The following is a 57,671-nucleotide window of genomic DNA, read 5'->3' on the forward strand; positions in this document are numbered from 1 at the left end:
CAGCAACTGCGACAACACCCGCGGCATCGCCTACTATCATCTGGAAGGGAAGGAGCGGATCGTACAGGCCGAAAGCTGCCCGGCGTGCCAGACCTATCTGAAAGTCGTCCAGCAGGAGAAAGATCCGCTGGCCGACCCGGTGGCCGATGACCTCGCCACCCTGACGCTGGACCTGCTCATGGACGAGGCGGGCTTCGCCCGCAGCGGAATCAACTGGTATCTGATCCACGGCCTGACCTGACTGCTCACTCACCGACAAGGGATTGTCTATCGTGCATAGCGCCCCCCATCCGCCCTCGATCGATCGCGTCCTCAACTGGACGGCCGTTTCCCCACTGATTGCCGAATACGGTCGCGAGCCCGTGCTTGCCGGCGTGCGCAGCGTACTCGACCGCACACGCCAGGCAGCGCGCAGCGGCGACCGGGTCGATTACACCGAGCCTGCAGTGACGGCCCAACTTGCCGCGCATTTGTCGCAGCACAATGCATCCCGCCTGAAACGGGTATTCAATCTCACCGGAACGGTGCTGCATACCAACCTGGGGCGCGCACCGCTGCCGGAAGAGGCGGTAGAGGCGCTGCTGCTGGCGGCCCGCCATCCCTGTGCGCTGGAATACGACCTCGAAACCGGTGGCCGCGGCGACCGCGACGACGTCGTCGAGTCGGTGCTGTGCGAGCTCACCGGGGCCGAGGCGGCCACCGTGGTGAACAACAATGCAGCGGCGGTATTCCTGCAGCTCAACACGCTTGCCATGCGCAAGCAGGTGATCGTGTCGCGTGGCGAACTGGTGGAAATCGGCGGGGCCTTCCGGGTGCCGGACATCATGAGTCGTGCGGGCGCCAAGCTGGTCGAGGTGGGCACCACCAATCGCACGCACCTGCGCGACTTCGAGGGTGCCATCGGCCCGCGCAGCGCCATGTTGATGAAGGTGCACGCCAGCAACTATGCCATCCAGGGGTTTACCGCCAGCGTGCCGGAGACGGAGCTGGCGCAGCTTGCGCATGCCCACGAACTGCCGTTCGTGATCGACTTGGGCAGCGGCATGCTCGTCGATCTGGCGCGCTTCGGCCTGCCGCACGAACCGACGCCGCAGGAGTCGATTGCAGCCGGGGCCGATCTGGTCAGTTTCAGCGGCGACAAATTGCTGGGCGGGCCGCAGGCCGGCATCCTGGTGGGCCGCCGCGCGCTGATCCAGCGCATCAAGAAGAACCCGCTCAAGCGCGCGCTGCGCGTTGGCAAGCTGACGCTGGCGGCGCTCGAGGCGGTTCTGCGCCTGTATCGCGATCCCGACCGTCTGGGCGATCGGCTCACGACCTTGCATATGCTCACCCGACCGCCGGACGATATCCAGAGTCAGGCCGAACGTCTGCTGCCGCGCATGCAACAGGCGCTTGCCAACTGGCCGGCGAGCGTGTCTGCCGAGCCGGCCCTGTCGCAGATCGGCAGCGGTTCGCTACCGATCGACCGCCTGCCGAGCCATGCGCTGGTCGTGCGGCCTTGCACCCGGAAAAGCGGCGTACTGCACGAGATCGAAGCGGCGCTGCGCGGCCTGCCCGTACCGGTGATCGGCCGTATCGCCGACGGTGCCTTGCGTCTGGATGTGCGTTGTCTGTCTGCGACAGACGAAGCGGATTTCATCGGCCAACTCGCGAAGCTGGCCGCCTGCTGATCACGTGAGAGAGAAGGAACAGTGCATGCAACGACGCGATTTCCTGATGACCTCCGCTGCACTGGCTGCAGGGTCGGCATGGCCTGCCAGCCAGACCATGACGGAATTCGATCCGTCGCCAGAGGATGGCTGGCGAACGTTTGAAGTGACACACCGGGTGGAAGTGCTCAAGCCGCAGGGTGCAACCCGTGTCTGGTTGCCGCTTCCCTCCATGCAGGAACAGGACTGGATCCGGCCCATGGGCAATCTATGGCAAGGCGATGCCGACCGCGCGCACCTGCTGCGCGACCAGGAGCGTGGCGTCGATATGTTCTATGGCGAATGGGCGCCGGAGAAGAAGCCGGTACTGGAAGTGACCAGCCGATTCGCCACGCGCGACCGTGCCATCGATCTGACCCGCGCCGGACAGGCGGTCCCGCTGTCTGCTTCGATGCACCGCCGCTATACCCGGGCCACGAAGCTGCTGCCCACCGACGGCATCGTCAGGAAGACTGCACTCGACATCACCCGCGGTGCGAAAACCGACCAGGACAAGGCGCGGGCCATATACGAGTGGGTGGTCGACAACACGGCGCGTAATCCGAAGACCCGCGGCTGCGGACTCGGTGATATCCGCTTCATGCTGGAAACCGGCGACCTGACGGGAAAATGCGCCGACCTCAATTCCCTTTACGTCGGCCTTGCACGGGGCGCCGGCCTGCCGGCACGTGATGTCTACGGCATCCGCGTGGCGGACTCGCGCTTCGGCTACAAGAGCCTGGGCAAGAGCGGCGACATCAGCAAGGCCCAGCACTGCCGTGCCGAGGTATGGCTCTCCGGACACGGCTGGGTGCCGGTCGATCCCGCTGACGTGCGCAAGGTGATGCTGGAGGAACCGCCCGGCGGCCGCAGCCTCACCGACGAAATGGTGGTTGACGTGAGGAAGCGCCTGTTCGGCGCCTGGGAGATGAACTGGCTGGCCTACAACACCGCGCACGACCTGCCGCTGCCAGGATCGCGCGACGTCACGCTGCCTTTCCTCATGTATCCGCAGGCCGAAACCGCCGACGGCATGCTGGACAGCCTGGACGCGTCGAGCTTCAGCTACCGCATCACCTCCAAGGAAATCACGGCGCCATCATGATCGTCGGTACAGCCGGGCACATCGATCACGGCAAGACGACGCTGGTGCACGCGCTCACCGGCGTCGACACCGACCGGCTCGCCGCCGAGAAGCTGCGCGGAATTTCCATCGAGCTGGGTTACGCCTACCAGCCCTTGCCCGGCGGCGGGGTGCTGGGTTTCGTCGACGTACCCGGTCATGAGCGTTTCATTCACACCATGCTCGCCGGTGCGGCGGGGATCGATTTTGCCCTGCTGGTCGTGGCAGCGGACGACGGCGTGATGCCGCAAACGCGCGAGCATCTCAACATCCTCCACCTGCTCGGCATCGAACACGGCGCCGTGGCGCTGACCAAGATCGACCGGGTCGCGCCCGGGCGCCTGACCGAAGTCAAGCGCGATCTGCATCAACTACTGGCCGAAACGGCGCTCGCAAACATACCTATATTTCCGGTTGCCGCACCGGACGGACAGGGTATCGATGCCCTGCGCACGCATCTGCACGAAGCCGCGCAGGCCATGCCTTCGACGACAGCCGACGGCGGATTCCGGCTTGCGGTCGACCGCAGCTTCACCTTGAAAGGTGCGGGCACCATTGTCACCGGTACGGTATTCGCCGGCAGCATCCAGGTGGGCGACGATTTGGTGGTGACGCCATCCGGTCGGCCGGTTCGCCTGCGTAGCCTGCATGTGATGAACCGCCCGGCGCAGTGGGGGCAAGCGGGAGAGCGTTGTGCCCTGAACCTTCACGGCGTGGGCAAGGACGAGATTGCGCGTGGCGACTGGATCGTGGCACCGCGCCTGCACGCGCCGACCGCACGGTTCGACGTGCGGCTGACGCTGTCGCTGCAGGCGCCAACGGCCCTCGTGCACTGGGCGCCGGTCCATCTGCACCTGGGTGCGGCCCATGTCATGGCGCGCGTGGCGCTGCTGGAAGGCGAGAGCCTGTCTCCGGGCGGCAGTGCGTTGGCGCAGCTGGTCACGGACCGTCCGCTCGGCACACTCCATGGCGACCGTTTCATCCTGCGCGACGCCGATGCCCGCCACACGATCGGCGGCGGCAAGGTGCTCGATCCCGATGCGCCCGCACGCAAGCGCAAGACGCCGCTGCGGCTGGCGGAACTCGCCGCGCTGGATCTCGCCGACACTTCGCAACGGCTGTATCAGTTGCTCAGTCTCCGCGGACTCGACCTTGACAGGCTCGCCATCCACTGGAACGTCAAGGACCCGGCTGTGCACCTGCCGATCGACAGCACGCTGGTGCGTGCCGGTCATGCCACCTGGGCGTTTTCCGCCGCGCACTGGACAAGCCTGCAAGACAAGCTGAGCACCGGTCTCGCGGCGTTTCACGAACGTTTCCCTGACGAGCTGGGTCCCGATGCCACGCGTGCCAGGCGCATGTTCCTGCCGGCACTGCCGGCCGCCGCGTTCGCCGCGTTGACGGACGCATTGTTGACGGCGGGCGTTTTGCAGCGCAGCGGCCCCTGGCTGCATGTGCCGACACACAGCATTGCGCTTAGCCGTGAGGAGGATGCGCTCTATCAGCGCATCCTTCCCTGGCTGGAAGAAGGAGCCTTCGACCCGCCCTGGGTGCGCGATCTGGCCCGACGCGCGGGGCGCGACGAGGTGTCGATGCGGTGTCTGCTGCAAAAGCAGGCGCGCCAGGGAAAGCTGTATCAAGTGGTGCGCGATCTGTTCTATCTGCCCGAAAGCGTGGCGCAACTGGCGGCCCTGGTGCAGGAACTGGAGCACATGAGCGGCGAGACGCGTGCTGCCGAATTCCGCGATCGCAGCGGCCTGAGCCGCAAGCGCGCGGTGCAGGTGCTGGAATTTTTCGACAGGGTGGGCTACACACGTCGCGTGCGCGAAGCGCACCGATTGCGCAATGCCGATCTGTTCGGCAGGATGATGGATCATGCTGCTTGAAGCGATCGACTGGAGAATCGAGTTTCAATTGGAAGGGAAGCGTGCCTGGTGGTGCGGCCGGACTTCAAATTCGGTTGGGGGTGTCAGTCGCTCCCGGGTGGGTTCGACTCCCACTTCCTTCCGCCACAATTCCGGGTACCCGCTACCCTTTAGCCTTGAACCGGGCCGGAAGGATTTGGCCGGGATCTGACGACCCCATTCAGCCTATTCGGCGTCTTCGGCGTCATGATGCCTTGGGCGTGCGGACCATTTCCCCGACATCGTCGATCTTGTCATGCAACATGTTGATTCTGTGGGCGAGCCACTGGATTTCGGCATGCGCCCTGCGGTTGACGTCGAAATCGAGTTCGCTCCGCAGGCGATCTTTTTTGTCCTGACGGTTCTGGCTCATCATGATGATAGGGGCCTGTATTGCGGCAAGCATCGAAAGAAAAAGGTTGAGCAGGATGAAAGGGTAGGGGTCCCATGCCTTGCTGCCCAGCTCGACGTTGATGGCGGAGTACACGGCGAGTATCACGGCAAACGCCATGATGAACGTCCACGAGCCACCGAAGGATGCCACGACGTCGGCGACCCGTTCGCCCAGCGTCTCGGCCTCTTCGATCACATCATTCGGGTTGCGTGCGGCACGGAGACGGACAAGTCTTTCCGCGGCATGGAACTGCTTGCCCATGACGGTCATCAGGTCCAGGCCGGCGTCCGGTTTCTTCCTCAGGAGAACGGTGATGTCATGGAGATCCACTTCGATGCATTCAGTTTCTTCGACGGCCGTGGCTTCAGTCTGGTGCGGCGTCTGCGCCAGCATCGAGGCGAAGCCGAATACGTCGCCATGGCTGGGCATGTCGAGAAGCACGACCTGGTTGTCCTCGTCGATGGTCGTGACCTCGACGGAACCCGAGACCATGATGAACGCGCGTTCGCTCAGGTCGCCGATCTTGAAGATCCGCTGGCGCGGCGTGAATTTGCGCAGTTCGACCTGACTGGCGAGGACGGCGAGCTCTTCGTCGTCGAGCAAGGAAAACAGTGGGACTTCTTTAAGGACAACGACGCTACAGGCCATGGTTTTCCCCCGTATTGCAAACACTGGGCCTCCCGCTTCGGCAGGCCGGAATGGACGACAATTTGCCGGCAGTTTAAGAGGGATCGGGTCTGAAGAAGTTCCTTTTTTTCAGAGGTGGAGGATGCTGCCAAACAACGGCATCATTCAAAAACGCAGATGGACGCATTCCATCTGCCGATTGGCTCCGGACTCAGGCGCCTTGCCCATTCGCCGGCGTATGCTCCGTGTCTGCCGTTTTTTGTGCGCGGCGCTGCGGTGGCCTTGGATGTCGTCGTCGGCGATGTGCTGTTCATCCTGGCACACGCTTGGCAACATGACTGGCGCGCGTTTAGTGTCGCCGGCAAACCCGCGTTTGAATCATTAAGCCTCAATTGGCACAACTTGCTCGTCCGGCCCCAGCGGTTCCTGGGTGTCGAGCTGATGCTGCAGCACGGACAGGTCGGCCTCCGACGCATCGCCGCCCGCGCGAGCGCGCTCGACGATGCGCTCACGCAGGGTGGCGACGGGCACCGGAAAATCGAGAATATGAAATGCGGTGCCGCGCGATTGCGCTGTCTCGCGCAGCAGGTCGCGCTGCCAGCGGGCAATGAAGGTGGCGTCGACGATGACGGGCCAGCCGGCATCCAGGAGCGCGCCGGACAGTCGGGCGAGATACGCGTAGGTGCGTTGGGTGGCATCGGCGCCGTAGAGCTGCTGTCCGATGCCTGATCCGCTGTGGGCCATGGCGTCGAGCCCGGCGAGGCGCTTGCGTTCTACATCGGAGCGCAAGCGGATCGCGCCGGGGGCCTGCATCAGTTTGCGGGTGGCGGTGGTCTTCCCCGATCCAGACAGGCCGTGCGTGATATCGAGCCGGGCGGGCAGGGGGTGCGTCAGTGTCGTCGCCAGATGCAATAGCGTGCGCATCTCGGCGAACGCGGCATCGCGTTCGGGGTCCGCGGTCTGGGCGGTGCGGATGGAGGCAATCTTGGCGCGCACGAGTGCACGATAGACGGTGTAATAGCACAGCAGGGGGAGCCCGGCATAGTCGCCGGTCTGCTCCAGCCAGGTATTGAGGAACAGCCAGGCCCACTCGGCATGGCCGCGCTGCAGCAGGTCCATGTAGCAGAACGCGACCTCGGACTGGATATCGATCCAGCGTAACTCGGGGTTGAATTCGATGCAGTCGAACACGAGCAGCCGGCCGTCGACCCAGGCGAGGTTGCCCAGATGCAGGTCGCCGTGGCATTCGCGCACGAAGCCGTCGACCTTGCGGGTCTCCATCAGCGGGGCGAGCCGGGCGTGCTCGGTCTCGCTCCAGCGGCGCAGGGCGTCGAGTTGCGCGTGGTCGGCCGGGTTGTCGAGGTGGGCCGCGATCTGGGCGAAGTTCTGGGCCACCGGGTTCCAGATGGCGTCCGGACTGCCCCATGGACTGCCTTGTCCGGCTCGTGCGCAGCCTTCCGTATGGAAGCGGGCGAGGATGGTGGCGATGGCTTCGACGTGTTGTGCCGACATTCGACCTGCCGCATCGAACCGGTCGAGCGTAGCGTCGGGCGGGAACTGGCGCATCTTCACGGCGTACTCGAATGTCTCGCCGCTGCCGTTGAGGTGCGGGGCGGCCGGTGTGCCGGTGATGGGGACGACGTCGAGATAGATGTCGGGCGCGAGCCGCCGGTTGAGCTGAACTTCGTCGCAGCAGGCGTGCAGGCGCTTGCCGAGGCTGCTGAAATCGAGGAAGCCGAGATCCAGCGGCTTCTTGATCTTGTAGGCGAACGCGCCCGTGAGCAGAACGTAGGAGATATGCGTTTCGATCACCTGCACCGGGCCGGCGGGGTGATCGTAGCAGGCCGGATCGTGCAGGCTCCGGATCAGTTCGGCCAATTTCGGCATCGATCCCGACGGGGCGTTCATGTTTGCGCGTCCGGGAGCGGGGCAGTTCACAACTGCCGCGCGTAGTCTTCCAGTTGCCGCTTGGCGGCGTCGAAGGCGTCGCGCAGCGCGATGTAGACATCCTCGTTGGCCTGTTTGTCGACCACGATTTCCGAGCCGGGTACGCCGAGGTCGATGCGGACGTTGAAGAGCTTGCCCTGCTGGTGATGCTTGGCGGGCTGTTCGATCACGACGCGGCAGCTGATGATGTCGGCAAAGACCTGTTCGAGTTTCTGTGCCTTCTCGCGGATGTGGGTGTCGAGGGCTTCGGAAGAAGGGATGTCGCGGAAGGTGATTTGAAGCGGGGTTTTCATGATGGCTCCGTTGGATTGGGGTGAAGGCAGGCCAGCCCTGCTTCCGGTTACATTTTTGGGTGGCCTTCCTGCGCGTAGTGCTTTTCGCGCTGCTCCTGGCAGACGATGCAGCGCTTGGCGGTGGGATAGGCCTGCAGGCGGGTGAAGCCGACCTCATCCCCGCAGTCGATGCAGACGCCGTATTCGCCGTTCTTGATGCGCTGCAACGCGGCTTCGATGTCCCGCATTCCATCAATATGGCGATCCAGAATCGTGAGGTTGAAATCCGCCAGCGCATTCGCCATCGACTCGTCGCCGGCGTCACCCGGCTCGCTGTTGAGCAGGTCGATGCGATGCTGGTTGCCCGAGTTTTCCAGTTCGTCGCGCACTTCACGCAAGAGCGCCTGGTAATCCGCTTTCAGTTTTCGGGTCAGCTGTTCAAGCTGGGGGTGAGTAAGTGCGGCCATCGAACCTCCTGCGCATATTGTGATTGGATCAGAACCTGCCTTTAATCTAAGGATAGCAATATCCTATTTAAAAGGCGACCGGATTTCGTGGCATGCATGCGTCCCGGCGCCTTGGCATTCGAGCGTGGCGGCGTGAAAAGTCTCGACCACGATATTCTGCGTCGCGCGCCAACGACGCGCGCCAGGCAATACATGCTTCTGATTGATTTCCAGTTCGATCCCGACATACAGGTCGGGCGGGAACCGGCGGCGCAGGAAAGCGGTGAAGCCGTCCGACCTGCCCGTATAGGGGTAATTGCGGCGCACCTTCAATTCGGGGGCCTGTGACTTCAGCCGGGCCTGCCAGCGGTGGCACAGTTCGGCCTCGCCGGCGCGCGCCGGATCGTAGAGCAGGCCGATATCGGCATTGCGGGCCACGCCGTCGAGCACCGGCGTGAAGCTATGGGAGGCGAGGTGGATCACCCGGCTGCCGCGCGCGATCGCTGCGGCGACCTGTGCTTCGACAGCGGACCGGTAGGGCAGGTAGACCCTGTCCAGGATTTCGCGGCGGACAGTGGCGGGCGCATCCCGGGTGGCCTCGGAATACAGCTTCGGATGGCCGATCGAGCGGTTGAGGTCGATCAGCAGGCGGCTGGTGGTGGAGACGAACAGGGGGGCGTCCAGCATCCAGGCCAGTTTCCGGGCCACGGCCAGCGCGCCGGGGTCGTATCCGCGGTGGCTGTGCAGCAGGGCCTCGAGGCCCGCAAACAGGGCGCGGTAGCGCGGCGGTATGCGGTTGCCGCCATGCTCGCAGGTGATCAGGATGTGGTCTGTGTGCGCCATGGCTTCAGTCCACGAACATCCGGCCCGTTTCCAGGCAGTCGCATAGCGCGCGGTAGACCGCCTGCAGATGCGCTTTCGACGCGTCCGTCCCGATCGCCCGCAGAATGCGGCGGGCCAGCGGCCCCTGTTCCAGGATCACGCGCAACGGATCGTGCCAGGGGCCGCCATGATCCGGCAAGGTCGTTTCGACGAGGTGCTGCCATAGCGCACCGGCCTGGCATGAACGGCCGGGAAAGCCCAGCAGCCGCAGATAGCCGGCATCGTCGATCGTGGCCGCTTCGGCGTCGCGGATGCAGGCGGACAGGATTTGCGCCAGGGCATCCGTGCCTAAAGCCTGCTGCGTGGCGAGCGGCGACCATTTGCCGTCGTAGAGCGCCCGAATGGCGGCCGTGGCGGCGGCGGCGATGGCAAGGTCGGCTAGCGGACATTCCTGCACGTCGATCACACGGATCTCAAGGGCGTTGCGCTCGAAGCGCGGGATCGCCGCGCGGGCGTTGAGCCATTCGTGCCGCAGCACGCCCGCGGGATCGAGCGGCGCGATGTCGCGGTACATCGGCGCCAAAACCTGCGCCTCGTAGTCGGCGCGGCAGGTAGTGGTGTCCGGGGTCACCTGGCCGATCACCGAGGGGACGCGCGTGACGGCCGTGCTGTAGGCCGCCATGCGGGTATCCAGATAGCCGCTCGCCGTGCCGTCGATGATGGGCGAGCTCGCGGCGAGCGCCGGCAGGATGGGCAGCAGCAGCCGCACGGCGGCATGCAGCCGGGCGAACTCGTCATCGCCGGCGAAGGGCAGGTTGAGGTGCATGCTTTGCAGGTTGGCCTGGCCGTGCTGCCGGCAGCCGAAGACGCGGTCGTAGGCCTGGTAGATGGGGGCGTGGTCGTGGGGCCACAGGCGCGTGTCGGCGGCGGGGTTCATCCATGGATGCATGCCGGCCGGCATGAGCCGGGCACCGAGGGGCGCCAGTAGCCGGTCGATGACGCCGACCTCGGCCTGGAATCCTGCGGCAAGGGGTTCGAGCGCGGGCTCGGGGCGGATGTTCTTCAGCTCGACGAGATGCAGCACGATCTCGTTGGACCAGCCGAAGCGTCCGCGATCGACCTCCAGGCCATTGCTTCCCGAGGCTACCCGCAGCAGGGCGTCGGCGATCGGCATGACCGATAGCGTCTGGCGATCCACGATCATGTATTCCAGCTCGATGCCGTAGCCCGCAAAGGCGTGCAGCGCAGGGGGCGCACGCATCAGGCGCTCACCCGCTTGCGCGCTTCGATGCGGCGAACGAACGAGCCCATGATCTCGCGGTAGAGCGCATCCTTCAGCACACCGTCCTCGTTGCCGGCATCGACGTTGGGATTGTCGTTGACCTCGATGATGTAGCAGCGGTTGCCCACCTGCTTGATGTCGACGCCATAGAGGCCGTCGCCGATCAGGTTGGCCGCCTTGAGCGCGATCTTCACCACCTCTTCCGGCGCTTCGGCCACCGCCACGGCCTCGACCGGGCCTTCCTCGTAGCCCGTGCACCCTGCCTCGCGTCGAACGATCTGCCAGTGCCCGGCGGCCATGAAGTACTTGCACACGAACAGCGGCCGCCGGTCGAGGATGCCGACGCGCCAGTCGAATTCGGTGGGGAGGAATTCCTGGGCGACGATGAGCTCGGATTTCTGCAGCAGCGCGGTGACCTGTTCGAACAATTCCTGCTCCGACTCCACCTTGGCCACGCCGAGCGAGAACGAGCTGTCCGGCTGCTTGAGCACGCACGGCAGCCCGAGGTTGGGGATGATCTGTTCGACGTTGTCGCGGTGCACCATCAGCGTCCGCGGCGCAGGAATGTGGTGTCGGGTGAGCAGCTCGGCGAGATAGACCTTGTTGTTGCACTTGAGGATGGAGTCCGGATCGTCGATGACCACCAGGCCTTCCGCGGTTGCCCGCCGCGAGAAGCGGTAGGTGTAGTGATTGGCGAAGGTGGTGTCGCGGATGAACAAGGCGTCGAACTCCGGCAGCCGGGCAAGATCGGTACGGGTGATGAATTCCACGTCGAGTCCGACGCCCTCTGCGGCCTTCTCGAATTTCTGCAGGGCACGCGCGTTGGAAGGCGATTCCGGATTCTCGGGGTCGTGCAGGATGGCGAGGTCGAAACGCGGCGCACGACGCTTGTGCGTGCGCCGCCGGTGTCCCATGAAATACGCGGTGGCGGCCTCCACCACGAAATCCTGATGATGCGGCGGGATGTCGCTGGTGGCGATGGCGCGCACGCTGTGCAGGCGCCAATGCTCGCGGTGACGCTCGAAATGCGCGCGCAACAGGGGCGCTTGCAGCAGGCTGAAAAGCCGGTGGCTCAAGGCATCGTGGCGGATCGCCACGTTGCGGCCGAAGTAGATGCTGAGCTCGAATGCGTCCGACTTGATGGGCGCGAGCGACTTCTGCACCAAGTCGTCGAGATTCTCGGTGAGCAGTCGCACCAGGTTCTGCGATTGCAGGTCCTCCATCGTGCTCACCCGGGGCAGCGGCTTGTGGCCACGCGCCTCGGCCAGCAGGGAGACGTAGTAGCCCAGGCTTTGATAGCGATAGGAGCGGCACAGGTTGAAGGCCTTGACCGAACGCCCCTCGCCATAGGCGGGGTCGGTCAGATAGGCGCGCGCCGACACGACGCTCACGCCGGGGATGTCGAGCGGCCAGTCGTCCGGGTTGTCGACGACGATGAGGATGCTCACAGATCGTCCCGGGGCGCCGCCCGCGGCGGATAGACCAGCAGCAGGTTGGCGTCGTGGGTCACGATGCCGAGCAGCACCGCGCCGATGAGGCGATCGATGTTGACCCAGTATTCGTGCGACGGGCTGTAGGGGTGGCGCCAGTAGGGGTCGGCCACCAGCACGCTGCGCTTCTTGCGGTCGTAGCCTGCGAGCACGACGAAGTGGCCGGCCGGCAGGCCGCGAATGTCGTCAGGCAGGTCGTCCGGTCCATATTCCCGCGCCGCGCGATACAGGTAGGTGGAACTGAGGCCGGTGATGATGGGCAGGTTGCGACGCAGCAGGCCGCGGATCAGGGGACGCGAGAGATCGGTCAGGCGCAGGCGTCCGCCCAGGCGCAGGAATTCCAGGTAGCCCTCGGTGACGCGTTGCAGCCGGGCATCCTGCTTCTTCTCCCCCTGCTGCCGCTGCAGGCGCTCGGCGATGTCGACTCCGGGCACAAACCAGGTGGGATCGAACACGGTCAGGTTGTAGGTGTAGAGGGTGGCCTGGTAGCCCTGGCGCAGGGCATCGCAGGCCAGAAAGATGGCGAAGGTGCCGCCGTGCTCCAGTTTGCGGGTGCGGGCAATCACGTCCGCAAGCGGAACGTCCGTACCCCAGTAATTGTAGACGGCCTGCAGGCAGGTGGGACCGCAGGTCGTCTCGTCCGGCTGCGGCAGCATCGTGAGCGGCAGGCGCAGCGTGATGGGATGCATGAAACGGTTCTCCCCAAGAAACGTCATGGGCCTGTCGGGTAGACGGGGCGGCGCCGGCCTAGCGCGTCCACACCACGCGCAACAGGTTCTCCTGCTCGTTGTAGTGGTATTCCAGTTCGCCCTGGTAGGCGTGATGCAGCGCTTCGCCGATGCCGCGGGCGAGATGGATGTCGGTGGTGGTAATCAGGAGGCCGTCATCCTCGTCCTCGATTTTCATGATCCGCTTCAATGGATGCTCGGCCTTGGCGTGCGCTTCTTCGTTTCTGGCCAGGTGCAGCAACTCCTCGCGGTGATCCTTGAAGAACGGGCCGTTCACGCTCACATACCCGGCCGGGTAGTCGTCATGGATGCGGTGGCATGCCGGGCACATCTCCTCGTGGGCCTGAACGGGTTTCACCAGCCATTGCCAGCGGCCATCGTGGAATACGGCACCGCATTGCGGGCAAACCGTGGGTTCCGGCAGCTTGTGCTTGGCCTTGTAGGCGTCGTGCCGGGTTTCCTGGACCAGACGATCGCGGCGGACGGGGTGGAAGTCTGTGAATCGGGATTTCATGTTGTGCTCCTTCAGTGATGACAAAAAGATCTGCTTACATCCACTCTTTTTCCGCGGCTGGGCGCTGTTCGCCCCACAGCGCGCCGGGCGGCAGATCGAGCAGGGAATAGGCGCCCGCCTGCAACGACGGCAATGCGCGCGCGGCGGCCAGCATCATCCGCGCAGCCAGTCCCGCCTCGTCGTAGCGGGCTTCCAGCAGGAAGGAGGCATGGCCGGCTTCGCCAGCTGCAGCGCGGCGTTCCAGCACCACGCCACGGTTGGTCTCTTCCAGCGCGGCAATACTGGGTACCGAGAACACCCGCGTCTCCTCATCGCAAAAGAGGGGATCGTTGATGAGGGCGTTCTCCACCTCGGTTGCATTGGCCGACGGCTCCAGTTCGACATAGACATAGCGCTGACGGCGGCCTTCAGGGGACTGAAGCTCTGTCGCCAGCGCCTGTTTCACCCCCTTGATGCCTGCCGCGGCCAAGGTGTGGTGCAGGCTGGTCCCAATGTGCAGGCTGGTTTCCGTATGACCGCGCGGCGCCAGCTGCGCGAACTGGCTGCGGAAGAGGGAGAGGGCGCCGGGATCGCAGCCCGCGCCGACGATGGCGGGTAGCTTGTGGCGCAGTGCGTCACGATGGATTTCCGCCTTGTGGCCCAGGAAGGATTCGCCGTGAAGGCGGGCGCATTCGACCACGGGAATGCGGCTTTGCAGCAGGGCTTGCGCAACGCCCATGACTGCATCGACCGGAACGCAGATGAGTGCGGCATCCACGTAGTCGAGTTCGCTGACATGGGTTACGGAAGGGGCTTTCAGCCAAGCTTCCTCTGCACGCTCAGGTCGCCGTACCACGCCTGCCAGTTCAGCAGTCCGATCGGCAGCGATGGCCTCGGCGCATTTGCGCCCCAGGCGCCCCAACCCGATGATGGCAAGCCGAATTTTTTTCATGTTGTTACGCCGGCAGGATGGACGCGGTCCGTATGTAAAAAACACTTTTATTATTCATGTTAGTTAGTAGGCATGAAACGCGCTACGCGAATCACCGCGCGGTTTCAACAGCCCCCAGCGGCAATCGAGAGGCAACGCCTACCCCGCCGTTGTGCCGGCTAGGCCTTGTGTTCCAGTGCAATCCCGGCCATCTCGACGGCCACGCCCAGAGCAAGCACCAGCAGCCCTGCCCATATTTCGGGCGCCAAGGCCATCAATACGCCACCCAGCACCACCAAAGCTGCTGCCAGTACGCGTCTTGTTCGCCGCTTTCTCAACACGCAGAGGTTCCTCCATTCCTGACCGGGCTACTCGTAGCACAGAACTTTTTCGGCGGACATGTCGGCGCCGAATCGCTCGATCAGCGACTCGATCTCCGGCAACAGCGTATCGTCTTCGTCGTCTTCCAGTGCGCCGTCGCCCACCAGCCTGGCGCCCAGCCCCGCCAGGAGGGCGTCCCGGACGGTCGCAAGCGTAGGCGGATTTTCGCGGTTCTCGTCGTTGACCACCGATTCGATCGCGCGCGAGAGCGGTTCGCTGGCGTTGGCCTGCGCGAAATCGACGGCCAGTGCGGCGGCGCCGAACGCCTCGATGAGCGCGTCCAGTTCGTCGAGGAGCGATTCGCTGACGTCGAAGTGATGCATGCGCTCGGCCTCGTTGAAATCGGCTGGCAGCAGGTCGCCGAGAAAGCAACGCACCGCCATGAGCGTGACGGGCTGCTCGCACTCCGGATTCTTGATCCGGCTATTGAGCAACGCCGACAGATGCGGGCTGACGCGACTGGCGACAGCGATGGAATTACGGGTCATGGCTTTTCCTGTTTGTCTGCGGGGCAAAAGGCAGGATCATGAATTTTTCAACCCCGCTGCCTATATCAATGTATAGCAGATGGTTTTCCGGTCTCGCGCCATGCAGTGAATGTGATGCATGATTGAATCAAGGACATCCAGCCGAAGGCGATGAACACCAGCCACCCCCAGCACGTTTCGGCCCGGCCTGACGAGGTTGCTTCCCTCGAGGCCAAGCTCGCTCTCCTCGGACAGCCGGACACCTATCCGGAGGCGACCGCGCGGGTGGACGCGGTGGAGACCCACATGTCCTGGGTTTTTCTCACCGACACCCATGCTTACAAGCTGAAGAAGCCGGTGCGCTATCCCTATCTCGACTTCAGCACGGTCGAGGCGCGGCGCCTGGACTGCGAACGGGAGGCGAGGCTCAACCGCCGCCTGGCGCCCGAGGTCTACCTTGGAACGGTGCCGCTGGTACTCGATGCGGCAGGGTGCCTGCATCTGGGCGGGGAAGGGGAGACAGTGGACTGGCTGGTGCGGATGCGGCGGCTGCCGGCGGATCGCATGCTCGATCATCTGCTTCGCAGCGGGACGGTCACGCAGCCCGAAATCACCCGGCTGGCCCGTCGGCTGGCCCGCTTCTACGCTACGGCCGCGGTGGAGTCGATCACGCCCGTGGCCTATCGGCAGAGCCTCGCTGCGTGGATCGGGGACAATCTGCGCGAACTGGCCAGCCCGGAATTCGGCTTCGATCCGGACGTGGGGGAGGCGCTGGCCCACTCCCAGTTAGGTTTCCTGCAAGACCACGCCGACCTGTTCGATGCTCGCGTGCGGCAGGGCCACATCGTCGAGGGCCATGGCGACCTGCGGCCGGAGCATGTGTGCCTGCTGCCCGAGCCAGCTGTTATCGATTGCCTGGAGTTCAACCGCACGTACCGTATCCTTGATCCGGCCGACGAACTGGGCTATCTGGCGCTCGAATGCGAGCGGTTGCATGCCTCGCAGGTGGGGCGCTGGCTGCTGGAGGCGTATCGCGAAGCGAGCAGCGATGCGCCTCCCGATGCCCTGATCCACTTCTATCAGAGCTGCCGGGCGGTGCTACGCGCCAAACTCGCGCTGTGGCACCTGCGGGACGATGGGCGGCATCCGCCGGACAGATGGATCGAAACGGCCCGGGACTATCTCGAATCGGCACGGCGGCATGCCGCCCAGACGCAAAGCTGAGGTTCGCTCAGTCCTGCAGTAGCTCGACCAGTGAACCGCCGCTGTGCAGGCGGCTAATCGCCTCGGCGACCAGCGGCGTCGAGTCCAGCACCTCGACCCGCTGGCCGAGCAGCGCCGGCGGCAGCCGGAAGGGCGGAATGGCATCGGTGACCAGCACTTTCTCCAGGGCCGCATCGGCCAGCACCCGTTCTGCCGCGCCGGCGAACATGCCGTGGGTGGCTGCGGCAAACACCCGCCTCGCCCCCAGCGCCTTGCAGGCCCTGGCGGCACGCGCAAGGGTGGTGCCGCTGCTGATGAGGTCGTCGATGATGAGGGCGGTCATGCCACCGACCTCGCCCACCACCGCCTCGCCGGACACCACGCCTTCGCTGCGGCGCTTTTCCATGAAGGCCGACCCGACGGGCCGGCCGAGCGCACGGGCCAGGGCGTCGCGCAGGGCATCCGCCCGCTTGACGCCGCCGGCGTCCGGCGACACCACCACGACGGGTTCGTTCCCCAGCCGTGCCGCGAACCAGGCGACGAACAGGCCGCGGGCTTCCAGGTGTTCGGCCGGGATGCGGAAGGCATTCTGGTAGGCGGCCAGGTTGTGCACGTCGAGCGTCACCACCCGGTCGGTGTCCACCGCCTCGAACAGCTGGGCGACATAGCGGCTGCTGACCGGGTCGCGCGGCTTGGTGCGGCGGTCCTTGCGGGAATAGGCGAGATAGGGGCAGACCGCGGTGACCCGGGCGGCCGAGGCGTCCTTCAGCGCGCCGATGAAGAACAGCAGGCGGACCAGCTTGTCGTTGGCGCTGATGCCCGGCTCGCCATAGAGCGAGTGGATCACGTACACGTCCCGGCCGCGCACGTTTTCCAGCGGCCGCGCCTTGTGCTCGCCATCCTCGAATTCGCGTTCCTCGTGGCTGCAGAGCGGGGATCCCAGCGCCGCGGCCACCCGCTTGCCGTAGGCGCGGCTGGCGTCAAGGGCGAACAGGCAAAGCGCATCCTCGGTCATCGAACTGTCTCCTCGCGTCTGAAGGCGCTGGCATCGCCTGAATAATATGCCAGACTTGAAACAAGCACCGGCCCACAAGAAAGGCGAAAACCATGCAACCCAAGGAATGCTTTTATCGGGAGCAGTTCGGCTACTGCTGGCTGGAGGATGGCCAGTGGCTGTTTCAGGCCGTGGATGTGCATGAGAAGCCGCAGGGCGAGCCCGTCAAAGTCGAACTGGGTGAACTGGTCTTCCACCACGATCAGGACGAGGAACTGCATTAGCACGCGCTGAACCGCGTATCCCCTGCATCGTCCCATCGGAGCATGCCTCCATGAACCCCACGACCGACACCCTGGATCCCGAGCGCTGGCACGTGCAGCCGGGCGACGTGCTGCTGGTGACGGACATTCAGAACGATTTCCTCCCTGGGGGCAGCTTGGCGGTGGCCGGCGGCGACGACGTGGTGCCGATACTCAATCGCTATATCGGCGAATTCGTGGCGCACGGCCTGCCTGTCTATGCGACGCGCGACTGGCATCCGGAGGGTCATTGCTCGTTTCATGCGCAGGGCGGGCCATGGCCGGTCCACTGCGTGGCAGGCACGCAGGGTGCTGAATTTGCGGCAACGCTTAGGCTGCCGACCGACACCACGGTGATCTCCAAGGCAACCTTGTGGGGTCAGGAGGCCTATTCCAGCTTTCAGGGCACCGATCTGAATGGCCGCCTGCGCGCAGGCGGCATTCGCCGGCTGTTCATCGGCGGGCTGGCCACCGACTACTGCGTGCTCAACACGGTACGGGATGCGCGACATCTCGGTTACGAGGTGTTCGTGCTGGCCGACGCGATCCGCGCGGTGGACGTTCATCCCGGCGACGGGCAGCGTGCCGAGGCAGAGATGACGAGCCTCGGCGCGCGACGAATCACGCTGAGCGGCCGCGCTGCATGAATTCCGCAGCCAGCGTCCTGCTCACTGATCTGTATCAGCTCACCATGCTGCAGGGCTATCATGACGCCGGCATGGCGGAGACCGCGGTGTTCGAGTTTTTCGTGCGCAGGCTGCGCCCGGCGCGCGGTTTCCTGCTGGCGGCGGGGCTCGATCAGTCCCTGGACTATCTGGAGCAGTTGCGTTTTTCCACCGCGGAACTGGAATGGCTGGCGTCGACCCGGCGCTTCAGCGAGGATTTCCTCGCCTCGCTGGAAACGCTGCGCTTTACCGGCGACGTCCACGCGATGCCGGAAGGCACGGCATTCTTCCCCAACGAGCCGATCCTGCGCGTGACCGCGCCGATCGCGCAGGCGCAACTGGTGGAGACGCGGCTCATCAACCTGCTGCATCTCGAGACCCTGATCGCGTCCAAGGCCGCACGCTCGGTACTGATGGCGCCGGACACGCTGCTGGTGGACTTCGGCCTGCGCCGCGCTCATGGCGCTGAGGCGGGCCTGCTGGCGGCGCGCGCGAGCTATCTCGCCGGCTTTTCCGGCACCTCGACGGTACTGGCAGGCCAGCAGTTCGGCATTCCGCTGTTCGGCACCATGGCGCATTCCTTCATCCAGGCGCACGACGACGAGACGCTGGCCTTCGAGCATTTCGCCCATGCGCAGCCCGGCAACGTGGTGCTGCTGATCGATACCTGGGACACCGAAGCGGCGGCGCATAAGGTGGTGGCGCTGGCCCCGCGTCTGGATGCCGCCGGCATCCGCATCAAGGGCGTGCGCATCGATTCGGGCGATCTCGCCGAGCATGCCCGCCGGGTGCGCCGCATCCTCGACGCCGGCGGCCTCGGCCACGTCATCATCTTCGCCAGCGGCGACCTCGACGAGTTCGCGCTGCGCGACATGCTGGCGGCCGGTGCGCCGGTGGACGGCTTCGGCGTCGGCACCCACCTGGACACGTCGAGCGATATGCCTTACCTCGATTGTGCCTACAAGCTGCAGGAATATGCCGGCCGCGCGCGCCGCAAGCGCTCCGAAGGCAAGGCCACCTGGCCCGGGCGCAAGCAGGTGTACCGCCAGCATGACGTCGACGGCCGCATGGCCCGTGACGTCGTCACGCTGGAAAGCGACGCCCAGGCGGGCGAGCCGCTGCTGGTTCCGGTGATGCGCGGCGGGCGCCGCCTGGCGCAGGCACCAAGCTTGCCGGACATCCGACGCCACGCCGCGGCAAATCTCTCACGGCTGCCGGAGCCCTTGCGCCGTCTGGAAGCCTTCGACTATCCGGTGGAAATCACCCCTCCGCTGCACCAACTCGCCGCGGCGGTCGACCGCACCGCATGACCTTGCCAAAACTAACTAAATTGAAAGTATGACAACTCTCCTCCCTCTTTCCCCAGACCGCCTCTATCGCCCCTGCGATGTCGAGCGGTTCACGTTCACGACCACGGCCGAGCTCGACGACCTGACCGATGGCATCGGCCAGATGCGCGCCATCGACGCGGCGCATTTCGGCATCGGCATGCGCCATGCAGGCTACAACCTCTACGTCATGGGACAGCCTGGCAGCGGCAAGCGCACGCTGATCCGGCAGCTGCTCGATCATCGTGTGGACAAGGAGGCCAAGCCGGCCGACTGGTGCTATGTCCACAATTTCAGCCAGTCGCACAAGCCGCGCGCGATCCGGCTCCCCGCCGGAATGGGGGCGCGTCTGCACGCCGACATGCAGCAACTGGTGACGGAACTCCAGGCCACGATCCCCGCGGTGTTCGAGGGCGAGGAATACCGGCAGCGCCTGAGCCAGATCGACGAGGAATACGGCGAGCGCCAGACGCAGGCCTTCGTCGCAGTGGGCGACGAAGCGGGCAAGCAGGGCATCACGCTGCTGCGTACACCGAACGGTTTTTCGTTTGCGCCGGCCAAGGGCGACGAGGTGATGAGTCCGGACGACTATGACAAGTTGCCGCCCGAAGAGAAAACGCGTTTCGAGCAGGCGATCGCCAGCCTGCAGGAACAGCTGGAGAAAGTCATTCGCCAGGTCCATCAATGGCGGCGCGAACGCATCGAGCGCGTGCGCAAGCTCAACGAGGAGGTGGTGCTGTTCGCCGTCGGCCACTTGATCGACGACCTGCGCAGCAATTATGCGGATCACCCGGCCGTATGCAGCTATCTCAACGAGGTGCAGCAGAACGTCGTCGAAAGCATCGACGAGTTCCGCCATCCCAAGGAGGCCCTGTCGGGCCTCGCCGCGCTCACCGGCCAAATGCCCGATTTCAGCCGGTTCCGCGTCAATCTTCTGGTGGGGCGGGATGGCACAAAAGGCGCACCGGTGGTCTACGAGGACCATCCCACCTACCAGAATCTGCTGGGACGGGTCGAGCACGTTTCCCAACTCGGCGCGCTGGTGACCAACTTCCTGCTGATCAAGCCGGGCGCGCTGCACCAGGCCAACGGGGGTTATCTGCTGCTGGATGCCTTCAAGCTGCTGACCCAGCCATTTTCCTGGGAAGGCCTGAAGCGCGCCCTGTCCACCCACGAAATCCGCATCGAGTCGCTCGGCCAGATGTACAGCCTGGTCAGCACCGTGTCGCTGGAGCCGGAGCCGATCCCGCTCGATGCCAAGGTGATCCTGATCGGCAACCGCCTGCTGTACTACTTGCTCGCCCAGTACGATCCCGAGTTCGGCGAACTGTTCAAGGTGGCGGCGGACTTCGAGGACGAAGTCGAGCGCAGTGCCGACAACGACCTGCTGTACGCGCGTCTGGTCGCGACCCTGGCGCGCCGCGACACGCTGCGGCCGTTCGATCGCGACGCCGTGGCGCGCGTGATCGAGCATAGCGCACGCCGTGCCGAGGATGCGGAGAAGCTCTCCACCCACATGGAGAGCCTGGCCGACCTGGTGCGCGAAGCCGATTACTGGGCGGCGCAAGACACGCGCAAGGTGGTGGCGCGAGCCGACGTCGAGCGCGCGATCGAGGCGCAGATCAGGCGTTCGGACCGCCTGCGCGAGCGCTCGCACGAAGCCATCCTGCGCGGCATCCTGCATATCGACACCGAAGGCGAACGGGTGGGGCAGGTGAATGGCCTGTCGGTTTTCCAGCTCGGCGACTTCAGCTTCGCCCAGCCTTCGCGCATCACTGCCAACACCCGCCTTGGCGAAGGCGAGCTGATCGACATCCAGCGCGAGGTCAAACTGGGCGGTTCGATCCACTCCAAGGGCGTGCTCATCCTGTCCTCCTTCCTGGCGTCGCGCTACGCCGCCGAACAGCCGCTCTCGCTGGCGGCCAGCCTGGTGTTCGAGCAGACCTACGGCCAAGTGGAAGGCGACAGCGCCTCGGTGGCGGAGTTGTGTGCGCTGCTGTCCTCGCTGGCGAATGTGCCGATCCGGCAGTCGCTGGCGGTGACGGGCTCGGTGGATCAGTTCGGCCGGGTGCAGGCGATCGGCGCGGTGAACGAAAAGATCGAGGGCTACTTCGACATCTGCAGCAAACGCGGCCTCAGCGGCCAGCAGGGGGTCGTGATACCCGCGTCCAATGTGGCGCACCTGATGCTGCGCCGCGATGTGGTCGACGCTGCCGCGGCAGGCCGCTTCCATATCTATGCGGTGGAAACGGTGGATGAAGCGCTCGAGTTGTTGACCGGCATTGCCGTGGGGACGCCGGATGCCGACGGCACGCTGCCGGAAGGCAGCCTCAACCGGCGCGTGGCGCAGCGGCTCGCGCATCTGGCCGAACTGCGCCGCAAGTTTGCGAAGAAAGCCGTATCCAGTAGCGGCGGCAGCCATGAGCAAAACGAGGAATGAGCGGCCTGCGGGTCTGAGGATATGGGTGGCGCTGGACGCGTCGCCGCGCGGCGCCGCCGCGCTGGCCGCCGCCGCCGCCCTGGCGCAGGAACTCGATGCCGAATTGGCCGGGCTGTTCGTCGAGGACGTCAATCTGCAGCACCTCTTCGGCCTGCCTTTCGCGCGCGAATACAGCGTGTTGACGGGGGCGGCGCGCCCGTTGTCGCAGGGGGAGGTGGAGCGGACCTGGCGGCACCAGGCCGCGGCCATGGAGCGCCTGCTGTCCGAGGCGGCAGGACGCCAGCGTTTGCGCTGGTCTTTCCGAGTGGCGCGCGGCAGGGTGACGGCAGAAGTCAGCACGCTGGCCCATACGTTCGACCTGATCGTACTGGGAAAGCTGGCCGGCAGCCGCGTGGTGGCGGTCACCCGGACCACGATGCGCCTGGGCGACAGGCCCCCACCGCCGCGCGAGGGGCCGGTGATGGTGCTGTTCGAGAACGTGTCCGCTTCCGCAAGCAGTCTGGCCATGGGGGTCATGCTAGCGCGCCGCAACGGAGCCGAACTGGTCGTGCTGGTCAGCGCGGCAAGCAAGGACGCGTATCGAGCGGCCTGCGCGATCGCCCGGTCTGCGCTCAAGGACCGGGGCGCTGCAGGTCGCTGCGTATGGTTGCCGACGCTGGACGAGGCCAGCCTGATCCAGACAGCCAAGAACGAGATGGCGGGTTGCCTGGTGCTGGCTGACCGCGAACGTTTCCTCAGGCAGGCGGGCTTCGAACGGATGGTGGACGAGATCGAATGCCCGATCGTATTGACCCATTAGGCCAGTTGCCCAACCCCGCGATCCACATGGACTAGGACCAGATTGAAGACAGGATAAGGAGAAGCATCATGGCCATCATCGGCATCGATCTGGGGACGTCGAACTCCGCCGCCGCGGTATTGCGCGGCGACCGTCCCGTCATCATCCCCAGCGCCGAGGGCGTGAGCCTCGGCGGCAAGGCGTTCCCCAGCTACGTGGCGATGGTCGCCGACGGACAGATGCTCGTCGGTGAGCCGGCCCGTCGGCAGGCGGCAGCGAATCCCGAGGGCACCGCCACCGCCTTCAAGCGCAAGATGGGGCAGCGCGAAACCATCACGCTGCGCGACAAGGCCTTCACCCTCGAACAGCTGTCCGCCTTCCTGCTGCAGAAAATCAAACGTGACGCCGAAGCCTTCCTCGGCGAGGCGGTCACGCAGGCGGTGGTCACCGTTCCCGCCTACTTCGACTGACGATCTGCTGGCGTTGCTGGCAGAGGAGCTAGGGGCGATCGCCCGCCTGATTACGCACGAGCAGGACAAGGAAATCAGGACCCGGTATTGACTGCGCGATTCATTACATCGACGAAAGGATGACAACATGAAGACACCCCTGCAAATCACGTTTCGCGACATTGAGCATTCCGATGCGCTGGAGGCGCATATCCGCGAAAAGGCCGAGAAGCTTGAGACTGTTTTCGAGCCGATCATGTCCTGCCGGGTGGTGGTGGAAATGCCCCATCAGCACAAGCACCAGGGTAGGTTCTTCAACGTGCGCATTGATATCGGCGTGCCGGGCAGCGAAATCGTGGTGAACCGCGATCGGCATGAAGATATCTATGTCGCCCTGCGCGACGCCTTCGATGCCGCCAGGCGCCAGCTCGACGACTATTCCCGGCGCCTGCGCCGCGAAACCAAGGTCCACGATACGGAATACATCGGCGAGGTGGTGCGCCTCTATCCCGACGAGGGGTATGGCTTCATTCGGCGCACCGACGGCGACGAACTGTATTTCAATGCTGACAATCTGGTGAATGTCACGCTCACCCAGCTCGACGAGGGCGACGCCGTGAAATTCATCGAGGACAGGTCGATTGCCGACAGCTTGCAGGCCAAGCGCGTGAGCGTCGGCCAACACCACCTGCCGGAGTAGATCAAGCGGTGCGACGGCGCATGGCCCGGCGCCGGAGGCGCAAGCCCTCGCGCATCAGCGCTGCCTCGAACTCGGCAAAGGCGGACGCCGGTTGTCCGTCGGCAGCCCATACCTGTTGCAGTTGGGCAAGCGCGCGGTCGGCGTCATGGACAGGAGGCTGTAGATAGCCCAGCGCGTTTGCCGCAGCCAAGGCCAGTGGCGACAGCGGCGGCTCGGCCCGGGACCAGATGCCGCGCAGTTCGCGCAGGAAGATGCCGACGGTGGTGTCGCCGATTCCCTTGCCCAGGGCCTTGAGCCGGTTTTCCAGGTCGCGCGGATCGGCGGCCGCGTCATGCAGGACATCGAGGTTGCCGCCGTAATCGCGCATCAGCGCGTCACACGCCTCAAGCAGCTTGGTGGCGGTTTTGTAGTCGTAGCGCACGTAGCCGCCGGCATCGAGGATGGCCACCAGGCCATCCCAGCCAGTTGCCAGGATACGCCCTGGCGTGAGCACGCCGCGGGCGGAGAATTTGCGCCAGGTACGGCTTGCGAGCGATTCCGAAATGCGCGTGCCGTAGAGCACGGCGGCGAGAAACCACTTGAAGCGCTCGCCCGCGTCGGGCGCGTCGAGTTCGATGCCGAGTTCGCTGGCGTAGCGGCCGCCCCGGCTTGCCACTAGATTGGCCGGGGTGATTCTGCTCATGGCATGGGCCCGTAAACCAGCCATCCGGCATGGCGTTGGAGGGCGGTACCCAGTTCGCCGCACAGCCTTTCCATGCGGGCGGCGATGGCCTCGAAGTCCGCGCCATGCGCCAGCGCGACGCGTGCGATGTCGAGCGTCACCGGAACCAGTTCGATGCGCTGCAGCCGTCCCCGGTCGAACATGAGCTTGAACAGGCAGGAATGGTCGTTGCGCAGCACGGGATCGACGGCATAGTCGTCGATGAAGTCGCCGGTGTCATACAGAATGGGTTTGCCCTGGTGGATCTCGATCCCCTGGCAGAGGTGCGCGCTGTGGCCGTAGACCACGTCCGCGCCGAGTTCGATCACACGCCGGGCGAAACGGCGGAAGTCCGGGGCAGGGCGCTCGACGAAATTGGCGCCCCAGTGGTTGGAGAAGACGACCCAGTCGGCGCCGGCCGCCCGCGCGCGCCCGATCGCGTCCGCCACGCGCGCCAGCGTATCCGCCTCCAGCGAAACCTCCAGATAGTGCGTGCCGGGATGCAGCCTGGCGGCGGCGAAGTCCGGCTGGTTGTCGGTGCAGGCGAGCAGCGCCACCCGGCAGGGCGATGCGCCGTTCACCTCGAGCAGGGCGGGTGCGGCGGCCTCCACGATATCGAGACCGGCGCCGGCATGGCGGATGCCGGCGGCGTCCAGCGTGCGCAGCGTGTCGCGCAGGCCCCGCACCTCGAAGTCCAGCACGTGGTTGTTGGCCAGCGCGCAGGCGTCGATGCGCGCCGCCTGCAGGAAACGCACGGCACCTGGGTCGGCGCGGAAGTGGAACGGCTTCCAGCTGCACGTCCACGGCTGTGCATGCCGGGTCAGCGCGCATTCCAGGTTGGCGATGCGCAGGTCCGCCTGCAAGAGGTGCGGCAGCACGTCGCCCCACATGTCCTGCGGGCGCATGTGCCGCAGCGCCGCGTCGACGCCGCGGCCGAGCATGACATCGCCGAGCAGGGCCAAGGTGAACATGGCTACATGGTGCGCCTGAGCAGGTGCCGCAGGGATGCCAGCGGACGGGTGTTGAGCACGTTGTCCTTTTCCAGCCAGCCGCGCCGCGCCTGGCCGACGCCATACTGGAGATTGGCGAAATCGAAGGTGCTGTGCGCGTCGGAATTGATGCTGACCCGCACGCCTTCCTCCTTCGCCATCTGGCAGTGTGTATCCAGCAGATCGAGGCGATCCGGGTGGGCGTTGAGTTCGAGGAAGCAGCCGCGATCCTTTGCATGGCGGATGATGCGCAGCATGTCGACGTCGTAGGGGTCGCGCTGCTCGATCAGGCGTCCGCTGGGGTGGGCCAGCAGCGTGAAGTGGGGATGGTCCATGGCGCGCAGGATGCGTTCGGTCTGCTTGGCGCGCGACAGATGGAACTGGCTGTGCACCGCGCCCACCACCAGGTCGAGCCGGCCCAGCACCTCGTCCGGCAGGTCGAGGCTGCCGTCCTCCAGGATGTCGACCTCGATGCCCTTCAGCAGGGTGATGCCGTCGAGTTCCGCGTTGAGGCGGTCGATCTCGTCGCACTGGCGCGCCAGCCGCAGCGGATCGAGGCCGTGCGCCACGGTGAGGTGGCGCGAGTGTTCGGTGATGGCGAGATAGTGCAGCCCCATCCCCTTCGCGGCGAGCGCCATCTCGCGCAGGCTGTCGTGGCCGTCGGTGGCCTTGGTGTGCGCGTGCAGGTCGCCGCGCAGGTCGGACAGTTCCACCAGCTTCGGCAGGCGGCCTTCGCGTGCCGCCTCGATTTCGCCGCGGTCCTCGCGCAGTTCCGGCGGGATGTAGGGCAGGTCGACGCTTCGATAGACCGAGATCTCGTCGTCGCCGGCAATGCGCTCGCTGCCGCGGAACACCCCGTATTCGTTGATCTTGAGGCCGAGCTTCTGCGCAAGGCGGCGGATTGCGATGTTGTGCGCCTTGGAGCCGGTGAAATAATGCAGCGCCGCGCCGTAGGCCTGTTGCGCCACCACCCGCAGGTCGACCTGCAGGCCGCTTTTGAGAACGACGCTGGCGCGCGTGCTGCCGGCCGAAAGCACGTCGGCCACCTCGTCGTAGGCGGTGAAATGTGACATCACGGGGCTGTCTGCCGCAGCGGTGACCAGGATGTCGAGGTCGCCCACCGTCTCGCGCATGCGGCGGAAACTGCCGGCCACCGTTACTTGGTCGACTCCGGGCACGGCCTGCAGGAACGCGGTGAGCGTCCCTGCATACTGCGCCGCCACCGCCAGCTTGAAGCGGCGCGCCTGACTGACGTGGGCTTCCACCGCCTGCAGGATGTTGAGTTCGGTTTTTTCGCCGAAGCCGGGCAGGGCACGGATACGCCCGTCGCGCGCCGCGCGGTACAGCTGCTCGACGGTCTGCACCTCGAGGTCGTGGTACAGCGCCTTGACGCGCTTCGGCCCCAGGCCGGGAATCTGCAGCAGTTCGGTGACGGCGGGCGGCAGTTCGCGCCGCAGGCGATCGAGCAGGCTGCAGCGGCCGGTGTCGACGATTTCGCGGACCTTGGCGGCAAGGTCGTCGCCGATGCCGGGCAGCCGGGTCAGGTCTTCGCCTTTTTCCAGCAGCGCACGCGCCTCCTGCGGCAGTTCGCCGAGTGTGCGCGCGGCGTTCCGGTAGGCGCGGATGCGGAACGGGTTGGCCCCCTGGATTTCCAGACGGTCGGCGATTTCCTCGAAGACGGCGGCGATGTCGGCGTTGTGGACGGGCATGCGGTCCTTTCCTTCATGCTTTGGCGTATTGCAGGAACCAGGGCTGCATGTGAATGATAGAAGCCGGAACCCGGATTCGCTCAGGCCGTACGCCGTTCCCGGATGAAGACCAGGACCGATTCCGCTGTCAAAGGTTTGCTGAACAGATAACCCTGCATGAAATCGCAGTGATGCGAGGCCAGTAAATGGCGCTGCGCTTCGGTCTCCACGCCCTCGGCGATCACGGCCAGGCCGAGGCTGTGCGCCAGCGCGATGGTGGCGGTGCAGATGGCGACGTCGTTGCTGTCGCTTTCGATGTCGCGTACGAAAGATTGATCGAGTTTCAGAGTGTGGATCGGCAGCAGCTTGAGATAGCTGAGCGAGGAGTAGCCCGTACCGAAATCGTCGATCGACAGGCGTACGCCCAGGTTGCGCAACGCCTTGAGCTGACTGATGCTGGCGGCCGGGTCGTGCATGGCAACCGATTCGGTGATTTCGAGCTCCAGGTCGGTGCCTTTCAGGCCATGCTTTTTCAATGCCCCTGCGACATGGGCCAGCAGGATGGCGGAGTGCAGTTGATAGGCGGACAGGTTAACGGCCATGCTGAAGTCGGCGATGCCGATATCGCGCCATGCGCGGAGCTGGCGGCAGGCTTCATCCAGCACCCATTCGCCCAGCGGCAGGATCAGGCCGGTTTCCTCGGCAATGGGGATGAATTCGGCTGGCGGCACCAGGCCCATGCGAGGGTGGCGCCAGCGTACCAGCGCCTCGAACCCGACGATGCGGCCGCTCCGGCTGTCGAACTGGGGCTGGTAATGCAGTTCGAACTCTTTGTTTTCCACGGCCACCCGCAAGTCATGGTCCATGGTCAGCCGCTTCATGGCGGCCTGGTTCATCTCGGCCGTGAAGAACTGGACATTGTTGCGTCCCAGCGATTTGGCGTGATACATGGCGGTGTCGGCGTTCTTCATCAGCGTTTCGCTGTCCTCCCCGTCGTCCGGGTAGAACGCGAGGCCGATGCTTGGCGTCGAATGCAACGCATCTTTCCCGATACGATAGGGCTGGGATAGCGTGTGCAGGATCTTGTCGGCGACGCGGGCCGCGGTCGTGGCGCCTTCCACTTCGGTCAGCACCACCACGAATTCATCGCCGCCGAGACGGGCCACGATGTCGCTTTCGCGTACGCTGTCGCGCAGGCGTTGCGCCACGTCCTTGAGCAATGCGTCGCCCACTGCATGCCCGAGCGTGTCGTTGATGGTCTTGAAGCGATCCAGATCCAGAAAGATCACCGCCAGCGCACGCTGTTCCCGATGGGCCATGGCGAGTGCCTGCTCGAGTTGACCCTGCAGGCTGAAGCGGTTGACCAGGCCGGTAAGGGCGTCATGGTAGGCCAGCTGACTGATTTGTGCTTCGGCCAGTTTGCGTGCGGTGATGTCCGTGAAACTGGTGATGTAATGGGAAAGGTGGCCGTCGGGATCGCGCACGACCGAGACCGACATCCACTTCGGATAGAGTGAGCCGTCTTTTCGCCGATCCAGCACCTCGCCTTGCCAGTAGCCTGCCTGTTCGAGGGCGGCCGCCATCGCCTGGTCGGTGTCGTCGAGTGCCTGACTGGCCATCAGGATATGCGGATGCTCGCCTCGAATGTCGTCGATGGCGTAGCCCGTCAGGCGAGTGAAGGCCGGATTCACCGCCAGGATGCGGTTGTGGCTGTCGCTGATGAGGATGGCTTCGCCGCTGTGTTCGAACACGTTGGCATAGAGCCGCAATGCTTCCTCCGCCTGCTTGCGCTGGGTGATGTCCTGCACGGTGCCCGTGGAGCGGACCGCGTTGCCTTCAGCGTCGAAATGCATTTCGCATCGTTCGTTCACCCATTTGATGCGGCCGTCCGGCATGCATATCCGATGGCTGATCTCGTACGGCTTGCGGTTCGTCAATGAGTCGAGGTAGGCCTGATTGACCCGTTCGCGGTCCTCGGGGTGCACCGCGTCCATGAATGCCTCGTACGATGCGCCAAAGGTGTTCTGGTCCACCTCGAAAAGGCGGAAGGTCTCGTCCGACCAGGCCAGCGTATTGCTGGCCACGTCGAACTCCCAGCTGCCGACCTGAGCGATGCGCTGTGCTTCGTTCAGACGCGTTTCGCTTTCCTTGAGGGCGGCTTCGGCCAGCTGTTTTTCCGTCACGTCGGTGCCGATACTCACCATGAATTCCATCTCGCCCTGTTCGTCCGGCAATACGGAATTCGACCATTCGATCAGGCGCCGCGCCCCGTCCCGGGCGACCCAGTGGTTGGTGTGTGATCCTCTCAAGGATTGCGGATTGCGAACGAGTGCGTCGAACGCCTCCTGGTGCACCCGGTCGCGTTCCTCCCGCGGCAGCAGAAAATCCCAGACGAGCCGCCCCTCGACTTCTGCGAACGCGTAGCCGGACAATTCCTCGCAGGCGCGATTGAAGCGGCGGATGCGGCCTTCACGGTCGAGCACGACCACCAGCGCTCCGGCCTTATCAAGAATCGCGCCCTGCAGCATGGAGAGCTTGCGCAGCTCGTGCGAGCGCGCTTCCACCTGGGCTTCGAGCGTATGGTGGATATTCTCCAGCGCATCCGTCATATGGTTGAAGGCATGGGCCAGATGGCCCAGCTCGTCGGGGCCGTCCTGCGGGGCACGCTGCGACAGATCGCCGGCGGCGATGCTGTCGGCCACCCGGGTGAGGTTCCGGATGGGGCGCGACAGGCCGCGTCCCAGCAGATAGGCCGCGCCGCCTGAGAGGAGCAGGAACAGCGCCAGCGCGACATAAGTGACATGGCGCAGATGCGTGGCGGGCGCCAGCGCTTCCGCGCTGTCCATTTTCACTACCATCCCCCATCTCAATTCGGGGAGATAGCGCCATGCCGCCACGCAGTCGACTCCGGCGTAGTCGCGTACGAACCCATTGCCATGGTCGCCAGCCAGCGCCTTCTGCATCGGCAGCGCGGCTGCCTCGAGCGGTACCCGGTAGCGATAGGCGGCGTCCCGGATATGGCGGAGCGGTCCCGTGTAAAAAGCCTCGTTGTCATCGCGTTGCGCCAGAACCGTTTCGCCCGTGCGGCCGAGGCCGGTGTGATCGGCCGTGACCGATTCCAGCTTGTCCACATCCAGCCGCAGGGCCAGCACGCCGATGACCTTGCCCCCGTCCAGTACGGGTGTAGTCAAGAAGGCGGTCGGCCGATCCCCCGAAGGCGCATAGGGCGCGAACTCCGAGAGGCGGGTTTGCAGGCTTTGCAGGGTCAGGCTGAAACCTCTTGCCAGCGGCGTATCGCGGTACGCGCCAGTCAGGAGATTGGTGCCGAGATCGGGCTCGCGCCGCAGGGAAAAAATCACGTTGCCTGCCGTGTCCATCAGCAGGAAATCGTGAAAATTACCGGCCTCGTAGGAAATGCTCAGGTCGTTTTGCAACGGGCGTGCAGCGGCCTGGTAGAGTGGGGAGTGCAGTCCATCTGCATGGTAAGCCTGCTCCAGCTGGGCCAGTCCATGACGGATCAGGTTTCTCTGGCCGAGCAAGCGGGCGTCCGCCCGCCGCTCTATCATGTAACGATCGATCTGATCGGCTTTTTTGTCCGCGATGGTGACCATGGTTGCCAGCACGCTCTCATGTAGCGACGCTTCGAACGATGCCAGGTAGAACGCGGCCAACCCTGTCAGCGGCAGCACGGCCACCAGCAGGTAGCTCAGCAACAGGCGCCTCGATATGGAAAGCCCCTTCATGGCCTGGCGGTCAGCGAATGTCCCAGCGCCGTACGCAGGGTAAAGAGGACAACAACCCGGTATCCACGATGGGGGCTCATGGCCGAATTGTAGCCGGATAAATATGCCGTCAACACATCAGTGGATGATCCGGACGAGCGGAATTTTCGATCAAGATCGGATGGTGCGATAGCCGGGGCCGAGTTCGAGCAGTCGGGTTCCCGACGACGGGATTTTACCGTTTGACGGAATATGAAGGCCTTCCTGTCGAACAGGCAAGGTATTGATTTTTAGGCAGAGGAGGTGGCCTGTGTACCTGGCCAGTCCGTCTGGGCATTGGGAGGATCGATCGGTTCATCATGGCCAGCGCGGGACAAAGCGTATGCGATACCGCAACGGGACGAAACTCGGCCAAAGCAGTCAGGATACCGTCATCGCCGTTCGCGATACGAAGGCGGGATTTTTCGGCCGACTAGGCCTTGCGCTCCATGGCGATTCCTGCCAACTCGATGCCGATGCCCACTGCAAGGGCGAGCAGCCCTTCCCATATTTCGGGCGCCAGGGCCATCAGCAGACCACCCAATATCACCAGGGATATCGCCACTACACGCCGGACGCCCCGGTTTTTCAGCATGCGGGTGTCTCCCGGATGCCGGGTGGGCCGCTACTCATAGCGCAGGAAATCCTCGGCGAGCGTATCGGCACCGGATTGTTCGATCAGCGCTTCGATCTCCGACAGCAAGGTCTCGCCTTCATCGTCTTCCAGCGTGCCGTCGCCCACCAGCCGGGCGCCCAAACCGGCCAGGATGGCATCGCGGACGGCCGCCAGCGTAGGCGGGTTTTCGCGGTTCTCGTCGTTCACGACCGCCTCGATCGCGCGCGAGAGCGGCTCACTGGCGCTGGCCTGAATGAAATCCACGGCAAGTGCGGTCGCCCCGAATTCCTCGATCAGGGTATCCAGTTCGTCGAGCAGCGATTCGCTCACGTCGATGCGATGCAGCTGTTCGGCTTCCTTGAAGTCGGCGGGCAGCAGGTCGGCCAGGAAGCGGCGTACGGCCTTGAGCGTCACCGGCTGTTCGCATTCCGGGTTATTGACCCGGCTGTTGAGCAACGCCGACAGGGAAGGGCTGACGCGGCTGGCGATATCGATGGAATTGCGTGTCATGGCGTGTCCTGTCCTCTCCGGATGCAGATGGATCACGAATGGGTGATCGCGCTGCCTATATCGATATATAGCAGATGGTTTGGCCTGTCTCGCACCATGCGACGAATCGCTTCGATGTACCGAAAAATCCGGGCCCCTGAACTTTGGATGACGGGGCGCTGTCTTCAATGGCAGTGAAGCACGGGTGTGCCGGCCAATCCGAATGGGGGAGGCAGCGAGGCATGGCACAATGGGATGGCCGGTTTTCGGCATGTCCCCCGGGGACGCTGCGACAATGCGGGCTGGCCGGCCGGTTCCTGAACGGGATGGCCGCGCGGCTCGAGCGCGCCCAGGAAAGCCTGGACGATTTCATGCGTCGTACAAGAGGTAAGCAATGGAAACAAGCCCACTTGCAGGGAAGCCCGCCCAGCCTGCCATTCTGGTCAACGTGCCCAGACTCGTCACGGCTTATTACAGCAACCGGCCCGACCCTGCGGTGCCTGCGCAACGGGTCGCATTCGGTACCTCGGGGCATCGCGGTTCCGCATTCGAGAACAGTTTCAACGAATGGCATGTGCTGGCCATCAGCCAGGCCATTTGCGATTACCGCATGCAGCAGAGCATCGATGGCCCGCTGTTTCTGGGCATCGACACGCATGCGCTGTCGGAACCGGCATTTGCCAGTGCGCTCGAAGTGCTGGCGGCCAATGGCGTGGAAGTCATGCTCGCGGACAAGGACGACTACACGCCCACTCCGGTGATCTCCCACGCGATCCTCACCTACAACCGCGGCCGCGACAAAGGATTGGCGGACGGGATCGTCATCACGCCTTCACACAACCCGCCCGACAGCGGCGGCTTCAAGTACAACCCGCCCAACGGCGGGCCGGCGGACAAGGATGTCACGGGATGGATGGAAGCCCGTGCCAATGCGCTGCTGGAAAGCGGCCTCAAGGGTGTGAAACGAATCCCGCTCGAGCAGGCCCGCCGCGCGGCGACCACGCATCGACATGATTTTGTCACGGCCTATGTCGGCGATCTTGGCAGCGTGCTCGACATGGAGGCGATTCGCGGCGCGGGTATCAGCCTGGGCGTGGATCCGCTGGGTGGGGCCGGTGTGCATTACTGGGGCCCGATCGCCGAGCGCTATGGATTGAATCTCGCGATCGTGAACGATACTGTCGATCCGACCTTCCGTTTCATGACAGTCGACTGGGATGGCCGCATACGGATGGATCCATCCTCGCCCTATGCCATGCAGAGCCTGATCGGCCTGAAGGATCGCTTCGACATTGCCTTTGCCTGCGACACCGATCATGACCGGCACGGAATCGTCACCCGTAACGCGGGTCTGCTGCCGCCCAATCATTATCTTTCGGTGGCCATTCATTACCTGTTCCAGCACCGGCCGCACTGGCGCAGGGAGGCGGCAGTCGGCAAGACCGTCGTCAGCAGCCAGATGATCGATCGCGTCGCCGCGAAGCTCGGCCGCACGCTGGTCGAAGTGCCGGTCGGTTTCAAATGGTTTGTGGATGGCCTGTACGACGGCTCGCTGGGCTTCGGCGGAGAGGAGAGTGCGGGCGCCTCGTTCGTCCGGCAGGATGGCAGCGTCTGGACCACGGACAAGGACGGCATGGTGCCGGCCTTGCTGTCGGCGGAGATCACCGCCCGCATGGGGCGCGACCCCGGCGAACTCTATCGCGAACTGACGCGCGAGTTCGGCGAGCCGGTCTACGACCGCATCGAGGCGCCGGCGACAGCGGAGCAGAAACAGAAGCTCGCCCAACTCTCGCCCCGGCAGGTCCGGTCTGCCGAACTGGCCGGCGAGCCCATCCAGACCATCCTCACCCAGGCGCCGGGCAACGGTGCATCGATCGGCGGCCTCAAGGTGATTGCCGAGAACGGGTGGTTCGCGGCGCGCCCCTCCGGTACCGAGGACATCTACAAGATCTATGCGGAAAGTTTCCGCGGCATGGATCATCTGCACCGTATCCAGGTCGAGGCCCAGGCCATCGTCAGCGATGCATTGGCCGCCGCTTCGCAACAATGAAGGAACCCCTGGCCTGGGTGTAGATTGAACCAAATCCTGCGCGCACCGCTCCATCAGCCATTCCTGGCAGCGTCCTTCATCGAGAGATGATGAAGGCGTCGCGGTCCAGGCTGGCCAAGCCAATCAACCGGGTACGATCGATGCCGTCTTTCAACCTGTTGCCGCAGCGCTATGTCGGGTGGCTGGCCCTTACCGCGATGGTGGCGGGCTGTGCTGCGGTGGGCCCCGATTTCAAGACGCCGGATGCCCCCGCGGTCGCCCGCTACACGCGAGAGGCGCCGCCACAACGTGTCGTGATGGGCGAGGCCGTGGCGCCCGAGTGGTGGACGGCCTTCGGCTCGCCCCGACTCGACGATCTGGTGAAGCAGGCGCTGCATGACAGCTTCACCCTGGCCGCTGCCGAGGCCACGCTGCGCCAAGCCCGGCAACTCCATGCGGCGCAGGCCGGCTCCACCCTGTATCCGACCGTCAACGCCAGACTCGGCGCCAGCCGTAACCAGGCCAACGCGGCCGGCCGCGGCGAGAGCGGAAACCAGCAGACGCTCTACAGCCTGTACAACGCCGGGGTTGTCATCAACTACAACCTCGACCTGTTCGGCGGCAACCGCCGTGCGCTCGAAGCGCTCGCGGCGCAGGCCGACTATCAGGCCTACCAACTGGCAGGCGCGCGCCTGGTCCTGGCGGGCAACATCGTGACCACGGTCTTCGGACAGGCCCAGCTGGGCGAGCAGATCGCGGCCACCGAAGCCATCCTGCAGGCCCAGCAAGACCAACTCGACATCGCCCGCAAGCGCTTCGAACTGGGCGCTACCGCCAGGACGGATGTGCTGGCCCTGCAAACCCAGGTGGAACAGACCCGCGCCAGCCTGCCGCCCCTGCGCAACAAGCTGGAGCAGGCCGACCATCTGCTGGCCGTGCTGACAGCCCGTGCGCCGGGCGCGGCCGACATTCCGCGTTTCACCCTGGCCGATTTCACCCTGCCCGAGCGCCTGCCGGTGGTGGTGCCGTCGGATCTGGTGCGCGAGCGGCCCGACATCCAGGCGTCCACCGCCTTGCTGCATGCGGCCACGGCCCAGTACGGCGTGGCTGTGGCCAATCTCTATCCGCAAATCGATCTCAGCGCCAGCCTGGGCACGCAAGCCTTGACCACCGGCGCGCTGTTCGGTCCCGGATCGATGATCTGGACGCTGGCCGGGCAACTCGCCCAGCCGCTGTTCAACGCCGGTCTGAAAGCCGGTGCGAACGCCGCCGAAGCCAGTTTACAGGCGGCGGGCGCCAACTATCAGCAGACCGTGCTGGAGGCGTTGCGCAATGTGGCCGATACCTTGCGCCAATTGGACAACGATGCCCAGGCCCTGCAGGCGCAGGCTGCAGCCGACACCTCGGCGCAGGCGTCGCTCGATCTGGTACGGCAGCAATACCGCCTGGGGGCGGCGAGTTACCTGCAGCTCCTCACGGCCCAGCAGCAGGCGCAACAGACCCGCATCGGCCTGATCGCCGCACAGGCCGCCCGTCTGGCCGACAGCGCGGCCTTGTACCAGGCCATGGGGGGCGGGGTGCTTGACACGCCAAAGGCGGCAGCAGCGGCGACTCCTGCTGTGACCTCTGCCACGATCCCTTGACGGCCGCTACCTGCAAATCGATTCCTCTCAGGCAAACCGCACAACGGAGTATGCGATGACCCAAGGTACAACCAAGCGCATGATCATCATGCTCATTCTCGCCGGCGTGATCGTGGGCGGCGTGGTGGCGTTCCAGAGTTTCAAGAACACCATGATCGGCAAGGCGATCAAGGGCCAGGCCAACCCGCCGCAGACGGTTTCGACGACGGTCGCGCAGACGAGCACCTGGCAACCGACCGTCGAGGCATTGGGCAGTTTCAGCGCGAGCCAGCAGGCGGCCTTGAGTGCCGAAGTCAGTGGGCAGGTCACGGCCATTCATTTCGATTCGGGCCAGAGGGTACGTACCGGCCAGCCTCTGGTTGAACTCAACCGTGAGCCACTGATGGCCCAACTGGCCCAATTCGAAGCCCAGGCGGCACTGGCCGCGACCACGCTCAAGCGCGACGAGGCGCAGCTTGCAGTGCAGGCCATCAGCCAGTCGGTGGTGGATACCGACAAGGCCACACTCAAGAGCGCACAAGCCCAGGTGGCGGCACAAAAAGCGTTGATCGCGCAGAAGACGATCAGCGCGCCGTTCTCCGGCCAGCTCGGTATCCGCCAGGTGAACCTGGGCCAGTATCTGGGGCCGGGCGCGACTGTGGTCACGCTGCAGAAGCTCGACCCGATGGAAGTCGATTTCACCGTGCCGCAAAGCCAGATCGATCTGGTCCGCGTGGGCATGAAGGCCCAGGTCGAGACCAGCGCGGTGCCGGGCCAGGCCTTCAATGGCACCGTGACCGCGATCGAGCCGCAGATCGATACCGCCACGCGCAATCTCAAGGTGCGCGCCCGCGTGCCCAATCCCCGCAATACCTTGCTGCCGGGTGCGTTCGCCACAGTGCGCATCGGCCAGGGCCAGCCTGCGCAATACGTCACCCTGCCCAACGCCGCCATCACCTACAACCCCTATGGCGCCACCGTGTTCATCGTGACGGATCATGGCAAGGGCGCGAACGGCAAGTCCGGGCTGACGGCGGAGCAGCGCTTCATCTCGACCGGGCCGACGCGCGGCGACCAGGTCGCCATCCTCAAGGGCCTGAAGGCGGGCGAAACCGTGGTGACCGCCGGTCAGCTGAAGCTGCGCAACGGCTCTCCTGTCATGGTGAACAACAGCGTCCAGCCTTCGAACAATCCGAATCCGAACGTGCCCACCCCCTGAAGGCCGCCGCGATGAACACGAAATTCACGGATATCTTCATCAGGCGCCCGGTGCTGGCCACCGTGGTCAGCTTGGTGATCCTGGTGCTCGGGCTGCGTTCGATCGGCTTGCTGCCGGTGCTGCAGTATCCCTACACGCAAAACGCCGTGGTCACGGTCACCACGGTCTATCCGGGGGCCGACGCCAACCTGGTGGCGAGCTTCATCGCCACGCCGCTGGAAAACGCCATCGCCCAGGCCAACGGCATCGACTACATGACGTCGAGCAGCGTGCAGGGAATGAGCACCATCACCGTCAACCTGCGGCTGAACTATGCGCCCGACAAGGCGCTCACCGAGATTACCGCCAAGGTCAACTCGGTGCTCAACCAGCTGCCGCCGCAATCCCAGACGCCTGTCCTGTCGGTGAGCATCGGCCAGACCATCGACGCGATGTACATCGGATTCAACAGCGACGTGCTCAAGCCCAACCAGATCACCGACTACATCAACCGCGCGGTGCAGCCCAGGCTGCAGGCCGTGGACGGCGTACAGACCGCCGAGATACTGGGCGCGAAGAACTTCGCCCTGCGCGCCTGGCTCGACCCGCAGAAACTCGCCGCCCACGGCCTGACGGCATCCGACGTGTATTCGGCCCTGGCCGCCAACAACTACCTCTCTTCCACGGGCAATGCCAAGGGCCAGATGGTGCAGGTCAACCTGGCGGCCAATACCAACCTGAACTCGCTCGACGGGTTCAAGAACCTGATCGTGAAGACGGTCGACGGACAGGTCGTCCGGCTGACGGACGTGGCCAATGTCTCCCTGGGCGCCGACGATTACGACACTGCGGTCGCCTTCGACGGCAAGTCGTCGGTGTTCGTCGGCATCCAGGTCGCGCCGGGCGCCAATCTGCTCGACGTCATCGCCCGCGTGCGCAAGGTCATGCCCGACATCCAGTCGCAACTGCCGACCGGGCTGCAGGGCGGCATCATCTACGACTCGACCAAGTTCGTGGATTCCTCGATCAACGAAGTGATCAAGACGCTGGTGGAGGCCGTGCTCATCGTCACGGCGGTCGTATTCATCTTCCTCGGCTCGCTGCGCTCGGTGATCATCCCGCTGGTCGCCATCCCTCTGTCCATCGTGGGGACGTTCACCGTGATGCTGGCGCTGGGCTATTCCATCAACCTGCTCACGCTGCTGGCGATCGTGCTGGCCATCGGCCTGGTGGTCGACGACGCCATCATCGTCGTGGAAAACGTCAGCCGCCATCTCGAGAACGGCATGTCGCGGATGGACGCAGCCTTGCGTGCCGCGCGCGAGCTGGCCAATCCCATCATCGCGATGACCATCGTGCTGGTGGCGGTCTACGTCCCCATCGGCTTCATGGGCGGGCTGACGGGCGCGTTGTTCACCGAGTTCGCCTTCACCCTGGTGGGGACGGTTGTCATGTCGGCGGTGATTGCGCTGACCTTGTCGCCGATGATGTGCTCGCGCCTGCTGAAAGCGCCCAATCCGCAGAGCCGCAACTGGCAGGACCGGCTGGTGCTGTTCCTCGACCGCAGCTTCGAGCGCCTGCACGCACGCTACGAGCGGCTGCTTCAAGGCTCGCTCAATCACCTGCCGGTCACGGCAGTGATGTCGGCCATCATCCTCGGCTCCATCTTTTATCTGTATTCGACCTCGATGTCGGAGCTGGCGCCGCAGGAAGACCAGGGCGTGCTGATCAGCATCGCCTTCAACAATCCCACGGCCACCATCGATCAGCGGCAGCTCTACGCCAGCCAGATCTACGACGTGTTCAAGGGCTTCCCGGAAACCGACCATGTCTTCCAGGTCAATTCGCCCGCCCAGGTCATCGGCGGCATGGTGCTCAAACCCTGGGATGCGCGTACCCAGACCGCCACGGATTTGCAGCCTGCATTGCAGAAGAAACTGAGCCAGATCGCCGGCTCGCAGATCGCGGTGTTTCAGCCGCCGCCCCTGCCGGGCGCCCGTGGCGTGCCGATCCAGTTCGTCATCACCACCTCGGAGTCGTTCGACAAGCTCTACGCGGTATCGCAGCAGTTTCTGCAGGAGGCGCAGAAGACCGGGCAATTCATTTTCCTGCAGTCCGACCTGCGTCTCGACCTGCCGCAGACCCGCATCGAGATCGACCGCAACATGGCCGCGCAGCTGGGCCTGAACATGCAGGACATCGGCTCGGCGCTGTCGGCCATGCTGGGCGGCGGCTACGTGAATTTCTTCGAACTGGACGGGCGCGCCTACAAGGTCATCCCCCAGGTCGACCAGCGCTACCGCCTGAATCCGGATCAGCTCATGCACTACTACCTGCGTACCGCAAGCGGCAGCATGGTGCCGCTGTCCACCGTGGTGCATTTCAACACCGTGGTGCAGCCCGAAACGATCAGCCATTTCCAGCAGGCCAACTCGGCCACCATCCAGGGCGTGGCTCTGCCCTTCGTGGCCCAGGGGCAGGCGCTGGACAGCTTGAAACGGCTGGCCCTGCGCACGCTGCCCGCCGGCTACACCTTCGACTACGCCGGCCCTTCCCGCCAGTTCGTCCAGGAGTCGGGCGGCCTGGTGCTGACCTTCTTCTTCGCCCTGGTGATCATCTTCCTGGCGCTGGCCGCACAGTTCGAGAGCTTCCGCGATCCCATCATCATCCTGGTGTCGGTCCCCATGGCCATCTCGGGCGCGCTCCTGTTCATCAACCTCGGCATCGGCCATGCCACGCTGAACATCTACACTGAAGTGGGTCTGGTCACCCTGATCGGCCTGATCTCCAAGCATGGCATCCTGATCGTGGAGTTCGCCAACAACCTGCAGCGTGAAGGGCAGAACAAGCTCGACGCCATCAAGCATGCCGCGGGCCTGCGCCTGCGGCCGATCCTGATGACTACCGCGGCCATGGTGTTCGGCGTGATGCCCTTGATCACTGCCAGCGGCGCGGGTGCGGTGAGCCGCTTCAACATGGGCCTGGTCATTGCGACCGGGCTGGCGATCGGCACGCTGTTCACCCTGTTCGTGGTACCGGCCATGTACATGATGCTGGGCGCCGATCATGGCGGCGCCGCGAAACGAGCTGAAGAACAGGCGTCTCCTGTTGTATAGGGCGAGAAGACATGGCGAGGCGATATCGATTGATAAGGAGCGAGCATGAATGACCCCACCCCATCCGGCCATCCGAAGGAATTTCTGCTTCCCACGGATATCGAGGGGTTCGACTCCCTGGCCGAACTGGCCCTGGATATGCGTTCGTCGTGGAACCACGCCACCGACTCTGTCTGGAGAAAGCTGGATCCCGAGCTCTGGGCGCTGACGCGGAATCCCTGGGTTGTGTTGCAGACGGTGTCGCGCGAGAAATTGCAGGGCGTGCTGGCCGATCCCACTTTCCGCAAGAATCTTGACGAGCTCGTGCAGACGCGACGGAATGCCGGCGAGGCGCCGGCGTGGTTTCAGCAGACTCACCCGCACGCGCAACTCAACTGTGTCGCCTACTTCAGCATGGAATACATGTTGAGCGAAGCTTTGCCCATTTATTCGGGCGGGCTCGGCAACGTGGCGGGTGATCAACTCAAGGCGGCCAGCGATCTGGGCATTCCGGTCATCGGCGTGGGGCTGCTCTACCAGCAAGGCTATTTTCGCCAGGAGATCGACAAGGACGGCATGCAGCAGGCCCGGTTTCCCTACAACGATCCCGGACAACTGCCCATCACGCCCCTGCGCAAACCGGATGGAGAGTGGCTACGGCTGGAGATCGCGCTACCCGGATACTCGGTCTGGCTGCGGGCCTGGCAGGTCCAGGTCGGCCGCGTGAGGCTTTACCTGCTCGACAGCAACGACGCCGCGAACTATCCCGCGCATCGCGGCATCACGAGCGAGCTATACGGCGGCGGCCCCGAGTTGCGGCTCAAGCAGGAAATGCTGTTGGGGATCGGCGGCTGGCGGCTGCTCCAGGCGCTCGGCATCCAGCCGGAAATCTGTCATCAGAACGAAGGGCATGCGGCCTTTGCCGTACTGGAACGCGCCTGCAGCTTCATGCAGGCGAACGGGCAGCCATTCGAAGTCGCGCTCGCCGTCACCCGCGCAGGAAATCTCTTCACCACCCACACGGCGGTCGCAGCCGGATTCGACCGTTTCGCGCCGGCCCTGATCGAGCAATATCTCGGTGGATACGCCGAGCAGAAGCTCGGCATCGCGCGCCATGATTTGCTGGCCCTCGGCCGGCAGAACCCGAACGACGCGTCGGAACCTTTCAACATGGCGTACCTGGCGATTCGCGGAAGTGGCGCAGTGAACGGCGTCAGCAGCCTGCACGGCCGGGTGAGCCGACATCTGTTCGCGCCGCTCTTTCCGCGCTGGCCCGTGGACGAAGTGCCCGTCGGCCACGTGACCAACGGCGTCCATATGCCGACCTGGGACTCGGCCGCGGCCGACATGCTGTGGACGGAAGCCTGCGGCAAGGCTCGCTGGCTGGATGGATCGGGCACCCTGGAGCAGGACATGCGCTGCGTGTCCGACGCCAGGCTCTGGGAATTCCGCACGGCCGCCAGCGCGTCCCTGGTCGACTACGCGCGCGAACGCCTGTCCCGGCAGCTTACGGCATCCGGCGCGCTGCCCGAAGCCATCGCCGAGGCGAAACACCTGTTCGACTGCAATACCCTGACGCTGGGTTTTGCCCGCCGTTTCGCCAGCTACAAACGGCCGAACCTGCTGCTCCACGATCCGGAACGCCTGCTGCGCCTGCTGGCCAATCCGCAACGCCCGGTGCAACTCATCATCGCCGGCAAGGCCCATCCCGCCGACCTGACGGGACAGGCCCTGATCCAGCAATGGATCCATTTCATCCGCCGCCCGGCAGCACGCCCGCACGTGATCTTCCTCAGCGACTACGACATGCATCTGACCGAGCACCTGGTACAGGGCGTGGACGTCTGGCTCAACACACCGCGCCGCCCCTGGGAAGCGTGCGGAACGAGCGGCATGAAGGTGCTGGTCAATGGCGGCATCAATCTGTCGGAACTGGACGGCTGGTGGGCCGAAGCCTACACGCCGGAAGTGGGATGGGCGCTGGGGGATGGACGGGAACATGATGACGACCCGGCCTGGGACGCAGCCGAAGCCGAAGCACTCTACGACCTGCTCGAGCGCGAAGTGATCCCCGAATTCTACACGCGCGACGAGCAGGGCATTCCTGGCGCCTGGGTGGCGCGGATGCGGGAAAGCATGGCGCAATTGACGCCGCGCTACTCCGCCAACCGCGCGGTACGCGAATACACCGAGCAACATTATCTCCCGGCCGCCTCGGCCTATCTCGCCCGCGCCGCCGGACAGGGCGCGCTCGGTGCGCAGCTGGTGAAAATGCGGCACACGCTGGAGCAGGATTGGGCGGCCCTGCGGTTCGGCGAAGTGAAACTGGACAGTGCGGACGGACAACACGTGTTCGAGATCCAGCTGTATCTCGACGACGTCGATCCCGATGCGGTTCGGGTCGAACTGTATGCCAACGGGATGGACGGTGCGCCCTCCGAGCGGGTGGCGATGCAGCGGGTGCGGCAACTGGTGGGGGCGGCCAACGGCTATGCGTATCATGCCGCGGTCCCGGCAACCCGCCCGGCGACAGACTACACGGCGCGCCTCATTCCGTACCACGACCGCCTGGCGGTGCCGCTGGAAGATGCGCATATCCTCTGGCAACGTTGAGGCCATACGATCGTGAGCGATTCCGAACGCCCGCTGCACGACTATGCCACCGAGGTGTCCGAGCGCACCGACATACGGCGGGGCGTGCCTTTGCCCCTGGGCGCCCACGAATCCGAAGGGGGCGTGAACTTCGCCCTGTTCAGCCGTCATGCCAGCCGTGTTCGGCTGGAGCTGTTCGATCGGGCGCATGACACCGCGCCGGCCCGGGCCATCGACCTGGATCCGGCACGCAACCGCACCGGCGACGTCTGGCATGTCTGGGTGCAGGGGATACGGACGGGCCAGTTGTATGCCTACCGGGTGGATGGTCCATACCGGCCCTGGGAAGGCCACCGTTTCAATGTCAACAAGCTGCTTCTGGACCCCTTTGCGACGGCGATCACCGGGCATCCTCACTGGGACTTCGGGTCGGCGCGCGGATATGACTCGGCGTCCTCCGAACCGGACCGGACGCGCTCCCCGCTGGACGATGCCGGCGCCATGCCGAAATGCGTGTTCATCCACGAGCCGTTCCACTGGCAGGACGACCTGCCGCCCAGACATCCCTGGTCGAAGACCGTGATCTACGAAATGCATATCCGGGGATTCACTGTCCATCCCAGTGCCGGCGTCGCGCATCCCGGCACCTACCGCGGCTTGATGGAAAAGATCCCTTATCTGAAGGAGCTGGGCGTGACGGCGGTGGAGTTGATGCCGGTGCACGAATTCAACGAATGGCAGCTTCCGGTCAGCAATCCGCAAACGGGCGCGCCGCTCAGAAACTACTGGGGCTACGATCCCGTGGCTTTCCTGGCGCCGAAGGCCGCCTACAGCAGTGCGGGCGGCCAGGGCCAGCAGACGCTGGAATTCAAGGAGATGGTGAGGGCGCTGCATCAGGCCGGGATCGAAGTGATCCTGGATGTCGTCTTCAACCACACGGCGGAAGGCAACGAGCTGGGGCCGACCTTGAGTTTTCGCGGGATCGACAACGCGATCTTCTACATGCTGACGCCGGACCTGCGCCATTACAGGAACTACGCGGGCACCGGCAACACCATCAACGCCAATCATCCCGTGGTGCGGGATCACATCCTGGGAGCCTTGCGCCACTGGGTGGTGGAGATGCACGTGGACGGGTTCCGCTTCGACCTGGCGTCGATTCTCGGCCGTGACGGCATGGGCAGACTGCTGGCCAGCGCGCCGCTGCTCGAACGGATCGCCGAGGATCCGATCCTGCGCGACGTGAAGCTCATCGCCGAGGCGTGGGACGCCGCCGGCGCCTATGAAGTGGGCAGTTTTTCCGAACGACGCTGGGCAGAATGGAATGGCCGCTACCGGGACGACGTCCGGCGCTTCTGGCGCGGCGATGACGGGATGCGCGGCCTGTTCGCCAGCCGCCTCTGCGGCAGCGCCGACATCTATGCCCAGTCGGGCAAGGGTCCCGAGGCCAGCATCAATTTCATCACCTGCCACGACGGCTTCACCCTGAACGACTTGGTGAGCTATCGCGCCAAGCACAACGCGGCGAACGGCGAGGACAACCAGGACGGGACCGATGCCAACTTCAGCGACCCTTGCGGCATCGAAGGCGAGTCGACGGATCCTGCGATCGAGGCGATGCGCAGCCGCCAGATCAGGAACTTCCTGCTGACGCTGTTGATCTCGCGCGGCGTGCCGATGCTGCTGGGCGGGGATGAGTTTCGTCGCACCCAGAGCGGCAACAACAATGCCTGGTGCCAGGACAACGAGACGAGCTGGGTTGACTGGCACCTGCTCGAACGGAACCGGGAGCTCCACCGTTTTGTGAACGAGATGCTCGCCTTTCGCCGAGCGCATCCGGTCTTGAGCCGGGAACAGTTCTATACGGAAGCGGAGATCCAGTGGTTCGGTCCGGACGGCAAGGTGCCCGACTGGTTCGAGCCGTCGGCCAAACAGCTGGCTTGCCGGATACATGAAGACGCGCATGACAGCCTGTTCCTCATGTTCAACGCCGGCAGCGAGCATGTCGATTTTCGCGTGCCCACGGCGCCGGATAATCGGCACTGGCATCGGGTGGTGGATACGCATCGTCCGGCGCCCGAGGATATCGCTTCGCTGGGCATGGCACCGCGTCTGGATGCGCTCGGGACCTATCGGGTCGAGCCACGCGCCGGTGTCATCCTCGCGACGCGAGGATGACACCCTCCCACCCGGGGAATTCGAACTATGCTGACACCTGAAAAAGCCTTCGTCCTCTCGGTCAATGGTGGTTCGTCCAGCATCAAATTCGCCTTGTTCGACACGGGAACGTCGCTGCATCGGGTTCTGCAGGGCAGGGTCGAGCGGATTGGCATGCCGGCCGCCACGTTTACGGTGCAGGGGACGGATCGTGCCGATGCCTTTTCGCGTTCCGTGTCCGCGCCGGATCATACGGCGGCGGTCGGCGTGTTGATGGATTGGATCGAGGAACGGATCGCAGGCGGGGCGCTGTCCGCCATCGGTCACCGCGTGGTGCATGGCGGGCCCGCGTACTGGGAAGCGCAGCGGATCACGCCGGCGATGATCGAAACCCTGCATCAGTTGAGCCCGTTCGACCCCGAGCATCTGCCTGAAGAGATTCTTCTGACCGAGGCTTTCCATCGCCGTTTTCCGGACGTTCCGCAGATCGCCTGCTTCGATACCGCCTTCCACCATGACCTGCCGCGCGTGGCCCGCCTGCTGCCGATCCCGCGGCGCTACGATGCGCAGGGTGTCCGGCGCTACGGCTTTCACGGCCTCTCCTGCGCCTACCTCATGGAAGAACTTGCGCGGCTGGAGGGCGCTCAATCGGCGCAGGGACGAGTGATCCTGGCCCATCTCGGCAATGGTGCGAGCGTGACGGCCGTGCGTGAAGGAAAAAGCATCGACACGAGCATGAGCTTCACGCCGACGGCGGGTCTGCCGATGAGTACCCGCAGTGGTGACCTGGACCCCGGGCTGGCTTGGTATCTGGCGCGTACCGAGGACATGACGGCGAAGCAATTCCACCATATGGTCAACCATGAATCGGGATTGCTCGGCGTATCGGAGACCAGCGCCGACATGCAGGACCTGCTCGCGCGCGAAGCGGACGATGTCCGCGCGGCGGAGGCGGTGGCGCTGTTCTGCTATCAGGCGAAGAAGCAGATCGGCGCCCATGCCGCCGCGCTGGGCGGCCTCGACATGCTGGTCTTCGCCGGCGGCATCGGCGAAAACGCGCCGGCCGTTCGCGCGCGCATAGGCGAGGGACTCGGCTTCCTCGGCATCGAGCTGGATGCGACGCGCAACGCAGCGCACGCGGATGTGGTTTCCACGGACGCCAGCCGGGCACGGGTTCGCGTCATCCGGACCGACGAAGAGCGGATGATTGCCCGATCGGCCTGCCGCGTCCTCGACCTTGATGCATAAGAAGGAGCCAACATGAATGACACGTCGGACACCCTTTCGCCGGATCTGCTGCACAGGATGGATGCCTATTGGCGTGCGGCGAACTATCTCGCGGTCGGCCAGATCTATCTCTACGACAACCCGCTGCTGAGACGGCCGCTGGCGATGGGCGACGTGAAGCGCATGCTGCTGGGACACTGGGGCACGACGCCGGGCCAGAACTTCATCTACACGCACCTGAACCGGATCATCAAGAAGTACGACCTCGACATGATCTATGTGTCCGGCCCCGGGCACGGCGGCCCGGCCCTCGTGGGCAATACCTATCTCGAGGGCACGTACAGCGAGATCTACCCCGACATCAGCCAGGACGAAGCCGGCCTTCAACGGCTCTTCCGGCAATTCTCGTTTCCCGGCGGCATCCCCAGCCACGTCTCGCCGGAATGCCCGGGCTCGATCCACGAAGGCGGCGAACTGGGCTATTCGCTCAGCCATTCCTTCGGGGCGGTGTTCGACAATCCCGATCTTGTCGTCGCCTGCGTCGTCGGGGACGGCGAGGCGGAGACGGGGCCACTGGCCACCGCATGGCATTCGAACAAGTTCCTCGACCCGATCACCGATGGCGCCGTCCTGCCCATCCTGCATCTCAATGGCTACAAGATCGCCAACCCCACTATTTTCGCCCGCATCGAGCCGGAGGAACTGGAACAGTTCTTCCGTGGCTGCGGCTGGACGCCCTATTACGTCGAGGGGGATGAACCGGCACGGATGCACGAGGCCATGGCGACGACGCTCGACATCGCGATGGAGGAGATCCGACGCATCCAGCACGATGCGCGCGTCAACGGCAACACCATGCGCCCGCGCTGGCCGATGATCGTGCTCAAATCGCCCAAAGGCTGGACAGGGCCGAAGATGGTCGACGGGCTGAAAAACGAGGACACCTTCCGTGCGCATCAGGTGCCGATCGCGGTAGATGCCGAGCATCCCGGGCACCTCAGGCTGCTGGAAGACTGGCTGAGAAGCTATCGTCCGGAAGAACTCTTCGATGCGCGGGGACGGCTGAAGCCCGAACTGGCCGAACTGGCGCCAACGGGCGAGCGGCGCATGGGGGCGAATCCCCATGCCAACGGCGGCATGCTGCTGCGCGACCTGGCGATGCCGGACTTCCGGGACTACGCGGTGAACGTGCCATCTCCCGGAGCGGTGACGGCGGCCGACACGCACGAACTCGGCGTCTTCCTGCGCGACGTCATCAAGCTCAACCAGACGCAGCGCAATTTCCGCATCTTCGGCCCCGACGAAACGCTGTCCAACCGGCTGAACGCCGTCTTCGAAGTCACCAGCCGGCAATGGGACGCCCGCACGCAGGCCAACGACGAATTCCTAACCCACGAGGGCCGGGTCATGGAGATGTTGAGCGAGCATCAGTGCCAGGGCTGGCTGGAGGGATACCTGCTCACGGGCCGACACGGGATGTTCAACAGCTACGAATCGTTCATCCATATCGTCGACTCGATGTTCAACCAGCATGCCAAGTGGCTGAAGGTCACGGCAGGCCTGCCGTGGCGGCGGAAAATCGCGTCGCTGAACTACCTGCTTGCGTCCCATGTCTGGCAGCAGATGCACAATGGTTTCACCCACCAGGATCCGGGTTTCATCGACCATGTTGTCAACAAGAAAGCCGCCATCGTGCGTGTCTATCTGCCGCCGGATGCCAACTGCCTGCTCTCGGTCTCGGACCATTGCCTGCGCAGCCGTCATTACGTCAATGTCGTGATTGCAGGCAAGTACCAGGCGCCACAGTGGCTGACTATGGACGCGGCCGTCAAGCATTGCACCCAGGGCGTCGGCATCTGGCAATGGGCCAGCAACGATCAGGCCGTTGCGCCCGACGTGGTGATGGCCTGCTGCGGCGACGTGCCTACGCTGGAAACGCTGGCCGCCGTCTCCATCCTGCGCGAGCATCTGCCCGAGCTGAAAATCCGGGTGGTGAACGTCGTCGACCTCATGAAGCTGCAGCCGCAGGCCGAGCATCCGCATGGCCTGAGCGACACGGATTTCGACGAGTTGTTCACCCGCGACAAGCCGGTGATCTTCGCTTTCCACGGCTACCCGTGGCTGATCCACCGGCTCACCTACCGCCGTACCAATCACGCCAACTTCCACGTCCGTGGCTACAAGGAAGAAGGCACTATCACCACGCCTTTCGACATGACGGTGCTGAACGACCTGGATCGCTTCCACCTCGTGATGGATGCCATCGATCGCCTGCCACAGACTGGCGACAAGGGTGTCTACCTGAAGCAGCAGCTCAAGGACAAGCTGATCGGGCACAAGCAGTACATCGACAGGTACGGCGAGGACATGCCGGAAATTCGGGAGTGGAAGTGGAACGTCCCGCAACCATGAACTTCGGGGTCGAACCGGGCGGCGAGGTTCGAGGCTGGCAGCTATCCCTGCGCAACGCAACGACGGTCGCGCACGGATAGACCGGGCCGGCTTACGGTGCCGGCGGCAACGTCTGGACCATGCGCTTCCAGCTGAATGGTCCGAAGCTGTTCGCGCTGGCGCGGCCATCGCTGTCGCCCGGCTTGACCATGAGCTTGACCCATTCCATCGGGGCGACGCTGCCATGCACCACGATGCGGTGGAAGTTCTTCACGTCGTAGCCGTTGGGATGGCTGTCATAGGCGTCATCGCTGCAGGCCGTTTCCAGGGCGCCACTCTCGGCGGCGCAGGGCGCACCCTTGACCAGCGGGTTGTCCGAACGATAGCCGTGGGAGTCGCCGTTCAAAAGCAGAACCGGCTTGCCGAATGCGGTCGTGTGCAGCGCGATGCTGTCGATGAACTGCCGGTAGTTGGCGATGTGCAGGTCCTTCAGATCATGCCCGTCGAGATCCCACATGTCGGCCTGGATCTGGATCACCACGGCCCGGGCGTGATTCGTCCTGGCGGTGGCGAAGGCCTTGTCGAGCCAGCGCAGGTCGGCGCTGGTGCGCTTGAGGATCTCGTCGGTCTGCGCTTGCGTGCGGTCGAGGCCGAACCAGTTGTCTTCATCGTTGTTCGAGCCGCCCGGAACGTTCAGGGTCACGAACACGACACCGGACTGCTCCCACATCACATTCTCGACGTATTCGGCGTCAGTCGGATAGTTCGCATCGTAGGCCTGGGCCTGCGAGAGCAGCGGCTTGTCGACGGCGATGGCATTGCCGGGCGTGGCAAAGAAGATGTCGCGGACGTATCCCAGGTTTGCGAGCGGGTCGAGACCGCCTTCCTTGCTCTTGTGGCAGTCGGTCCATTCGTTGTCGCCGGGGGTGTACACCACGGGCGACTGGAAGGCGGTCCAGAGATCGTAGATCGACTGGTCGTAGGCCTGGGAGCAGGTTTGCTTGCCGGAATGAATGTCGCCGACGTTGAGAACCAGCGAAACATCGCGATCGTCATTGATCGTCTTGATGAACGCCGGGGTGGCATCGAACTGGGCCGTGTCGGCATCCTTGGTGCCGTAAGGCGAGTCGCCGAATACTGCAATGGCGAGCGTGCCACGTGCATCATGGGATGCCTTGTCGTGGAACGAATGGGCCTGGGCTGTGGTGGCTCCAAACACGCTGGCGCTCAGCATCAGGGGAAGAATGAGTTTTCGCACGGTTTGATTCTCCGGTGGTCATGAGGAGGGCGACGTCCCGTTCATCACAACGACTGGATTTGAAAGACGCCGGGTCGGCAATCGAAATTGCTGCCCGGATTGTTGGATTCACAGATGACATCGCCATGACAAAGGATCATCGTTGCGAAAAAATCGGCACGTGGCCGGCAGGCTGGCCTGCGTGTTCGAGCGCGCAGGAAACCGCGATCCTGGCGCGACCCCGCCGCCGAAGCGTGCGCGCGAACACGGTCAAGGCCAGAGGATCGGAAAAAAGAACGCGCCGTGAAGCGGTTGCCGAGGGGGGGGGTTCTAGTGCAGAGTGTTGCGCGGGATCCCCGCCGGCTGCCGATCGGTCAACGCCGGGAAAGCAGGAATGCCCTCAGTGCGACGGCATCGTTGAACCGTTCTTCCCGTGCCGCGAACAGCAGGGTCACCGGCCCGGCTCCAAGGGCCTCGACCGCATGTGTCAGCGCTGCGGGCTGCTGCTGCAATTCCTGCAGGTAGCGACGCTGGAATTCATCCCACTTCGCTGGCTCGTGATTGAACCATTTGCGCAGTTCCGTACTGGGGGCCAGTTCCTTGAGCCACAGGTCGATGCGGGCTTTGTCCCGGGCAAGCCCGCGCGGCCACAGCCGGTCGACCAGGACCCGCATGCCGTCTTCAGCGGAGGGGGGGTCGTAGACCCGCTTGACGCGGATATCCATCCGCAGGCCCTATGGCGTGATGCCGCACACCACGCGTGCGCCGCCGCCGCCCAGCGGGGCCGGATGGTCGGCGTGGTTGTCGCCGCCGGCATGGATCATCAGTGAACGTCCTTTCAGGTCCACCATTTTCAGGCGCGGGGCGAGCACTGGCTGGGTTGCGCTGCCGTTCGGGTCGACGTAGAGCGGCGGCAGGTCGCCCAAATGCCCATCACCCCAGGGGGTGCCATGGCGATTGGTCTTTTCAGGGTCGTAATGCCCGCCTGCGGCAAGTGCGGCAACCGCTTTTCCATCCTTTTCCTTCGGACCGCAATCGGGATTCTGGTGTACATGGAATCCATGCAGGCCGGGCGCCAGACCCTTGAGATCGGGCGTGAACACCAGGCCGTAGCGGGATTCCGAGACGGTGACCTGGCCGACCGACGGGCCGATACCTTGTTCGTTCACGCTGTGCATCGGGACCACCATGTCGGCGATGGCGCTCCAGGATGCAAGGCTGGAAACGAGGGCACATACCAATAACCTGGCTTTCATGTCAGTTCCTCCGGGGGAAATACAGGGTAAGTGTCCGCGGCCGGCAAGCGGCATGCCTGTCGCGGATCATCTGGAAGCGTAGGCCATGTTCCATCCTTGGCAAGCGCGTATTTCGAGGCCGGGTGCCGCTCACGCCCGCGTCCTGTGCCGGGTCTTACTCCCATCTGCAATCCCTCAGGAATACGGGAGCCTTGTCCACCCGTTGGCCGGATGCCACCGGCAAATCTGATCCCTCGTGCAGCATCCGAACGCGCGCGTTGTCGGGATCCTCTTCGAGGACATAGCGTGCACCTCGTTCGAAACGTGCGCTCAGAACATAGCAGCGGATAGTCTGGGGCAGGAGAGGGTGTCCGTAGGGCACGCTGCTTATCCACAGGACATGCGGGCCCGGCGACAGCAGGTAGATCGTGTCCCGGAATGCATTCGGAATGCGGATCGCGGACACGGGCCTCTGGTCGACGCCACGCAGCAACACGGGGTGCCGCGAATGGTCGCTCAACACGGCCACCTGGGAAGTGTCGTCGGTCATGGAGATATCGAGCGGGACGACAGAATGGGATAGCGGCGCACATCCGCCAATCGATAGGACAGCAAGCCAGAGAAGAGGTGGGCGGATCACTCGCATCGAGGCACGGACTGTCGTCTACGGGCGGCTTGCCGGGATGGCGTGCGGGCGTAAGGTCGGTTTTTCGAGAATGACCAGCGCAATCCCGCCGAGAATGGCGGCCGACGCCAAGGCCAGCCGCAGGGTGAGTGATTCGCCAAGAAACAGGATGCCGCCCAGCGCGGTAATCACGGGGACGCTGAGCTGCACGATCGAAGCCTGGGTGGCCTTCAGTGCCGGCAAGACCATGTACCAGATGGCATAGCCCATCCCGGACGCCAGCGCGCCCGACAGGATCGCATAGCCGATCCCGGCATAATCCAGTGGCGTGCCATGCATCATGAACAGGCTCAATGCGGCTGCTATGGGCGTTGCTCGCAGGAAGTTGCCCGCCGTGACCCGGAGGGGGTTCCCTGCACCTTTCCCGCGCAGGGAATAGATGCCCCATGCAATCCCGGCGCCCAGCATGAATACCGAGCCCAGCAGCGGCGGTGCCGAGAGGCCCGGGAGCAGGAGGCCGATCAGCCCCCCGAAGGCGAGGATGAACCCGGCAAGCTGCATGCGTCCCAGACGTTCGCCTGTCCACATGCCGTGGCCGATCATCGTCGCCTGGACGACGCCAAACAGCAGCAGCGCACCCGTTGCCGCCGGCAGACTTACATAGGCAAAAGAAAAGCCCGCCGCATAGGCAAACAGCGCCAGCGCGGATAGCCAGTTGCCGCGTCCGGCCGTGGTGCCTTGTCTTGCCTTCACCAGCAGCCAGAGTGTGAGCGCGCCGGAGGCCAGCCGGAGGGTCGTGAAGCTGGCCGGGTCGATGCTGGTGTGTTTGAGCGCAATCCGGCAGAACAGGGAATTGCCCGCAAAGGCCAGCATGGCGAGCGACGTCAGGGTGAGGGTACGGGTAGGGGACATGGCAGGTTTCTTTCGATCGCCATCTGAAGGCCAGGCGACGTTGGGCGACAGGGTATCCGCCTTCAGCGTTGCCTCCAAGCCCTTCGCTGGAGGGCTGTTTCATGAAACCCCAGGCTGTCCTGGAAACGGTACGGGGCCGGTGTCACGCATCCAGGACCCATTGGGGATTCCAGGCCACTTCCCAGAGATGCTGGTCCGGATCCAGGAAGTAGCCTGCGTACCCGCCCCAGAAGGTATCGTGGGCAGGCTTGACGATGCGGGCGCCTGCGGCGGCGGCCTGGGCCATCACCGCATCGACGTCGGCCCTGGACGCAACGTTATGCGCAAGCGAGATGTCGGTGGCATTGGGGGGACCTGCAGCCAGGCCGGTATCGTGGGCGAGGCTTTCCCGAGGCCACAGCGCCAGCTTCAGGCCGCCCTGGAGTTCGAAGAATGCGACGGCACCGAACGCAAACTCCCGTCCCACGATGCCTTCGGTCTTGAGGCCCATGCCTTCGGCATAGAATGTCACCGCACGGTCGAGATCGTCCACGCCAAGGGTAATCAAGCTGACACGCGGTTGCATAGGTATTTTCTCCATAAAGCATGAGGTGTTATCCAAGACCCGTTATGCGGCTGCTCAAGCCAGCGTGCCAAACAAGGCCCCGACGCCGGCCGTCACGCCCATGGCCAACGCGCCCCAGAACGTGACGCGCAGGGCGCCCATCGCCACCCGCGAACCGCCGGCACGGGCCGCCACGCCGCCCAGAAGTGCCAGGAACACGAGCGAGGTTGCCGAGACGAGCGGGATCAAGTCCGCTTCCGGTGCGAATACCGTGACCAGAAGCGGCATGGCTGCGCCGACGGAGAAGCTGGCAGCCGAAGAAAGCGCCGCCTGGATCGGCCGAGCAGTCAGCGCCTCGGATATCCCAAGTTCGTCGCGTGCATGCGCGCCGAGCGCGTCGTGCGCCATGAGCTGGTCGACGACCTGCTTCGCCAGTGTCGGATCGAGTCCGCGGTTGACATAGATTGCCGCCAGTTCCCGGTGTTCGCCCAGATCGTTCGTCTTCAGTTCCTGTCGCTCGAGTTCGAGGTCGGCCTGCTCGGTGTCCGCCTGGGAGTGCACGGAGACATATTCGCCGGCTGCCATCGACATGGCACCCGCGACCAGGCCGGCAAGCCCGGCGACGAGAACGCTGCTGTGGCCGCCCTGTGCCGATGCAACGCCGAGGATCAGACTGGCCGTGGAAACAATGCCGTCATTCGCCCCCAGCACCGCTGCGCGCAGCCAGCCGATACGGTCAGTGCGGTGTCGTTCCTTGTGACGTCGCGGCATGTTCCTTTTCTCTATCGGCTGCGGTCACGCACGTGCTGCGTGGCCAGGGGTTGGGATGAGCCGGGGGTTGTGGACAGCCTCCATCAGACCCAAACAAGCCCTCATGTTAGCGAGATCGCCTCGCGCTCGGCAAGGCATCCGCCACGTATCGATGGCGCTCCAGTACACCCTGTTCAATCTCATGCAGATAGAGGAACTCGGGCGCCTTGACGCCGGCTCGCCGTCTGATTTCCACCCGTTCCGGAGATTCGAAGAATCGCCGAGCGGCATCAAGCGAAGACCATTCGGAAAAATGGACGACGCGGTTTGCATCACGGTCGAAGCGCAGCAACCGATAACTGATTTCGTCAGTATCCAACCCGAATCACCGTCCCCTCGCGCCGCCTGTCGGCAGCCCCGTGATGCAGGCCGGTCGCGGGATCGACGACGACGGCCTGGACCGAGCCGATGGTTTCGCGGCAGCCATCCGTTCCGGATTCGCCCAGGCCGGTATGCCCGAGTGTGCGCAGCGTGTCCTGCGTGGCGGGACTGAAGGGCGGCTGCATGAAGGCCTGGCCGCCTTCGCAGCTCACCTTGCCCGTTGCGTTGGTAACAGACAGGCGCGGTGCATCGATGGCCTGCTGCATCGTCATGCCGTGGTCGATGAAGTTGAGCGTGACGTTGAGCACCGAGTTGATGATGGTGGCGCCGCCGGGCGAGCCGTAGGCGGCGACGGGCTTGCCGTCCTTCAGCAGCAGCAGCGGCGCCATGCTGGAGCGCGGACGTTTGAATGGCGCGACGTCGTTGGTGCCAGGATTGCCTTCGGCGGGGTCGGCGCTGGGCAGGAAATTGAAATCGGTCAGTTCGTTGTTGAGCAGGAAACCATAGCCCGGCACGGTGATGCCGGAACCCCAGGTGTACTCGATGGTGGTGGTATAGCTCACCATGTTGCCCCAGCGGTCGACGATGGCGAAGTGGGTGGTGTGGAGGCTTTCCGCCCGCGTGCGGGCCGGTTTTGGCTGCACGGCATGCCACGGCGTGAGGTCGCCTGCCTGCGGCGTGTCCATGCGGCGGTCGGGCCGGATCAGGGCGGAACGTGCCGTCAGGTAGCCGGGGTTCAGCAGGGCGCGTTGCGCCGCCGGCGCGGCATCGTCGTCGCCGATCCACACCGCGCGGTCGGCAAATGCCAGGCGCATGGCCTCGGTCATCACATGCAGGGTCTTGGGGCTGCCGAAGCCATAGCCCTGTGCGACGTCGCCGAGCGGAAAGCGCTCGAGCAGCTTCAGGATTTCGAAGAGCGTGAGGCCGCCGGAGGAGGGGGGCGGCATGCCGGCGAGGATCCAGCCGCGATAGTGGCCGACCAGCGGCCGGCGGATCGCCACCCGATACTGCGCCAGATCGGCGAGCGTCATGCGGCCCTTGCCCGCGTCGCCGAGTTCGCTGCGCCCGCGCTGCTGCGCCTTGACGATGGCGCGCGCGATCGGGCCGCGGTAGAAGGCATCGGGGCCTTGGGATGCAATCAGCTTCAGGGTCTTCGCCAGGGCGGGCTGGACCAGCCAGTCGCCCTCGGCCAGCGGCACGCCGCCGGGACGAAAGGTTGCCGCGGTTTCCGGCTGGATCTGGGTGCGGCCGTCGTCGTTCGCGATGTCCTCCGCCAGGAAACGATTGACGCGAAAACCGTGCTCGGCGAGTTCGATCGCGGGGGCCAGCGTGTCGGCCAGCTTCATCGTGCCCCAGCGGCGCAGTGCAGTGTCGACGCCGAGGAGCGTGCCCGGCACGCCCACCGCGAGGCCGCTGGTCGAGGCGAGCGGAAAGGCCATCGGCAGGCCGCCGGGGGCGAACATGTCGGCGCTGGCGTGCGCCGGGGCGCGTTCGCGCGAATCGACGAAGAAGGTCTCGCCGGTCTTGGCCACATGGACCAGCATGAAGCCGCCGCCGCCGATGCCGGACGATTGCGGCTCGACGACGTTCAACGCGAATTGCACCGCGGCGGCGGCATCGATGGCGTTGCCGCCCTGCGCCAGGATGCGTGCGCCGGCCGCAGCGGCGGCAGGCTGCGAGACCGCCACGATGCCGTCGGGCGAGGCGGCCAGCGCAGAGGCCGACAGCAGACAGAGGACGAACCAGCGCGCAATACGGGTCATGGGCCACGGCCGGGAGCGGCGGAAAAAGGAGCAGGGCAGAGCCTGCACCGGTTTGGCCGCGCGCGTCAATGCGCGGACCGGGAGTTCAGCCGGGTTTGCCGTCGACGCGCGGGCGCAGCAGCATCGGGGCATACACTGCCACGAACAGGCCGAATGCGGCGATCCACACCAGTCCGGCCACGGCCATGCCTTGCGTATACGCCGCAGGAAAAAGCAGCGGCAGCGCGACGCGGGCCAGCGCGGCGAGGTTGATCGCCACGAAGGCCAGCGTCATGATCGGTAGTGGTTCCAACTGACGGCCGGTGTGGCCGAGCGAGACGCGCGCCATCATGCCCAGGGTCAGGGCGCCGATGGCGCCGGCGGTGAAGGCATGCAGCGCGCTGCCGGCGGCGGCGTTCCATCCGGCCGCCGACAGTGCCAGCAGCGCGAAGCCGAGCGGTATCCACGCATAGCCCAGATGGAGGATCCACAGCAGCGGCACCGACCAGAATTTTGGGGTATACCAGCCCGCCAGGCGGATCGCGTGGGCCGCCGCCGCTACAGCGGCAAGCAGGGCCGTAGCGGGCGAGGCCGGCGCGACCAGCGCGGCAATCAATGCCAGCAGGGTGGCGGCCGGTACCAGCCATTCGATGATTTTCCAGCGGCGCGCGCGGGTGTGCAGCTTGTTGTCGGTGAAGCTGGGGATCACCCGTCCGCCCATCGCCGTGATCATCATGATCACCACATAGACACCCAGATGCAGCCCCGGTCGTGCCGTGCCGGACGTCCAGTGCAGGGCGTCGGCGTGTACCAGCGCATTGGCTGCAGCCAGCGCCAGCAGCAGGATGGGGAAGGGATAGTTGTGCAGCTGCTTCGCCTGCAGGATCGGCCACGCCAGTACGATTGCCAGCGCTGGCAGGAACGCCAGGTCGACCAGCGCGACCAGCCCGGCCGGCAGGCCCGGAATCAGGAAGCCCAGGCGCCCCGCCAGCCACAACAGGAACAGCGCGGCCAGCGGGCGGCCCGACGGGGTGCGGAGGCCGGTCCAGTTCTGTGCCGCGGTCAGCAGAAAACCGGCAATCACCGATACGGCGAAGCCGAACACCATTTCATGACCGTGCCACACCAGCGGGAGCAATTCGCCCGGAATGATGACGCCGCCCAGAACAAGCAACCACAGCGCCATCATCAATACGGCATAGAGGCCGGCCGCCAGGAAGAACGGCCGGAATCCGAGCGCAAAGGGCGCCCAGCCGGTGGGCGGCGGACGCTTCGCTCGATCGTCGATGGGCAGCATGGCCATGCGGTGCGGGTGGGATCAATCAGGTTGAGAAGTGCCACCCTGCGCCGTTCGCAGGTCGTCGATCAGCCCGTACTCCAGGCTCGCGGACGTTTCATGCCGGCGATCTTGCAGGCCTGCTTCACATAGCCATAGGGAAACAGTTCGAACAGCTTCTTCTGCGCATCCCTGCCCATGCGTTCGGCCAGATGCTTGATGACGAAGCGGGCATCGGCTGCGATCTGGTGCTCGTCATAGTATTCGCGCATGAAACGGATGGCATCCCAATGGTCGTCGGTGAGCTGGATGTTCTCGCCTTCGGCCAGGACCTGGGCTATTTCCTCATTCCAGTCTCCCGGTTCGATCAGATAACCTTCCGCGTCGCGTTCGGGCAAATCGATGGCCATGGTTTTCTCCTGTTCCGATTACGTTGCTTAATAATTCATTTTGCATATATGTTTACATGTTCTGCCGATGCGATCAAGCCGGGACCGGAAGCACATCCCGTCATGTCCCTCCGCCGTGGAATTCGACACCCGGCTGGCGTTCCGGCAGGGC

51 protein-coding genes and 1 tRNA gene (2 of these 52 only partly in view) are annotated in these 57,671 nt (G+C 64.6%); 21 read left to right on the forward strand and 31 right to left on the reverse strand.

Translation table 11 applies throughout. The features are described from left to right. From fdhE to B058_RS0108100, 5 genes are all read left to right on the forward strand, one after another. Positions 1 to 241, forward strand: partial view of a formate dehydrogenase accessory protein FdhE gene (gene fdhE / locus B058_RS0108080; protein WP_018507968.1) — the 3' portion only. 674 nt of this gene lie to the left of the window's left edge; only the last 241 of its 915 coding nucleotides appear in the window; its start codon lies beyond the left edge, outside the window; the stop codon is at positions 239 to 241. Between the two features lie 31 nt (positions 242 to 272). Beyond that, positions 273 to 1,670 (forward strand): L-seryl-tRNA(Sec) selenium transferase, encoded by a 1,398-nt coding sequence (gene selA, locus B058_RS0108085; protein WP_018507969.1) that lies wholly within the window; start codon positions 273 to 275, stop codon positions 1,668 to 1,670. 25 nt (positions 1,671 to 1,695) lie between these two features. Then, on the forward strand, positions 1,696 to 2,793 hold the full coding sequence (locus tag B058_RS0108090) for a transglutaminase-like domain-containing protein (protein ID WP_018507970.1): 1,098 nt from the start codon (positions 1,696 to 1,698) through the stop codon (positions 2,791 to 2,793). Then, a complete protein-coding gene (gene selB, locus B058_RS0108095) occupies positions 2,790 to 4,697 on the forward strand; it encodes a selenocysteine-specific translation elongation factor (protein ID WP_018507971.1) in 1,908 nt (635 codons plus the stop codon). The genes B058_RS0108090 and selB overlap by 4 nt, the downstream gene beginning before the upstream one ends. 30 nt (positions 4,698 to 4,727) lie before the next feature. After that, a tRNA-Sec gene (locus B058_RS0108100) sits at positions 4,728 to 4,823 on the forward strand. Positions 4,824 to 4,920: 97 nt separating this feature from the next. Here the strand turns inward: B058_RS0108100 and B058_RS0108105 are convergent. The 12 genes from B058_RS0108105 to B058_RS0108165 all read right to left on the reverse strand — a co-directional run bounded on the left by B058_RS0108105 (position 4,921) and on the right by B058_RS0108165 (position 15,016). Beyond that, positions 4,921 to 5,757 carry a DUF1003 domain-containing protein gene (locus B058_RS0108105; RefSeq protein WP_026240748.1) on the reverse strand — a complete coding sequence of 279 codons (837 nt, stop codon included), beginning with the start codon at positions 5,755 to 5,757 and terminating at the stop codon, positions 4,921 to 4,923. Between the two features lie 360 nt (positions 5,758 to 6,117). Continuing rightward, complete coding sequence (locus B058_RS0108115) at positions 6,118 to 7,644, reverse strand: bifunctional aminoglycoside phosphotransferase/ATP-binding protein (RefSeq protein WP_157265686.1); 1,527 nt, start codon at positions 7,642 to 7,644, stop codon at positions 6,118 to 6,120. Between the two features lie 26 nt (positions 7,645 to 7,670). Further along, positions 7,671 to 7,976, reverse strand: coding sequence for an HPF/RaiA family ribosome-associated protein (locus B058_RS0108120; RefSeq protein ID WP_018507975.1), 306 nt, complete (start codon positions 7,974 to 7,976; stop codon positions 7,671 to 7,673). Between the two features lie 47 nt (positions 7,977 to 8,023). Further along, positions 8,024 to 8,422 carry a TraR/DksA family transcriptional regulator gene (locus tag B058_RS0108125; RefSeq protein WP_018507976.1) on the reverse strand — a complete coding sequence of 133 codons (399 nt, stop codon included), beginning with the start codon at positions 8,420 to 8,422 and terminating at the stop codon, positions 8,024 to 8,026. A 63-nt stretch (positions 8,423 to 8,485) separates the two neighbouring features. Continuing rightward, the gene (locus tag B058_RS0108130) at positions 8,486 to 9,244 is read right to left on the reverse strand and encodes an N-formylglutamate amidohydrolase (RefSeq protein ID WP_018507977.1); all 759 of its coding nucleotides are present in this window, start codon (positions 9,242 to 9,244) and stop codon (positions 8,486 to 8,488) included. Between the two features lie 4 nt (positions 9,245 to 9,248). Further along, the gene (locus B058_RS0108135; RefSeq protein WP_018507978.1) at positions 9,249 to 10,484 is read right to left on the reverse strand and encodes a carboxylate-amine ligase; all 1,236 of its coding nucleotides are present in this window, start codon (positions 10,482 to 10,484) and stop codon (positions 9,249 to 9,251) included. Next, positions 10,484 to 11,953: a RimK family protein gene (locus B058_RS0108140; RefSeq protein ID WP_018507979.1), complete on the reverse strand. Its 1,470-nt coding sequence runs from the start codon at positions 11,951 to 11,953 to the stop codon at positions 10,484 to 10,486. Before B058_RS0108140 ends, B058_RS0108135 begins: the two co-directional genes overlap by 1 nt. Beyond that, a complete protein-coding gene (locus B058_RS0108145) occupies positions 11,950 to 12,711 on the reverse strand; it encodes a cysteine peptidase family C39 domain-containing protein (protein WP_018507980.1) in 762 nt (253 codons plus the stop codon). The genes B058_RS0108140 and B058_RS0108145 overlap by 4 nt, the downstream gene beginning before the upstream one ends. Positions 12,712 to 12,742: 31 nt before the next feature. After that, a complete protein-coding gene (locus B058_RS0108150; RefSeq protein ID WP_018507981.1) occupies positions 12,743 to 13,237 on the reverse strand; it encodes a BCAM0308 family protein in 495 nt (164 codons plus the stop codon). A 34-nt stretch (positions 13,238 to 13,271) separates the two neighbouring features. Continuing rightward, entirely contained in the window at positions 13,272 to 14,168 is an 897-nt protein-coding gene (locus B058_RS0108155; RefSeq protein ID WP_018507982.1) for a Gfo/Idh/MocA family oxidoreductase, read from the reverse strand. Positions 14,169 to 14,326: 158 nt separating this feature from the next. Beyond that, entirely contained in the window at positions 14,327 to 14,488 is a 162-nt protein-coding gene (locus tag B058_RS17835) for a hypothetical protein (RefSeq protein WP_157265689.1), read from the reverse strand. 27 nt (positions 14,489 to 14,515) lie between these two features. After that, positions 14,516 to 15,016 (reverse strand): hypothetical protein, encoded by a 501-nt coding sequence (locus tag B058_RS0108165; protein WP_018507984.1) that lies wholly within the window; start codon positions 15,014 to 15,016, stop codon positions 14,516 to 14,518. Between the two features lie 150 nt (positions 15,017 to 15,166). Between B058_RS0108165 and B058_RS0108170 the strand changes: the two genes are divergently transcribed. After that, positions 15,167 to 16,219: a hypothetical protein gene (locus tag B058_RS0108170; protein ID WP_018507985.1), complete on the forward strand. Its 1,053-nt coding sequence runs from the start codon at positions 15,167 to 15,169 to the stop codon at positions 16,217 to 16,219. 7 nt (positions 16,220 to 16,226) lie between these two features. On the opposite strand, the gene B058_RS0108175 is transcribed toward B058_RS0108170, so the two are convergent. Then, positions 16,227 to 17,291: a ribose-phosphate diphosphokinase gene (locus B058_RS0108175; protein ID WP_245539276.1), complete on the reverse strand. Its 1,065-nt coding sequence runs from the start codon at positions 17,289 to 17,291 to the stop codon at positions 16,227 to 16,229. Between the two features lie 14 nt (positions 17,292 to 17,305). On the opposite strand from B058_RS0108175, the gene B058_RS18035 reads away from it, so the two are divergent. From B058_RS18035 to hpf, 7 genes are all read left to right on the forward strand, one after another. Further along, entirely contained in the window at positions 17,306 to 17,476 is a 171-nt protein-coding gene (locus B058_RS18035; RefSeq protein WP_018507987.1) for a hypothetical protein, read from the forward strand. Positions 17,477 to 17,526: 50 nt separating this feature from the next. Then, positions 17,527 to 18,141 (forward strand): isochorismatase family protein, encoded by a 615-nt coding sequence (locus B058_RS0108185; RefSeq protein ID WP_018507988.1) that lies wholly within the window; start codon positions 17,527 to 17,529, stop codon positions 18,139 to 18,141. Continuing rightward, positions 18,138 to 19,469, forward strand: coding sequence for a nicotinate phosphoribosyltransferase (locus B058_RS0108190; RefSeq protein ID WP_018507989.1), 1,332 nt, complete (start codon positions 18,138 to 18,140; stop codon positions 19,467 to 19,469). The genes B058_RS0108185 and B058_RS0108190 overlap by 4 nt, the downstream gene beginning before the upstream one ends. A 28-nt stretch (positions 19,470 to 19,497) precedes the next feature. Continuing rightward, positions 19,498 to 21,927 carry a Lon protease family protein gene (locus tag B058_RS16670; RefSeq protein WP_018507990.1) on the forward strand — a complete coding sequence of 810 codons (2,430 nt, stop codon included), beginning with the start codon at positions 19,498 to 19,500 and terminating at the stop codon, positions 21,925 to 21,927. After that, the gene (locus B058_RS17275) at positions 21,908 to 22,726 is read left to right on the forward strand and encodes a hypothetical protein (protein ID WP_157265692.1); all 819 of its coding nucleotides are present in this window, start codon (positions 21,908 to 21,910) and stop codon (positions 22,724 to 22,726) included. Before B058_RS16670 ends, B058_RS17275 begins: the two co-directional genes overlap by 20 nt. A 68-nt stretch (positions 22,727 to 22,794) precedes the next feature. Next, on the forward strand, positions 22,795 to 23,175 hold the full coding sequence (locus B058_RS0108205; RefSeq protein WP_018507992.1) for an Hsp70 family protein: 381 nt from the start codon (positions 22,795 to 22,797) through the stop codon (positions 23,173 to 23,175). A 127-nt stretch (positions 23,176 to 23,302) separates the two neighbouring features. After that, positions 23,303 to 23,854: a ribosome hibernation-promoting factor, HPF/YfiA family gene (gene hpf / locus B058_RS0108210; protein WP_018507993.1), complete on the forward strand. Its 552-nt coding sequence runs from the start codon at positions 23,303 to 23,305 to the stop codon at positions 23,852 to 23,854. A 1-nt stretch (position 23,855) separates the two neighbouring features. On the opposite strand, the gene B058_RS16680 is transcribed toward hpf, so the two are convergent. The 6 genes from B058_RS16680 to B058_RS0108240 form a co-directional block, all read right to left on the reverse strand. Continuing rightward, the gene (locus B058_RS16680) at positions 23,856 to 24,536 is read right to left on the reverse strand and encodes a hypothetical protein (protein WP_018507994.1); all 681 of its coding nucleotides are present in this window, start codon (positions 24,534 to 24,536) and stop codon (positions 23,856 to 23,858) included. Further along, positions 24,533 to 25,525, reverse strand: coding sequence for a CapA family protein (locus tag B058_RS0108220; protein WP_018507995.1), 993 nt, complete (start codon positions 25,523 to 25,525; stop codon positions 24,533 to 24,535). Before B058_RS0108220 ends, B058_RS16680 begins: the two co-directional genes overlap by 4 nt. A gap of 2 nt (positions 25,526 to 25,527) precedes the next feature. Next, the gene (gene polX / locus B058_RS0108225) at positions 25,528 to 27,252 is read right to left on the reverse strand and encodes a DNA polymerase/3'-5' exonuclease PolX (RefSeq protein ID WP_018507996.1); all 1,725 of its coding nucleotides are present in this window, start codon (positions 27,250 to 27,252) and stop codon (positions 25,528 to 25,530) included. 80 nt (positions 27,253 to 27,332) lie between these two features. Then, entirely contained in the window at positions 27,333 to 30,974 is a 3,642-nt protein-coding gene (locus tag B058_RS0108230) for a bifunctional diguanylate cyclase/phosphodiesterase (protein WP_026240751.1), read from the reverse strand. Between the two features lie 451 nt (positions 30,975 to 31,425). Beyond that, on the reverse strand, positions 31,426 to 31,587 hold the full coding sequence (locus B058_RS17840) for a hypothetical protein (RefSeq protein WP_018507998.1): 162 nt from the start codon (positions 31,585 to 31,587) through the stop codon (positions 31,426 to 31,428). A 30-nt stretch (positions 31,588 to 31,617) separates the two neighbouring features. Next, on the reverse strand, positions 31,618 to 32,118 hold the full coding sequence (locus B058_RS0108240) for a hypothetical protein (protein ID WP_018507999.1): 501 nt from the start codon (positions 32,116 to 32,118) through the stop codon (positions 31,618 to 31,620). A gap of 373 nt (positions 32,119 to 32,491) precedes the next feature. Between B058_RS0108240 and pgm the strand changes: the two genes are divergently transcribed. The 8 genes from pgm (at position 32,492) to B058_RS0108280 (ending at position 48,429) form a co-directional block, all read left to right on the forward strand. Then, a complete protein-coding gene (gene pgm, locus B058_RS0108245) occupies positions 32,492 to 34,147 on the forward strand; it encodes a phosphoglucomutase (alpha-D-glucose-1,6-bisphosphate-dependent) (protein ID WP_018508000.1) in 1,656 nt (551 codons plus the stop codon). Between the two features lie 140 nt (positions 34,148 to 34,287). After that, on the forward strand, positions 34,288 to 35,769 hold the full coding sequence (locus tag B058_RS0108250) for an efflux transporter outer membrane subunit (protein ID WP_051082072.1): 1,482 nt from the start codon (positions 34,288 to 34,290) through the stop codon (positions 35,767 to 35,769). 55 nt (positions 35,770 to 35,824) lie between these two features. Further along, on the forward strand, positions 35,825 to 36,967 hold the full coding sequence (locus tag B058_RS0108255) for an efflux RND transporter periplasmic adaptor subunit (RefSeq protein ID WP_018508002.1): 1,143 nt from the start codon (positions 35,825 to 35,827) through the stop codon (positions 36,965 to 36,967). 11 nt (positions 36,968 to 36,978) lie between these two features. Beyond that, entirely contained in the window at positions 36,979 to 40,062 is a 3,084-nt protein-coding gene (locus B058_RS0108260) for an efflux RND transporter permease subunit (RefSeq protein WP_018508003.1), read from the forward strand. 45 nt (positions 40,063 to 40,107) lie between these two features. Further along, a complete protein-coding gene (gene glgP / locus B058_RS0108265) occupies positions 40,108 to 42,654 on the forward strand; it encodes an alpha-glucan family phosphorylase (protein WP_018508004.1) in 2,547 nt (848 codons plus the stop codon). A gap of 12 nt (positions 42,655 to 42,666) precedes the next feature. Next, positions 42,667 to 44,811, forward strand: a complete 2,145-nt coding sequence (gene glgX, locus B058_RS0108270; RefSeq protein WP_018508005.1) for a glycogen debranching protein GlgX — start codon at positions 42,667 to 42,669, stop codon at positions 44,809 to 44,811. A gap of 27 nt (positions 44,812 to 44,838) precedes the next feature. Beyond that, entirely contained in the window at positions 44,839 to 46,038 is a 1,200-nt protein-coding gene (locus B058_RS0108275) for an acetate/propionate family kinase (protein WP_018508006.1), read from the forward strand. Positions 46,039 to 46,050: 12 nt separating this feature from the next. Continuing rightward, positions 46,051 to 48,429, forward strand: coding sequence for a phosphoketolase family protein (locus B058_RS0108280; protein WP_018508007.1), 2,379 nt, complete (start codon positions 46,051 to 46,053; stop codon positions 48,427 to 48,429). A 91-nt stretch (positions 48,430 to 48,520) separates the two neighbouring features. Here the strand turns inward: B058_RS0108280 and B058_RS0108285 are convergent, their stop codons facing one another. The 12 genes from B058_RS0108285 to B058_RS0108335 form a co-directional block, all read right to left on the reverse strand. After that, positions 48,521 to 49,666 (reverse strand): metallophosphoesterase, encoded by a 1,146-nt coding sequence (locus B058_RS0108285; RefSeq protein WP_157265695.1) that lies wholly within the window; start codon positions 49,664 to 49,666, stop codon positions 48,521 to 48,523. A gap of 353 nt (positions 49,667 to 50,019) precedes the next feature. Continuing rightward, on the reverse strand, positions 50,020 to 50,370 hold the full coding sequence (locus tag B058_RS0108290) for a DUF488 domain-containing protein (RefSeq protein ID WP_018508010.1): 351 nt from the start codon (positions 50,368 to 50,370) through the stop codon (positions 50,020 to 50,022). A gap of 9 nt (positions 50,371 to 50,379) precedes the next feature. Next, positions 50,380 to 50,901 (reverse strand): superoxide dismutase family protein, encoded by a 522-nt coding sequence (gene sodC / locus B058_RS0108295; protein WP_026240752.1) that lies wholly within the window; start codon positions 50,899 to 50,901, stop codon positions 50,380 to 50,382. 154 nt (positions 50,902 to 51,055) lie between these two features. Continuing rightward, positions 51,056 to 51,430: a hypothetical protein gene (locus tag B058_RS0108300; protein ID WP_018508012.1), complete on the reverse strand. Its 375-nt coding sequence runs from the start codon at positions 51,428 to 51,430 to the stop codon at positions 51,056 to 51,058. Between the two features lie 114 nt (positions 51,431 to 51,544). Beyond that, positions 51,545 to 52,417: a DMT family transporter gene (locus B058_RS0108305; RefSeq protein ID WP_051082076.1), complete on the reverse strand. Its 873-nt coding sequence runs from the start codon at positions 52,415 to 52,417 to the stop codon at positions 51,545 to 51,547. 142 nt (positions 52,418 to 52,559) lie between these two features. Beyond that, positions 52,560 to 52,982 (reverse strand): VOC family protein, encoded by a 423-nt coding sequence (locus B058_RS0108310; RefSeq protein ID WP_018508014.1) that lies wholly within the window; start codon positions 52,980 to 52,982, stop codon positions 52,560 to 52,562. 54 nt (positions 52,983 to 53,036) lie between these two features. Beyond that, positions 53,037 to 53,732 (reverse strand): VIT1/CCC1 transporter family protein, encoded by a 696-nt coding sequence (locus tag B058_RS0108315; RefSeq protein WP_018508015.1) that lies wholly within the window; start codon positions 53,730 to 53,732, stop codon positions 53,037 to 53,039. A 106-nt stretch (positions 53,733 to 53,838) separates the two neighbouring features. Continuing rightward, entirely contained in the window at positions 53,839 to 54,090 is a 252-nt protein-coding gene (locus B058_RS17530; protein ID WP_211208666.1) for a hypothetical protein, read from the reverse strand. After that, positions 54,080 to 55,855, reverse strand: a complete 1,776-nt coding sequence (ggt, locus tag B058_RS0108320) for a gamma-glutamyltransferase (RefSeq protein WP_051082078.1) — start codon at positions 55,853 to 55,855, stop codon at positions 54,080 to 54,082. The genes B058_RS17530 and ggt overlap by 11 nt, the downstream gene beginning before the upstream one ends. 85 nt (positions 55,856 to 55,940) lie before the next feature. Then, on the reverse strand, positions 55,941 to 57,137 hold the full coding sequence (locus tag B058_RS0108325) for an NnrS family protein (protein ID WP_018508017.1): 1,197 nt from the start codon (positions 57,135 to 57,137) through the stop codon (positions 55,941 to 55,943). Between the two features lie 62 nt (positions 57,138 to 57,199). Then, complete coding sequence (locus B058_RS0108330; RefSeq protein WP_018508018.1) at positions 57,200 to 57,520, reverse strand: TusE/DsrC/DsvC family sulfur relay protein; 321 nt, start codon at positions 57,518 to 57,520, stop codon at positions 57,200 to 57,202. Positions 57,521 to 57,620: 100 nt separating this feature from the next. Further along, positions 57,621 to 57,671 carry the 3' portion of an NAD(P)/FAD-dependent oxidoreductase gene (locus tag B058_RS0108335; RefSeq protein ID WP_018508019.1) on the reverse strand. 1,500 nt of this gene lie beyond the right edge of the window, so 51 of the gene's 1,551 nt are visible here — the last part of the coding sequence; the start codon falls outside the window, past its right edge; its stop codon occupies positions 57,621 to 57,623.

It is taken from the genome of Thiobacillus thioparus DSM 505 (genome assembly GCF_000373385.1).
Classification (GTDB): domain Bacteria; phylum Pseudomonadota; class Gammaproteobacteria; order Burkholderiales; family Thiobacillaceae; genus Thiobacillus; species Thiobacillus thioparus.

What these genes read in the sequence shown, in the direction of transcription:
- polX (WP_018507996.1), bottom strand. Translation starts at nt 27,252, where the DNA reads ATGCCCGTCCACAACGCCGACATCGCCGCCGTCTTCGAGGAAATCGCC.
- B058_RS0108130 (WP_018507977.1), bottom strand. Translation starts at nt 9,244, where the DNA reads ATGGCGCACACAGACCACATCCTGATCACCTGCGAGCATGGCGGCAAC.
- B058_RS0108190 (WP_018507989.1), top strand. Translation starts at nt 18,138, where the DNA reads ATGAATTCCGCAGCCAGCGTCCTGCTCACTGATCTGTATCAGCTCACC.
- B058_RS0108275 (WP_018508006.1), top strand. Translation starts at nt 44,839, where the DNA reads ATGCTGACACCTGAAAAAGCCTTCGTCCTCTCGGTCAATGGTGGTTCG.
- B058_RS0108115 (WP_157265686.1), bottom strand. Translation starts at nt 7,644, where the DNA reads ATGAACGCCCCGTCGGGATCGATGCCGAAATTGGCCGAACTGATCCGG.
- B058_RS0108230 (WP_026240751.1), bottom strand. Translation starts at nt 30,974, where the DNA reads ATGAAGGGGCTTTCCATATCGAGGCGCCTGTTGCTGAGCTACCTGCTG.
- hpf (WP_018507993.1), top strand. Translation starts at nt 23,303, where the DNA reads ATGAAGACACCCCTGCAAATCACGTTTCGCGACATTGAGCATTCCGAT.
- B058_RS0108280 (WP_018508007.1), top strand. Translation starts at nt 46,051, where the DNA reads ATGAATGACACGTCGGACACCCTTTCGCCGGATCTGCTGCACAGGATG.
- B058_RS0108260 (WP_018508003.1), top strand. Translation starts at nt 36,979, where the DNA reads ATGAACACGAAATTCACGGATATCTTCATCAGGCGCCCGGTGCTGGCC.
- B058_RS18035 (WP_018507987.1), top strand. Translation starts at nt 17,306, where the DNA reads ATGCAACCCAAGGAATGCTTTTATCGGGAGCAGTTCGGCTACTGCTGG.
- B058_RS0108170 (WP_018507985.1), top strand. Translation starts at nt 15,167, where the DNA reads ATGAACACCAGCCACCCCCAGCACGTTTCGGCCCGGCCTGACGAGGTT.
- B058_RS0108310 (WP_018508014.1), bottom strand. Translation starts at nt 52,982, where the DNA reads ATGCAACCGCGTGTCAGCTTGATTACCCTTGGCGTGGACGATCTCGAC.
- B058_RS0108330 (WP_018508018.1), bottom strand. Translation starts at nt 57,520, where the DNA reads ATGGCCATCGATTTGCCCGAACGCGACGCGGAAGGTTATCTGATCGAA.
- B058_RS0108185 (WP_018507988.1), top strand. Translation starts at nt 17,527, where the DNA reads ATGAACCCCACGACCGACACCCTGGATCCCGAGCGCTGGCACGTGCAG.
- B058_RS0108205 (WP_018507992.1), top strand. Translation starts at nt 22,795, where the DNA reads ATGGCCATCATCGGCATCGATCTGGGGACGTCGAACTCCGCCGCCGCG.
- ggt (WP_051082078.1), bottom strand. Translation starts at nt 55,855, where the DNA reads ATGACCCGTATTGCGCGCTGGTTCGTCCTCTGTCTGCTGTCGGCCTCT.
- B058_RS0108240 (WP_018507999.1), bottom strand. Translation starts at nt 32,118, where the DNA reads ATGACACGCAATTCCATCGATATCGCCAGCCGCGTCAGCCCTTCCCTG.
- pgm (WP_018508000.1), top strand. Translation starts at nt 32,492, where the DNA reads ATGGAAACAAGCCCACTTGCAGGGAAGCCCGCCCAGCCTGCCATTCTG.
- B058_RS0108165 (WP_018507984.1), bottom strand. Translation starts at nt 15,016, where the DNA reads ATGACCCGTAATTCCATCGCTGTCGCCAGTCGCGTCAGCCCGCATCTG.
- B058_RS0108150 (WP_018507981.1), bottom strand. Translation starts at nt 13,237, where the DNA reads ATGAAATCCCGATTCACAGACTTCCACCCCGTCCGCCGCGATCGTCTG.
- B058_RS0108135 (WP_018507978.1), bottom strand. Translation starts at nt 10,484, where the DNA reads ATGCGTGCGCCCCCTGCGCTGCACGCCTTTGCGGGCTACGGCATCGAG.
- B058_RS0108105 (WP_026240748.1), bottom strand. Translation starts at nt 5,757, where the DNA reads ATGGCCTGTAGCGTCGTTGTCCTTAAAGAAGTCCCACTGTTTTCCTTG.
- B058_RS0108125 (WP_018507976.1), bottom strand. Translation starts at nt 8,422, where the DNA reads ATGGCCGCACTTACTCACCCCCAGCTTGAACAGCTGACCCGAAAACTG.
- B058_RS0108290 (WP_018508010.1), bottom strand. Translation starts at nt 50,370, where the DNA reads ATGGATATCCGCGTCAAGCGGGTCTACGACCCCCCCTCCGCTGAAGAC.
- B058_RS0108305 (WP_051082076.1), bottom strand. Translation starts at nt 52,417, where the DNA reads ATGTCCCCTACCCGTACCCTCACCCTGACGTCGCTCGCCATGCTGGCC.
- B058_RS0108315 (WP_018508015.1), bottom strand. Translation starts at nt 53,732, where the DNA reads ATGCCGCGACGTCACAAGGAACGACACCGCACTGACCGTATCGGCTGG.
- B058_RS17840 (WP_018507998.1), bottom strand. Translation starts at nt 31,587, where the DNA reads ATGCTGAAAAACCGGGGCGTCCGGCGTGTAGTGGCGATATCCCTGGTG.
- glgP (WP_018508004.1), top strand. Translation starts at nt 40,108, where the DNA reads ATGAATGACCCCACCCCATCCGGCCATCCGAAGGAATTTCTGCTTCCC.
- B058_RS16670 (WP_018507990.1), top strand. Translation starts at nt 19,498, where the DNA reads ATGACAACTCTCCTCCCTCTTTCCCCAGACCGCCTCTATCGCCCCTGC.
- sodC (WP_026240752.1), bottom strand. Translation starts at nt 50,901, where the DNA reads ATGAAAGCCAGGTTATTGGTATGTGCCCTCGTTTCCAGCCTTGCATCC.
- B058_RS0108250 (WP_051082072.1), top strand. Translation starts at nt 34,288, where the DNA reads ATGCCGTCTTTCAACCTGTTGCCGCAGCGCTATGTCGGGTGGCTGGCC.
- B058_RS0108220 (WP_018507995.1), bottom strand. Translation starts at nt 25,525, where the DNA reads ATGTTCACCTTGGCCCTGCTCGGCGATGTCATGCTCGGCCGCGGCGTC.
- B058_RS17275 (WP_157265692.1), top strand. Translation starts at nt 21,908, where the DNA reads ATGAGCAAAACGAGGAATGAGCGGCCTGCGGGTCTGAGGATATGGGTG.
- selB (WP_018507971.1), top strand. Translation starts at nt 2,790, where the DNA reads ATGATCGTCGGTACAGCCGGGCACATCGATCACGGCAAGACGACGCTG.
- B058_RS0108300 (WP_018508012.1), bottom strand. Translation starts at nt 51,430, where the DNA reads ATGACCGACGACACTTCCCAGGTGGCCGTGTTGAGCGACCATTCGCGG.
- B058_RS0108325 (WP_018508017.1), bottom strand. Translation starts at nt 57,137, where the DNA reads ATGGCCATGCTGCCCATCGACGATCGAGCGAAGCGTCCGCCGCCCACC.
- B058_RS0108255 (WP_018508002.1), top strand. Translation starts at nt 35,825, where the DNA reads ATGACCCAAGGTACAACCAAGCGCATGATCATCATGCTCATTCTCGCC.
- B058_RS0108145 (WP_018507980.1), bottom strand. Translation starts at nt 12,711, where the DNA reads ATGACGTTTCTTGGGGAGAACCGTTTCATGCATCCCATCACGCTGCGC.
- B058_RS0108120 (WP_018507975.1), bottom strand. Translation starts at nt 7,976, where the DNA reads ATGAAAACCCCGCTTCAAATCACCTTCCGCGACATCCCTTCTTCCGAA.
- B058_RS0108090 (WP_018507970.1), top strand. Translation starts at nt 1,696, where the DNA reads ATGCAACGACGCGATTTCCTGATGACCTCCGCTGCACTGGCTGCAGGG.
- B058_RS0108155 (WP_018507982.1), bottom strand. Translation starts at nt 14,168, where the DNA reads ATGAAAAAAATTCGGCTTGCCATCATCGGGTTGGGGCGCCTGGGGCGC.
- B058_RS16680 (WP_018507994.1), bottom strand. Translation starts at nt 24,536, where the DNA reads ATGAGCAGAATCACCCCGGCCAATCTAGTGGCAAGCCGGGGCGGCCGC.